60 protein-coding genes and 2 pseudogenes (1 of these 62 only partly in view) are annotated in these 54,183 nt (G+C 69.6%); 29 read left to right on the top strand and 33 right to left on the bottom strand.

Annotation, left to right across the window (positions count from 1 at the left end):
* The 3 genes in view from B7W94_RS07855 to B7W94_RS07845 are tightly spaced (at most 52 nt apart) and all read right to left on the bottom strand, a layout consistent with a single transcriptional unit that may run on beyond the window.
* Window positions 1-380 carry the 5' portion of a MarR family winged helix-turn-helix transcriptional regulator gene (locus B7W94_RS07855; protein ID WP_025102533.1) on the bottom strand. The gene continues 88 nt to the left of window position 1, outside the view, so 380 of the gene's 468 nt are visible here — the first part of the coding sequence; its start codon is at window positions 378-380; the stop codon falls past the left edge of the window.
* 52 nt (window positions 381-432) lie between these two features.
* Window positions 433-888, bottom strand: coding sequence for a MarR family winged helix-turn-helix transcriptional regulator (locus B7W94_RS07850; protein WP_025102534.1), 456 nt, complete (start codon window positions 886-888; stop codon window positions 433-435).
* 1 nt (window position 889) lies between these two features.
* Window positions 890-2,617: an MDR family MFS transporter gene (locus B7W94_RS07845; protein ID WP_060922712.1), complete on the bottom strand. Its 1,728-nt coding sequence runs from the start codon at window positions 2,615-2,617 to the stop codon at window positions 890-892.
* 150 nt (window positions 2,618-2,767) lie between these two features.
* On the opposite strand from B7W94_RS07845, the gene B7W94_RS07840 reads away from it, so the two are divergent.
* Window positions 2,768-3,505 carry a cytochrome c oxidase assembly protein gene (locus B7W94_RS07840; protein ID WP_085605771.1) on the top strand — a complete coding sequence of 246 codons (738 nt, stop codon included), beginning with the start codon at window positions 2,768-2,770 and terminating at the stop codon, window positions 3,503-3,505.
* Here the strand turns inward: B7W94_RS07840 and B7W94_RS07835 are convergent.
* The 4 genes from B7W94_RS07835 to B7W94_RS07825 form a co-directional block, all read right to left on the bottom strand.
* Window positions 3,439-3,807 (bottom strand): hypothetical protein, encoded by a 369-nt coding sequence (locus B7W94_RS07835; protein WP_025102538.1) that lies wholly within the window; start codon window positions 3,805-3,807, stop codon window positions 3,439-3,441. The genes B7W94_RS07840 and B7W94_RS07835 overlap by 67 nt on opposite strands.
* A gap of 56 nt (window positions 3,808-3,863) precedes the next feature.
* The gene (locus B7W94_RS18100; RefSeq protein ID WP_164498166.1) at window positions 3,864-4,028 is read right to left on the bottom strand and encodes a hypothetical protein; all 165 of its coding nucleotides are present in this window, start codon (window positions 4,026-4,028) and stop codon (window positions 3,864-3,866) included.
* A gap of 107 nt (window positions 4,029-4,135) precedes the next feature.
* Complete coding sequence (locus B7W94_RS07830) at window positions 4,136-5,461, bottom strand: flavin monoamine oxidase family protein (protein WP_085605769.1); 1,326 nt, start codon at window positions 5,459-5,461, stop codon at window positions 4,136-4,138.
* 108 nt (window positions 5,462-5,569) lie between these two features.
* Window positions 5,570-5,821 carry a VOC family protein gene (locus B7W94_RS07825; RefSeq protein ID WP_085605767.1) on the bottom strand — a complete coding sequence of 84 codons (252 nt, stop codon included), beginning with the start codon at window positions 5,819-5,821 and terminating at the stop codon, window positions 5,570-5,572.
* Window positions 5,822-5,917: 96 nt separating this feature from the next.
* On the opposite strand from B7W94_RS07825, the gene B7W94_RS07820 reads away from it, so the two are divergent.
* The 3 genes from B7W94_RS07820 to B7W94_RS07810 all read left to right on the top strand — a co-directional run bounded on the left by B7W94_RS07820 (window position 5,918) and on the right by B7W94_RS07810 (window position 7,099).
* Window positions 5,918-6,124, top strand: a complete 207-nt coding sequence (locus B7W94_RS07820; protein WP_025102541.1) for a hypothetical protein — start codon at window positions 5,918-5,920, stop codon at window positions 6,122-6,124.
* A gap of 50 nt (window positions 6,125-6,174) precedes the next feature.
* On the top strand, window positions 6,175-6,609 hold the full coding sequence (gene soxR, locus B7W94_RS07815; protein WP_025102542.1) for a redox-sensitive transcriptional activator SoxR: 435 nt from the start codon (window positions 6,175-6,177) through the stop codon (window positions 6,607-6,609).
* A gap of 151 nt (window positions 6,610-6,760) precedes the next feature.
* A complete protein-coding gene (locus tag B7W94_RS07810; RefSeq protein ID WP_085605765.1) occupies window positions 6,761-7,099 on the top strand; it encodes a DUF7882 family protein in 339 nt (112 codons plus the stop codon).
* A 39-nt stretch (window positions 7,100-7,138) separates the two neighbouring features.
* On the opposite strand, the gene B7W94_RS07805 is transcribed toward B7W94_RS07810, so the two are convergent.
* Entirely contained in the window at window positions 7,139-8,566 is a 1,428-nt protein-coding gene (locus tag B7W94_RS07805; RefSeq protein WP_085605763.1) for a serine/threonine-protein kinase, read from the bottom strand.
* Between the two features lie 135 nt (window positions 8,567-8,701).
* Here B7W94_RS07805 and B7W94_RS07800 point away from each other — a divergent pair, with 135 nt between their 5' ends.
* Window positions 8,702-10,102 carry a threonine/serine ThrE exporter family protein gene (locus tag B7W94_RS07800; RefSeq protein ID WP_085605761.1) on the top strand — a complete coding sequence of 467 codons (1,401 nt, stop codon included), beginning with the start codon at window positions 8,702-8,704 and terminating at the stop codon, window positions 10,100-10,102.
* A 10-nt stretch (window positions 10,103-10,112) separates the two neighbouring features.
* Here the strand turns inward: B7W94_RS07800 and B7W94_RS07795 are convergent, their stop codons facing one another.
* Window positions 10,113-10,628, bottom strand: a complete 516-nt coding sequence (locus B7W94_RS07795) for a GNAT family N-acetyltransferase (RefSeq protein ID WP_085605759.1) — start codon at window positions 10,626-10,628, stop codon at window positions 10,113-10,115.
* A gap of 86 nt (window positions 10,629-10,714) precedes the next feature.
* The gene (locus tag B7W94_RS07790) at window positions 10,715-11,206 is read right to left on the bottom strand and encodes a DUF1269 domain-containing protein (protein WP_025102547.1); all 492 of its coding nucleotides are present in this window, start codon (window positions 11,204-11,206) and stop codon (window positions 10,715-10,717) included.
* Window positions 11,207-11,374: 168 nt separating this feature from the next.
* Here B7W94_RS07790 and B7W94_RS07785 point away from each other — a divergent pair, with 168 nt between their 5' ends.
* On the top strand, window positions 11,375-12,205 hold the full coding sequence (locus B7W94_RS07785) for a zinc-ribbon domain-containing protein (RefSeq protein WP_085605829.1): 831 nt from the start codon (window positions 11,375-11,377) through the stop codon (window positions 12,203-12,205).
* 109 nt (window positions 12,206-12,314) lie between these two features.
* The gene (locus B7W94_RS07780) at window positions 12,315-12,659 is read left to right on the top strand and encodes a hypothetical protein (RefSeq protein WP_025102549.1); all 345 of its coding nucleotides are present in this window, start codon (window positions 12,315-12,317) and stop codon (window positions 12,657-12,659) included.
* 27 nt (window positions 12,660-12,686) lie between these two features.
* Here the strand turns inward: B7W94_RS07780 and B7W94_RS07775 are convergent, their stop codons facing one another.
* Window positions 12,687-13,343, bottom strand: a complete 657-nt coding sequence (locus B7W94_RS07775) for a metal ABC transporter ATP-binding protein (protein WP_085605757.1) — start codon at window positions 13,341-13,343, stop codon at window positions 12,687-12,689.
* Between the two features lie 55 nt (window positions 13,344-13,398).
* On the opposite strand from B7W94_RS07775, the gene aztB reads away from it, so the two are divergent.
* From aztB to aztD, 4 genes are read left to right on the top strand one after another with little or no spacing between them, the layout of a single operon-like run.
* Entirely contained in the window at window positions 13,399-14,265 is an 867-nt protein-coding gene (gene aztB / locus B7W94_RS07770) for a zinc ABC transporter permease AztB (RefSeq protein ID WP_253247406.1), read from the top strand.
* Window positions 14,266-14,285: 20 nt separating this feature from the next.
* Complete coding sequence (locus B7W94_RS07765) at window positions 14,286-15,512, top strand: ABC transporter (protein ID WP_085605753.1); 1,227 nt, start codon at window positions 14,286-14,288, stop codon at window positions 15,510-15,512.
* Window position 15,513: 1 nt separating this feature from the next.
* Window positions 15,514-16,428: a zinc ABC transporter substrate-binding protein AztC gene (gene aztC, locus B7W94_RS07760; protein WP_085605751.1), complete on the top strand. Its 915-nt coding sequence runs from the start codon at window positions 15,514-15,516 to the stop codon at window positions 16,426-16,428.
* 29 nt (window positions 16,429-16,457) lie between these two features.
* On the top strand, window positions 16,458-17,657 hold the full coding sequence (gene aztD, locus B7W94_RS07755; RefSeq protein WP_085605749.1) for a zinc metallochaperone AztD: 1,200 nt from the start codon (window positions 16,458-16,460) through the stop codon (window positions 17,655-17,657).
* 64 nt (window positions 17,658-17,721) lie between these two features.
* Here the strand turns inward: aztD and B7W94_RS07750 are convergent, their stop codons facing one another.
* Entirely contained in the window at window positions 17,722-20,511 is a 2,790-nt protein-coding gene (locus B7W94_RS07750; protein WP_139833288.1) for a hypothetical protein, read from the bottom strand.
* A 114-nt stretch (window positions 20,512-20,625) separates the two neighbouring features.
* Here B7W94_RS07750 and B7W94_RS07745 point away from each other — a divergent pair, with 114 nt between their 5' ends.
* Window positions 20,626-21,159: a DUF488 domain-containing protein gene (locus tag B7W94_RS07745; protein ID WP_025102556.1), complete on the top strand. Its 534-nt coding sequence runs from the start codon at window positions 20,626-20,628 to the stop codon at window positions 21,157-21,159.
* A 120-nt stretch (window positions 21,160-21,279) separates the two neighbouring features.
* On the top strand, window positions 21,280-22,371 hold the full coding sequence (locus B7W94_RS07740; protein WP_085605745.1) for a YihY/virulence factor BrkB family protein: 1,092 nt from the start codon (window positions 21,280-21,282) through the stop codon (window positions 22,369-22,371).
* 40 nt (window positions 22,372-22,411) lie between these two features.
* On the opposite strand, the gene B7W94_RS07735 is transcribed toward B7W94_RS07740, so the two are convergent.
* From B7W94_RS07735 to B7W94_RS07675, 14 genes and pseudogenes are all read right to left on the bottom strand, one after another.
* A complete protein-coding gene (locus B7W94_RS07735) occupies window positions 22,412-22,651 on the bottom strand; it encodes a hypothetical protein (RefSeq protein ID WP_085605743.1) in 240 nt (79 codons plus the stop codon).
* Window positions 22,652-22,894 (bottom strand): annotated as a pseudogene (locus tag B7W94_RS18550) (DUF5979 domain-containing protein); the annotation flags it as partial.
* Between the two features lie 440 nt (window positions 22,895-23,334).
* Window positions 23,335-23,646 (bottom strand): annotated as a pseudogene (locus tag B7W94_RS18545) (thioester domain-containing protein); the annotation flags it as partial.
* 560 nt (window positions 23,647-24,206) lie between these two features.
* On the bottom strand, window positions 24,207-24,722 hold the full coding sequence (locus B7W94_RS07725; RefSeq protein ID WP_085605827.1) for a hypothetical protein: 516 nt from the start codon (window positions 24,720-24,722) through the stop codon (window positions 24,207-24,209).
* Window positions 24,723-24,850: 128 nt separating this feature from the next.
* Window positions 24,851-25,471: a cyclodeaminase/cyclohydrolase family protein gene (locus B7W94_RS07720; RefSeq protein ID WP_085605738.1), complete on the bottom strand. Its 621-nt coding sequence runs from the start codon at window positions 25,469-25,471 to the stop codon at window positions 24,851-24,853.
* 39 nt (window positions 25,472-25,510) lie between these two features.
* A complete protein-coding gene (locus tag B7W94_RS07715) occupies window positions 25,511-26,296 on the bottom strand; it encodes an SDR family NAD(P)-dependent oxidoreductase (RefSeq protein WP_085605736.1) in 786 nt (261 codons plus the stop codon).
* Window positions 26,293-26,967, bottom strand: a complete 675-nt coding sequence (locus B7W94_RS07710; RefSeq protein ID WP_085605825.1) for a GntR family transcriptional regulator — start codon at window positions 26,965-26,967, stop codon at window positions 26,293-26,295. Before B7W94_RS07710 ends, B7W94_RS07715 begins: the two co-directional genes overlap by 4 nt.
* 4 nt (window positions 26,968-26,971) lie before the next feature.
* Window positions 26,972-27,859 carry a hypothetical protein gene (locus B7W94_RS07705; protein WP_085605734.1) on the bottom strand — a complete coding sequence of 296 codons (888 nt, stop codon included), beginning with the start codon at window positions 27,857-27,859 and terminating at the stop codon, window positions 26,972-26,974.
* Entirely contained in the window at window positions 27,856-29,370 is a 1,515-nt protein-coding gene (locus B7W94_RS07700; RefSeq protein ID WP_085605732.1) for a sugar porter family MFS transporter, read from the bottom strand. The genes B7W94_RS07705 and B7W94_RS07700 overlap by 4 nt, the downstream gene beginning before the upstream one ends.
* On the bottom strand, window positions 29,360-30,955 hold the full coding sequence (locus B7W94_RS07695; RefSeq protein WP_085605730.1) for an N-acyl-D-amino-acid deacylase family protein: 1,596 nt from the start codon (window positions 30,953-30,955) through the stop codon (window positions 29,360-29,362). The genes B7W94_RS07700 and B7W94_RS07695 overlap by 11 nt, the downstream gene beginning before the upstream one ends.
* A 4-nt stretch (window positions 30,956-30,959) precedes the next feature.
* Complete coding sequence (locus tag B7W94_RS07690) at window positions 30,960-31,688, bottom strand: amino acid ABC transporter ATP-binding protein (RefSeq protein WP_085605728.1); 729 nt, start codon at window positions 31,686-31,688, stop codon at window positions 30,960-30,962.
* Complete coding sequence (locus tag B7W94_RS07685) at window positions 31,685-32,392, bottom strand: amino acid ABC transporter permease (protein ID WP_085605726.1); 708 nt, start codon at window positions 32,390-32,392, stop codon at window positions 31,685-31,687. Before B7W94_RS07685 ends, B7W94_RS07690 begins: the two co-directional genes overlap by 4 nt.
* On the bottom strand, window positions 32,392-33,054 hold the full coding sequence (locus tag B7W94_RS07680) for an amino acid ABC transporter permease (RefSeq protein ID WP_085605724.1): 663 nt from the start codon (window positions 33,052-33,054) through the stop codon (window positions 32,392-32,394). Before B7W94_RS07680 ends, B7W94_RS07685 begins: the two co-directional genes overlap by 1 nt.
* A 51-nt stretch (window positions 33,055-33,105) precedes the next feature.
* On the bottom strand, window positions 33,106-33,924 hold the full coding sequence (locus B7W94_RS07675; protein ID WP_085605722.1) for a transporter substrate-binding domain-containing protein: 819 nt from the start codon (window positions 33,922-33,924) through the stop codon (window positions 33,106-33,108).
* Window positions 33,925-34,103: 179 nt separating this feature from the next.
* Here B7W94_RS07675 and B7W94_RS07670 point away from each other — a divergent pair, with 179 nt between their 5' ends.
* Genes B7W94_RS07670 through B7W94_RS07645 form a run of 6 tightly spaced genes read left to right on the top strand, consistent with a single transcriptional unit; the run spans window position 34,104 to window position 38,241 of the window.
* Window positions 34,104-35,243, top strand: a complete 1,140-nt coding sequence (locus tag B7W94_RS07670) for a mandelate racemase/muconate lactonizing enzyme family protein (RefSeq protein ID WP_085605720.1) — start codon at window positions 34,104-34,106, stop codon at window positions 35,241-35,243.
* 32 nt (window positions 35,244-35,275) lie between these two features.
* A complete protein-coding gene (locus B7W94_RS07665; RefSeq protein WP_085605718.1) occupies window positions 35,276-35,914 on the top strand; it encodes a bifunctional 4-hydroxy-2-oxoglutarate aldolase/2-dehydro-3-deoxy-phosphogluconate aldolase in 639 nt (212 codons plus the stop codon).
* Window positions 35,911-36,864 carry a sugar kinase gene (locus tag B7W94_RS07660; protein ID WP_085605716.1) on the top strand — a complete coding sequence of 318 codons (954 nt, stop codon included), beginning with the start codon at window positions 35,911-35,913 and terminating at the stop codon, window positions 36,862-36,864. Before B7W94_RS07665 ends, B7W94_RS07660 begins: the two co-directional genes overlap by 4 nt.
* Window positions 36,865-36,911: 47 nt before the next feature.
* Window positions 36,912-37,337, top strand: a complete 426-nt coding sequence (locus tag B7W94_RS07655; protein WP_085605714.1) for a hypothetical protein — start codon at window positions 36,912-36,914, stop codon at window positions 37,335-37,337.
* Window positions 37,334-37,654 carry a transcriptional regulator gene (locus B7W94_RS07650; protein ID WP_085605712.1) on the top strand — a complete coding sequence of 107 codons (321 nt, stop codon included), beginning with the start codon at window positions 37,334-37,336 and terminating at the stop codon, window positions 37,652-37,654. Before B7W94_RS07655 ends, B7W94_RS07650 begins: the two co-directional genes overlap by 4 nt.
* Complete coding sequence (locus B7W94_RS07645; protein ID WP_085605710.1) at window positions 37,651-38,241, top strand: GNAT family N-acetyltransferase; 591 nt, start codon at window positions 37,651-37,653, stop codon at window positions 38,239-38,241. The genes B7W94_RS07650 and B7W94_RS07645 overlap by 4 nt, the downstream gene beginning before the upstream one ends.
* On the opposite strand, the gene B7W94_RS07640 is transcribed toward B7W94_RS07645, so the two are convergent.
* Window positions 38,142-38,702: an MmyB family transcriptional regulator gene (locus B7W94_RS07640; RefSeq protein ID WP_085605708.1), complete on the bottom strand. Its 561-nt coding sequence runs from the start codon at window positions 38,700-38,702 to the stop codon at window positions 38,142-38,144. The two genes, B7W94_RS07645 and B7W94_RS07640, sit on opposite strands and share 100 nt — an antisense overlap.
* A gap of 95 nt (window positions 38,703-38,797) precedes the next feature.
* On the opposite strand from B7W94_RS07640, the gene B7W94_RS07635 reads away from it, so the two are divergent.
* Together B7W94_RS07635 and B7W94_RS07630 are read left to right on the top strand one after the other, a co-directional pair.
* Complete coding sequence (locus B7W94_RS07635) at window positions 38,798-39,142, top strand: hypothetical protein (RefSeq protein ID WP_139833287.1); 345 nt, start codon at window positions 38,798-38,800, stop codon at window positions 39,140-39,142.
* Between the two features lie 34 nt (window positions 39,143-39,176).
* Complete coding sequence (locus tag B7W94_RS07630) at window positions 39,177-39,566, top strand: hypothetical protein (RefSeq protein WP_085605704.1); 390 nt, start codon at window positions 39,177-39,179, stop codon at window positions 39,564-39,566.
* A 16-nt stretch (window positions 39,567-39,582) separates the two neighbouring features.
* Here B7W94_RS07630 and B7W94_RS18095 read toward each other — a convergent pair whose 3' ends face one another.
* The gene (locus B7W94_RS18095; protein ID WP_172400097.1) at window positions 39,583-40,251 is read right to left on the bottom strand and encodes a hypothetical protein; all 669 of its coding nucleotides are present in this window, start codon (window positions 40,249-40,251) and stop codon (window positions 39,583-39,585) included.
* Window positions 40,252-40,341: 90 nt separating this feature from the next.
* Between B7W94_RS18095 and B7W94_RS18090 the strand changes: the two genes are divergently transcribed.
* Window positions 40,342-40,596: a type II toxin-antitoxin system VapB family antitoxin gene (locus B7W94_RS18090; RefSeq protein ID WP_025102563.1), complete on the top strand. Its 255-nt coding sequence runs from the start codon at window positions 40,342-40,344 to the stop codon at window positions 40,594-40,596.
* Window positions 40,593-40,997, top strand: a complete 405-nt coding sequence (locus B7W94_RS07620; RefSeq protein ID WP_085605700.1) for a PIN domain-containing protein — start codon at window positions 40,593-40,595, stop codon at window positions 40,995-40,997. The genes B7W94_RS18090 and B7W94_RS07620 overlap by 4 nt, the downstream gene beginning before the upstream one ends.
* A gap of 8 nt (window positions 40,998-41,005) precedes the next feature.
* Here the strand turns inward: B7W94_RS07620 and B7W94_RS07615 are convergent, their stop codons facing one another.
* A complete protein-coding gene (locus tag B7W94_RS07615; protein WP_085605698.1) occupies window positions 41,006-42,814 on the bottom strand; it encodes an oleate hydratase in 1,809 nt (602 codons plus the stop codon).
* A 131-nt stretch (window positions 42,815-42,945) separates the two neighbouring features.
* Here B7W94_RS07615 and B7W94_RS07610 point away from each other — a divergent pair, with 131 nt between their 5' ends.
* From B7W94_RS07610 to B7W94_RS07600, 3 genes are all read left to right on the top strand, one after another.
* Entirely contained in the window at window positions 42,946-43,260 is a 315-nt protein-coding gene (locus B7W94_RS07610) for a hypothetical protein (RefSeq protein ID WP_085605696.1), read from the top strand.
* 34 nt (window positions 43,261-43,294) lie between these two features.
* A complete protein-coding gene (locus tag B7W94_RS07605; protein ID WP_071329090.1) occupies window positions 43,295-43,912 on the top strand; it encodes a hypothetical protein in 618 nt (205 codons plus the stop codon).
* An 83-nt stretch (window positions 43,913-43,995) separates the two neighbouring features.
* Entirely contained in the window at window positions 43,996-44,271 is a 276-nt protein-coding gene (locus tag B7W94_RS07600; RefSeq protein ID WP_085605694.1) for a hypothetical protein, read from the top strand.
* 364 nt (window positions 44,272-44,635) lie between these two features.
* Here the strand turns inward: B7W94_RS07600 and B7W94_RS07595 are convergent, their stop codons facing one another.
* A complete protein-coding gene (locus B7W94_RS07595; protein ID WP_172400096.1) occupies window positions 44,636-46,150 on the bottom strand; it encodes an exonuclease domain-containing protein in 1,515 nt (504 codons plus the stop codon).
* 329 nt (window positions 46,151-46,479) lie between these two features.
* Here B7W94_RS07595 and B7W94_RS07590 point away from each other — a divergent pair, with 329 nt between their 5' ends.
* From B7W94_RS07590 to B7W94_RS07580, 3 genes are all read left to right on the top strand, one after another.
* Window positions 46,480-46,830: a hypothetical protein gene (locus tag B7W94_RS07590; protein ID WP_085605692.1), complete on the top strand. Its 351-nt coding sequence runs from the start codon at window positions 46,480-46,482 to the stop codon at window positions 46,828-46,830.
* Between the two features lie 68 nt (window positions 46,831-46,898).
* Window positions 46,899-47,708, top strand: a complete 810-nt coding sequence (locus B7W94_RS07585; protein WP_071329093.1) for a hypothetical protein — start codon at window positions 46,899-46,901, stop codon at window positions 47,706-47,708.
* The gene (locus tag B7W94_RS07580; protein WP_085605690.1) at window positions 47,698-48,744 is read left to right on the top strand and encodes an ImmA/IrrE family metallo-endopeptidase; all 1,047 of its coding nucleotides are present in this window, start codon (window positions 47,698-47,700) and stop codon (window positions 48,742-48,744) included. The genes B7W94_RS07585 and B7W94_RS07580 overlap by 11 nt, the downstream gene beginning before the upstream one ends.
* A 503-nt stretch (window positions 48,745-49,247) precedes the next feature.
* Here the strand turns inward: B7W94_RS07580 and B7W94_RS07575 are convergent.
* From B7W94_RS07575 to B7W94_RS07565, 3 genes are read right to left on the bottom strand one after another with little or no spacing between them, the layout of a single operon-like run.
* Window positions 49,248-51,809 (bottom strand): S8 family peptidase, encoded by a 2,562-nt coding sequence (locus B7W94_RS07575; RefSeq protein ID WP_085605688.1) that lies wholly within the window; start codon window positions 51,807-51,809, stop codon window positions 49,248-49,250.
* 5 nt (window positions 51,810-51,814) lie between these two features.
* The gene (locus B7W94_RS07570) at window positions 51,815-52,813 is read right to left on the bottom strand and encodes an AAA family ATPase (RefSeq protein ID WP_085605686.1); all 999 of its coding nucleotides are present in this window, start codon (window positions 52,811-52,813) and stop codon (window positions 51,815-51,817) included.
* A gap of 47 nt (window positions 52,814-52,860) precedes the next feature.
* Entirely contained in the window at window positions 52,861-54,153 is a 1,293-nt protein-coding gene (locus B7W94_RS07565) for a hypothetical protein (RefSeq protein ID WP_216353885.1), read from the bottom strand.
* Between the last annotated feature and the right edge of the window lie 30 nt (window positions 54,154-54,183).

Below are 54,183 nucleotides of genomic sequence, written 5' to 3'. Positions count from 1 at the left end.
TACCGGGAGCGGGCGAGAGCGACGCGCTCTTCGGCCAGCGGGGTCGCCACCAGCACCCGGGCGCGGCGGTCCTCGGGATCGGGGATGCTCTCGACGAGCCCGAGCTGCTCGAGCTGACGCACCTGCCGGCTCACGGCGGATTTGTCCGTCTGCAGGCGCTCGATGAGAGCCCCCGCCGAGGTCGCCCGTCCGGCGAGGATCGAGGTCAGCACCTGGTACCCGAGCGGCTGGAGGTCCGGATGCACGGTGGCGGCAGCCTCGCGCCACCCGACGCGGATGCGGGCGAACAGACGGCCGAGCTCGTGCTCGACGCGGGCGACCGCCTGGTCGAGATCGTCGAGGGGAGCGTCGTCGGCGGGATCGTCGGACGAGGCGCGCATATCGCCAGTGTACGGCGAAGCCCCGCGACCGCAGGCGGTCGCGGGGCCCGGTTCAGACCTCGGCGAGGAGCCGGAACACCTTGGACGCGGCGTCGATCTCGGCGGGCGTGAGCTCGTCGATCACGGCGCGGAGCCGGGTGCCGTACTCTCGCCGGACCTCGGTGAGAGCGGTGCACGCGGCGGGCGTCGCGGTGAGCACCCGGAGCCGGCCGTCACGCTCGTCCGGCACGGAGGCGATCAGCCCGAGGTCCTCCAGCATCCGCACCTGGCGACTGACGACGGACTTGTCCATCTCGAAGCGCTCGGCGAGCTCGTGCGCGCTGGCCGAGCCCGCCCGGTCGATGAACGTGAGCAGCTTGTACCCCGCCACCTGCAGCTCCGGGTGGACCCGGGACGCCGATTCCTTCCACAGCGACCGGGTCCGCGCGAAGATGAGGTTGAGATGCGCCTGGAGGTCGCTGAGGGCGGTGTCGACGTCGGGGGTGCCGACCGCCTCGGACGCGATCATGTCAGCGCTCCTGCTTCCGATCGTCGCGCTCGAGCACGCTCACCGACCCCGTGGTGGTCGCCGGTCCGGCCTGCCCGGTGCGGATCGTCCCCGTCGAGAGGTTGGCGCCGACCTCGGCCTCGGAGACCTCGATGACGGACTCCTCGGCCTGCTCGCGCAGCTGCTCCGCGGCGTTCTTGGTGGACAACGGCTTGTTCTTGATGAACGCGATCGCGATGATCGCGATCACGGCCAGCGGGATGGCGAGGATGAACGCGTCCGCGATGCCGTGCCCGTAGGCGCTCTCGACGATCGTGCGGATCGTGTCGGGCAGCTCGCCCACCTTCGGCACGTCTCCGGAGCCCAGGCGCTCCAGGGCGCTGATCTCGTCGGGCGTGGTCGGGACGAAGCCCTTCAGGCCGTCCTTCATGAAGTCGGCCACGCTGGTCGACAGCAGCGATCCCATGACGGTCACGCCGATGGTGCCGGCGATCGTGCGGAAGAAGTTGACGTTCGACGAGGCGGCACCCAGCTGCTGCGGCGCGGTGTCGTTCTGCACGATCAGGGTGAGGTTCTGCATGACCATGCCGAGGCCGGCGCCGAGGACGAACATGTACACGGCCACCAGGGTGAACGGGGTGTCGTAGCGCAGGGTGGCCATCAGGCTCACACCGATGGTGGCGAGGATGGAGCCGGTAACCATCCAGCCCTTCCACTTGCCGAAGCGGCTGACGAGCTGTCCGATGATGATCGACGCGCCCATCTGACCGATGATCATGGGGATGGTCATCAGTCCCGACTCGGTCGGCGTGGCGCCACGGGCCAGCTGGAAGTACTGCGCGAGGAAGACCGAGGTCGCGAACATCGAGACGCCGATCGCGATCGAGGCGATGACCGACAGCGTGAAGGTGCGGTTGCGGAACAGCGACATCGGGACGATGGGTTCCTTGACGAAGAACTCCACGGCGACGAAGGCGGCGATGGCGACGCCCGCGGTGACGGCGAGGGCGATGCTGGTCCCGGAGTCCCAGTCGAACTGGTTGCCGCCCATGGAGACCCAGATCAGCAGGGTCGAGACGCCCACGGCGAGCAGGACGATGCCGAAGTAGTCGATGGACACCTTGGTGCCGCGCTGCGGCTTGGGCAGGTGCAGGGTGAACTGCAGCAGGACGAGCGCGACGATCGCGAACGGGACGCCGACGAAGAAGTTGGCGCGCCAGCCCCAGGCGTCGGTGATGACGCCGCCGAGCAGCGGGCCGCCGATCGTGCCGAGGGCCATGATGCCGCCGACGACGCCCATGTACTTGCCGCGCTCGCGCGGGGAGATGATGAGGGCCACGGCGATCATGACGAGCGACATGAGGCCGCCGACGCCGATGCCCTGCACGACGCGGACCGCGATGAGCATGTTCGTGTCGGTCGAGAAGCCGGCGATGACCGTGCCGACCGTGAAGAGGATGAGCGAGATCTGGATGAGGACCTTGCGGTCGACGAGGTCGGCGAGCTTGCCCCAGATCGGCGTCGAGACGGCGGTGGCGAGAAGGCTCGCGGTGATGACCCAGGTGTACTGCGACTGGGTGCCGCCGAGGTCGGCGATGATGACGGGCATCGAGGTCGAGACGACCGTGCCGGAGAGCACGGCGACGAACATGCCGACGATGAGGCCGGAGATCGCGGTGAAGACCTCGCGGGCCGAGCGCGCGGTCTCGGAAGAGGATGAGGTGTGTGTCACGGGGGAATGCTCCTGCATAGAAAGTTGATCGAGATCAACCATACGCCGATAGTTGCGGTTTCGCAACTATCGGGGTCGGGTTCTTCCAGCTCTTCGACGGCGTCGTCGACCACAAGCCTCGGCATCCACACGACCGGCACGACGACCCGCCTCGGGTTCCGGGCCTCGATGCGGATGCGACGGGCGGGGGGCATCGACGTCCTCCCCTTCCTCGCCCTCGTCCTCCTCCTCGGCGCCGCCGTGCTGTATCTCGTCGCGCTGCGGCGGACCCGCGACCGCCGTCCGTGGCCGCGGCCACGGACGGCCGCCTGGATGAGCGGTCTGCTGTGCACCGCGGTCGGCACCGTCGGACCGTTCGCCGCCCTGGCCCTCCGCGCCCTTCCGGTCGCCGAGGCTCGTGTGCTCTCCCGGGTGCTGCGCAGCGCCCCGATCCGGGTGCTCACGCATCCCGTGGTCGCAGGCACCCTCAACATCGGCGCGGTGTGGCTCCTCTACGCCACGCCGCTGTTCCCCCTCATGCACGCCTCACCGTGGCTGCATGCTGCCGTGCACCTGCACGTCCTACTGACGGGGTATCTGTTCACCGCGAGCATCCTCGGCCTCGATCCCGATCCGCATCGAGCCTCCGTCACCGTACGGGCGTCCGTCCTCATCGTCTTCATCGCCGCGCACTCGATCCTCGCCAAGTGGCTGTGGGCACACCCTCCGGTGGGTGTCGACCCCGGGGACGCGCGGATCGGAGCGGAGCTGATGTTCTACGCGGCTGACGCCGTCGACGTACTGCTCATCGTGCTGCTGCTCCGGCAGTGGTACGTCGCGACACGACCGCGCGAGCCGGCTCAGCCGCAGAAGGAGGAGAGTCCGTCGTGGAGGCGCTCGATCGCCTCGACCGTCTCCGGGGCCTGAAGATCGGTCATGCCGCCGAGCTGATCGGCGCCGGAGCGGATGAGGTCGCCGAGCTGCCCGTCCATTCCGTCCGCGACGCCGTCGAGGGTGGCGACGAGGTCGTCGCGCGCGGCATCGAGCTGCTCCGCGGACGCGTCGCCCTGGCTCAGCAGCTCCTGATACTGCGCGTACGCGTCATCGATGGTCGCGCACGTCTCCGCGACCGGAACTCCGAACGCGTCTCCCGCGGCCTGGGTGACCTGCGCACACCCGGCGAGGAGACCGACGGCGAGCAGCAGAGGGACGAGAGCGATGCGGCGCATGACCCGAGAGTAGCCGCGCCACCTGGGGCGCGGCTGACCCTCGGGCGGTGCGGCGGTCAGCCGCCGGACGGGTTCTCGAGGGGCTTGCCCTCGTCGTCCGTCGTCTCGCGCTCGAGCACGTCGTCGGTGCTCTCACCGCTGTCGTCGGGAGCGCCGCCGGAGGCCGTGTCGGCTTCCTCGTCGGCGCCGGGGGTGCCCTGCGTGTTCTGGGGGTCGCTCATGCTCTCCTCCTCTGTTCGGTCCGACGACCGTATGCGCGGCGGCGAGGAATGGCGCAGGGGGTTGACCGGACGTATGGCGACGGCCACACTGCCGGCGCCGGGGCGCGTCACCCCTGTGCCCAGAGCCGTTCGATCGGGGCCGCCCGCCCGAGGATGCGCTCCGCCGCACGATGCCCGGAGAACAGGGCCGCGGGCACGGTGGCCGGATCGTCGGTCCAGGTGGCCTCGCCCGCGAGGTGCAGCACGCCGCCGACCGGGGTGGCGAGGTCGTCGTGATCCGCGGTGGTCGACCCGACCGTCATGTACGCGTACGATCCGTGCGCGAACGGGTCGTCCTGCCAGGCCGTGCGGCGCATCCCGATCGGATCGGGGATCTCGTCGCCGTACAGCCGGCGGAGCTGCGCCATGATCGAGGCCTGCACCTCCGCATCGCTCCAGTCCCGCGTGGCTGCCGCGGCGGGCCCCGCGGCGAAGGTGAGCAGGAGCGGCTCGTCGTGCAGCGCGGTGAGGTCGTACCAGGAGTGCCACCATCGCGCCTCGGGGCCCTGCTGCCGGAGGGCGTACACCCCGTCCTCCCAGAACCGCGTCGGGAACCGCAGGAAGACCTTCTCGAAGGCGTTCATGCGCAGCCGCCCCAGCGCCTCGGCGTTCACCGGCGGCAGCGGAGGGACGATCTCCATGGTTCCGGCCTGCAGCACGCCGACGGGAACCGTGATGACGGTCGTGTCCCCGGAGAAGTCGCCATGCGAGGTCCGCACCCAGACGCCGTCGTCGCTCCAGTCGACACGGGTGACGAGGTGCTCCAGCCGGATGTCGAGGCCTTCGGCCAGGCGCTCCGGGAGCACGCCGTACCCGTCGGGGAACACGACCTCGTCGCCCTCGATCGCGTCGTCGTCGAGGCCGTGCGCGGCGAGGTCCTCGATCCACGCCCCGTACTGCTCCTCGGCGCGATGCTCCAGGTACTCCCGCACCCGCTGCGTACGCTCGGCGCTCCATCCCTGGCGCGAGAGGGCCTCGTCCGTGACGTCGCGGTAGGAGGCCGTGGGGCGGGAGGCGGCGATGATGTCCGGGAGCACGGCGTCCACCGCGTGGACATCGGCGGCGAAGGCGCGCGTCTCCTCGGCGGAGAGCGGGCGCCCGTCGGGGCCGTGATAAGCGATCGGCCGGCTGTCCACCTGGAAACCGCCGACGGTGAACTCCACGGTCCGCATGCCGAAGGCCTCGGCAGCCGCCGCTACCGGGCTGCCGTCGACACCGTGGATCCACGAGGCGCCGAGATCGACGATGCCGTCGGTCCGATCCGTGTGCACCCGGCCGCCGATCCGGTCGCGCGCTTCGAGCACCACGACCGTCCGCCCGGCATCCTGCAGCAGCCGCGCCGCCGTCAATCCCGCCACGCCCGCGCCCACGATCACCGTGTCGACCTGCTCCATGCGCCCCTCCTCGCAGCCCCTCCGCGCGGAGCCGTGCCCCGACGATAGCCCAGCCCGGCACCCACCGACAGGGCCGCGGAGCCCGACGACCCGCTCGCGACGCCGGGCTCAGGCGGCGTGCTGGATGAGTCCGAGCAGGGTGCCGTCCGGGTCGAAGAACTTCAGGAAGAGGGCGAAGCCGCCGTCGTCGAAGCTCACCACCTCGACGCCCTCTGCCGCGAACCGCTCGGCGAGCGCGTGGATCTCGGTCGTGCGCAGGAAGAAGAGCGGCCGCTCCTCCCCCGACACCGTGAGCTTCATCGGCGCGTGCCCCGGCGCCTCCCAGAGCATGAGATCCGGACCGCCTTCGGCGCGGAGCATGGCGCTCGACCCGTAGTAGCGCCACCCACCGACCACACGGCGGGCCGGATGACAACCCCCTTGGGTGCCGCACGCGGCACAGCGCACCCTGGGGCCATGAGCCACCACCCCGATGACATCAAGCAGCCCTTGGACCACCTGCCCCCGGCGGACGAGAGGGACAAGGCCGTCGAGATCGACGAGCCGCACTATCCGACGTCGGGCGCGCCGGCGGACAGCCCGGACGTGACGCCGGAGACCGCGGCCGAGCCGGACAAGCCGAACCGCCACGGCGTCGACAAGCTTCCGCCGACCTCGCGCTGACCGTTCCGCCCGTTCCTCAACTATTGTTGAGGTCTACGGAAGGGCGGCGGATGGAACCGGACGATCTCCTCCCGATCGGGGAGGTCACCCGACGCACGGGCGTCGCGCCCTCCGCGCTGCACTTCTACGAGCAGCTCGGCCTCATCGCGTCGACGCGCACGCCGGGTAATCAGCGACGCTATCGCCGCCACATGCTGCGACGGATCTCGATCATCGTGGTGGCCAAGCGCATCGGCATCCCGCTCAGCGAGGTCCAAGAGCTCTTCCAGACCCTGCCCGTCGACGCCCCGCCCTCGCACGGCGATTGGCGCCGCGTGGCCAAGCGCTGGCGCGCCGAGCTCGAGGAGCGGCGGACCCAGCTCGAGCATCTGCAGCGCGAGCTCGCGGGCTGCATCGGCTGCGGCTGCCTGTCCCTCAAGGCCTGCCGCCTGCTCAATCCGGAGGACGCCCTCGGCGAGAGCGGCCCCGGCCCCCGCCGCATCTGAGAACCGGGACGTCCGCCGCGACCGGATGGACGAAGGAGGGGTGGTACAAAGCCCGGATCGGTGAGAGCGTGGAGACATCCCCACCAGCGATCGGCATGGTTGCGCCTCTTGGCAACGGGTTCCTGTGGAGATGGAACGAAGGATCCATCGAATGGGCAAGTTCATCTATGAGGGCGGTCCGAAGATCGAGATCGAGGACCGCGCTCTCACACATATCCAGCTCGTCATGACGACGAAGCTCCGGCGCGGCGAACCGATGCCGTTCTCGTGGAAGGAAGACGCCTCCGTCGGGGGCGGCCGGACGACGGTCTGGGTGCATGCGCACTCGAACATCGTGTTCAAGTTCTTCGGCAGCAGGCCTCCGGCCATCAACCGGCGGTGGGTGGACGCGCTGGCGTTCACCGCGAACACGCCGAACGGCCTGTATCTGGTGCCGGAGCCGACGGAGACGAGCACCGCCTCCCGGCAGCTCGCGGATCTCGCCGCCTGACACCGGCTCCGCCGTAGAGGAACGCACAGGCCCGAGGACTCAGTCCTCGAGGTCGGTGTCCTCCCCCTTCGCCTTCTCGGCCTTCTCCTGGGCCTTCTCCGCTTCCTTCTCGGCGCGCTCCTGAGCCTTCTCGGCCTTCTTCTGCGCGTCCTCCTCGGCCTTCCGCTGCTCGTCGGCGGCCTTCTGAGCTGCCTCCTGAGCCTTCTCTGCCTTCTTGTCGTCCGGCACGTCGGGCGCCGGTTCCGGAGCCGGGGCCTCGACCGGGGTCGCCGGCGTGTCCGCCTCTTCCGGCACGGTGACGGGCACGACGACCGCCGGCGTGGGCGACGAGCGCGGGGTCGGTTCGGTGTCGACAGGGGTCACCACAGGGTTCGGGTTGAGCGCTCCGGCCGCCCAGAGCGTTCCGGCGACGGTGAGGGCGACCGCGACCGCCACGGCTCCGGTCAGGAGTCCGCGGCGTCGCCGAGCCCGCTGCAGGCGAGGAGTCCGGGAGCGGAGCATCCCGACCTCGGGAGACGGAGGAGCGGGCAGCACGAGGGTTCGTGTCGGAGCAGACGGACCGGCCGGCTCCCGCTCCGCGAGCGCTGCGGCGGCGATCGGAGCCGGAACCGGGGGCCGCGGCGGAATCGAGGGGTCGTGCGCGAGGGCGGACACCGCTGCGAAGACGCCGGCGGCGCTCGGCCGGTCCTCCGGATCCGTCGCGGTCATCCGCTGCAGCAGCGCGGACCATGCCGGACCCACGGATTCCGGAATCGCGGGGGGATCGATCAAGCGGGCAAGGGTGGCACCGATCCCCTCGGCCTCCGCGAAAGCGCGCTCTCCCGTGAGCGCTTCGCGCAGGACCAGGCCCAGCGCATAGATGTCGGCGGCAGGCGCCGGCGCCGCGCCGTTCAACTGCTCCGGCGCCAGGTATGCCGCGGTACCGATCACGGTTCCGGGAGACGTCAGCCGGGCCGCGTCCACGAGCACCGAGATCCCGAAGTCGGCGAGCTTGGCGCCCGACCGGCTCCCGGCGAGGGAGCGCCCGGTGAGCAGGACATTGGAGGGCTTGATGTCGCGGTGGACGATCCCCGCGCCGTGCACGACATGGAGGGCCTCCGCCAGATCAGCCGCGAGCGCCGCCACCTCGTCCGAGGGCAGCGGCCCCTGGGCGATCCGCTCGGCGAGGGTCGGGCCGTCGACGAACTCCATCACCAGGTATTCCGCCCGTCCCGGATGCAGTTGCGCGTCATACAGCGTGACCAGCGCGGGGTGGTTGAGCGAGGCGAGCACGGTCATCTCGCCGCGGGCGCGCTCGGAGGCGGCACCCTGTTCGGTCTCCGCGCGGAGCATCTTGATGGCGACCGTGCGCCCGAGCAGCGAATCCTCCGCGCGGTACACGCGGGCCATCCCGCCCTGCCCGACGCACTCCCGGAGATGGTAGCGCCCATCGAGCAGCGCCTCCGTGGGAAGCGAGTCATCCGTCATCGTCGAATCCTCCTGCCACGGCGTCGGGAGCGGCGCGGCGAGACCCCACTGTAGAAGCAGGGCCGGGGGGCCGTCTCGGGCCTTGACAGACGGGCCGTCGATCGGGTGGCCCTCGTCCGCGGGAGAATGGGAGATATGCCCGCGCGTTCCCCCCAGCGACTGCTCCTGTCCGTCCGCCGGCTGCTGCACACGGATCCGTCCTCCGTCGCCCACACCGAGGCGATGCCCGTGATCGACGAGCACACGGTGCCGCGGGTCCTCGATCTGGCGACGCGCATCGGGGAGTCGATGTTCGCGGTCGGCGCCTCCGCTCACGAGGTCACGCTCGCCATCACGCGCGTCTGCGAGGCGTACGGCCTCAAGGGCGTCCAGGTCGATGTGACCTACAACTCGATCACGGTGTCCTTCCACCTCAGCGGGGAGGTGTGGCCCGAGACGCTCGTCCGCGTGGTCCGCGTGGCCGCCCCCGACCACGCCAAGCTGCAGCGCGTGCAGGCGCTCGTGGCCGACATCGACGGCGGCCTGGATCTGGAATCCGCACGCACCGCGTTCCGGGTCATCCGTCGCGTGCCCTTCCGCTACCAGCAGTCCGTGGTGATCGTCGCACGGGCGCTCCTCGCGGTCGGCGTGAGCATCATGCTCGGCGCCTCCCCGCTCATCGTGGGCCTCACCTTCGTCGCCGCGCTGGGGGCGGCGCTCACCCAGGCGGGCCTGGCCCGGCTGCGGGTGCCGCTGTTCTTCAGCCAGATCGCGGGAGGCCTCGTCACCACGGTCGTCGCGGTCGCCGTCTCGGCGCTCGGCAGCGCGAGGATCGAACCGTTCGTCGGCATCCGCCCGTCGATCATCGTCGCCTCGGGCATCGTGCTCATGCTCGCCGGGCTCACGGTGGTGGGCGCCGCGCAGGATGCCATCGACGGCTTCGCCCTCACCGCCGGTGGCCGCATCCTCGACCTGACGATGCAGACGCTCGGGGTGGTGATCGGCATCCTCGTCGGGCTGGAGCTCGGCGGCGTGCTGGGCTTCACGATGGAGCTGCCGGACGACCCCGCGCCCTTCGGGCCCCTGCTCAACCAATTCGCGGGGGCCATCATCATCGCGGTCGCCGTGGCCGTGTTCAACGGCGCCGGCATCCGCATCATCCTCGTCAGCGCGTTGCTCAGCGCCGTCACCCTCGCCGGGTACGCCGGCACCATCGCCCTCCAGCTCCACCCGGCCGCGGCGAGCGCGGTGGGAGCGCTGCTGGCGAGCTTCGTCGGCATGCTCATCGCGCACAATCTGCACGTGCCCTCGGTCGCGGTGACGACCGCCGCGATCGTCCCGCTCGTGCCCGGTGTCGCGGTGTTCCAGGGCCTCCTCGAGGTCGTGCACGCAGCGGGCACCTCCTCCGGGATGCTCACCGTCGGCGGATCGCTGATCGACGCCGCCGTGATCGGGATCGCGCTCGCCTCCGGCGCCTCCCTGGGCCTTTACCTCGGAACGCCGGTGCGAGCGACCCTCGCCGGCGTCGCGAAGACCAGGGCGCGCGTGCGCCGCTGACCCGACGAGGTCATGCCGCCGAGGAGTCGGCGGCGAGGTCGAGCACCCACGCGTTGACCGTGAGCTCGGCCCCGCGGAACTGCTCCGTGAGGGTTCCCTGACGGGTGAATCCGCCCCGCTGACACACCGCGTTCGACGCCGGGTTGTCGACCGCGGGGAACGCGAGCAGCGAACGCCCCTCCCCTGCGCGATCACGGAGGACGTCGACGAGCAGAGCCAGAGCCCGGGCGGCCACTCGCCGGCCCTGTGCAGCGGGCAGCACGAACCAGCCGGTCTCCCACGCCGGCTCGTCCTGCCACGTGATCCGCCACGCGCCGATCGAGCCGAGAGGCTGCCCCTCGTCGTCGATGATCGCGAACATCAGGGCCTCGTCCCCCGCGACGAGACGCAGGTACCGCTCGTGACGCGCCTGCACCTCCGCCGCACTCTCCGGCCCGTTGAGGTGCACCGTCATCTCCGGGGCGTTCGCCGCGTGCAGGAGAGGGAGATCGTCGGCCGACCAGGGCCGAAGGCTCAGCGTGTCCACGTTCGCAGCCTGTCACGCCCCTCCGACACCGGACACGACGATGCGCCCACCGCGGACGGATCCACGACGGGCGCATCGGTCGACGGTCAGTGGCCGCCGAGGTCCTTGACCAGCTCGGCCTCGTCCTCCTTGGACAGCGAGGTCTGCACGACGGTGCCGTTGTACGGGGCCAGCGCCTCGGCGAACTTGTCCTCCGTGAGCTTGAGCGCGTAGATGACGACGGCGGACTTGCCGGCCGTCACGGTGGCCTTCACGCGGTCGCGGAACTCGGCGTCGATTCCCGTCTTGTCGAGACCGGAGAACAGGGCCCCGAGGAGGCCGCCGAACACCAGGCCGGCGACCGGGATGAAGAACAGGATGCCGATCAGCGCACCGAACAGAGCGCCGGAGGCGACGCCGAGGCCGATCCTGCTCCCGGCGCCCGGGTACTCCACCTTCGTCTTGCCCTCGCCGTCCACCTTCACGAGCGCGAGGCCGGCGAGCTCGACGACGAGGTCGTCCTGCAGGGCCTGGACGCGGTTGTAAGCACCCTCCGCGTCGCTCTCGGTGTCATAGGAGATGACGATCAGTTCAGCCATGGTTTCCTGCTTTCGGTTGCGATCGGAGATGCTCTCCACGCGCGCAGAGGCACCGGTCTTCGCCACCGACCCTAGGCGCGCCCCTGCGGACACGACAGAGCAGCCGTCGATGTTCACCCTGGTGACTCCGCAGCGGCGATGTCCGTGGCCTCGCCTACCGTCGCTGTCGTGCCCGAGCCCGTGCAGCAGTGGTGGGCGAGACGCCAGTTCTCGCGCGGACTCGACGTGCCCTACGCGGTCGGCACCTACCGGGCGGCGTGGGCGGCCTACCCCGAGCTCATCCGGCAGTATCACCCGGAGCTCAACCACGGCATCACGCTCTCGCAGATCCCGTTGGCGGCCGATGTGCTGCTCTGCTGGGAATGCGCCGTCGGCCATCTGTTCGCGGCGACGCCGACCGAGCAGCGCGAACGCCCGGGGCGGGTGCGACGGCGCTCGTCCTGGTGCCCCGAATGCGCGGCGCTGGCGCGTCCGCAGCCCGTGATCCTCGGAGAGGCGCGGGCACTCCCCGCTCGCCCGAAGAAGCCCGCGCCGGCGCTGTGCACGAAGACTCCCGCGCTGCCGACGGGCACGGCGTTCCTGAGCGCGTGCGCTCCGAAGCCGGCTTCGGCGGCGGAGGGGAAGCTGCGGGAGGCACTGGCGGCGCGACTGGTGTTCCCCGACGACGTCAACGCGATCAAGGTCGCGCGGCCGTTCTTCCGGCATACGGAGGTGTGGCCCGACATCCTGCTCCCGGAACTGCGGATCGCGATCGAGTACGACACGGTCGGCCGACACGGGCTGGAGCACGTCGGGAAGAGGGAGGAGACCGATCGCCGGAAGGATCGCGCGGTGCGCGGCGCCGGCTGGGAGGTCGTGCGGGTGCGGATGGGGAAGCTCGAGCCCCTCGGGCCCTTCGACCTCCCGCTCACCTCCCTCGGTGCGAGCGGCATCACCCGGCTGGTCGACCGGCTCCGCGACATCCGTGGCGCCCTCCTCGTCGATGCCTACCTGCGCTGACGTGCGGTACCTCACCCAGTTAGATACTCGAAGGCGGAGCGACCTAACCGTTCTCGCCCGCGAGCGCAACCCCCGTGCGCGACGGCGGCGGGCAGGCGATGATGCCCGCATGAAACTCGTCTCCTACGCCGGCCAGCAGCTCATCACCTCTGACGACGTCGCGGAGACGCTGCTCGCCCTGGCCGCCGCCATCGCCAGGGAGGGCGAGTCCGAAGCGGTCGAGATCCCGATCCTCCTGGAGGGCGAGAAGGACTGGGCCGACCTCCTCGTCGGCGTCGGCAACGACGTGCTCGTCAGCCCCCACCACACCGGGGAACCTGATCCCGACTTCTCCGCCGAGGTCGACGAACTGCAGGCCCACCGCCTGTTCCCGAAGCCGCGGAGCGACTCGTCGTCTCCCGGCGACATCGAGGTCCCCGCGCTCTCCGACTTCGACATGGGCCACGGCCTCTGATCGCGCTCCGCTGAGCGGCTGGTCCCCTCAGCGCGACGCAGAGAGCCTCATGCCGTCGCGGAGCGCGACCTCGCGGTCGGCATCGGCGATCAGGGTAGCATCGTGTGTGACGCAGAGGACGACCGCCCCGCGATCCGCCTCCTCCCGCAGCACTGCCCGGATGCGACGGACCGATGCGGCGTCCAGGGCCGTCGTCGGCTCATCCACGAGCAGGACGCCTGCTTCCCCCGCGAGCCCGTGAGCCAGGAGCACACGCTGCTGCTGGCCGCCGGACAGCGTCGCGAACGGCAGGCGCTGCAGAGCCGACACAGCGGTGCGCTCCATCGCCGCCGCCACCGCCGCACGCGCCCGCCGATCCCGCCGGCGGAAGGCCCCGAGCCGACGCCACGTCCCGACCGTCACGACGTCTCGCGCGGTGAGCGGAAGGCCCGGGGGCACTGCGGCGCGCTGCGGCACGAAGGCGATCGGCCCGGTCGCACTCCGCCGCCCCCTGGTCGGTGAGCGCACCCCGGCGGCCACCTCCAGGAGCGTCGACTTCCCCGCGCCGTTCGGACCGGTGACGACGACGAACTCACCCGCCTCCACCTCCAAGGTGACGCCGCGCAGGGCCTCGTGGTCGCCGAGCCGGACGGAGACGCCGTCGAGACGCAGGGCGCCGTCGGCAGCACGGAGGGTTCTCGTCATGTCTCCAGTTTATGAATTTGATAATCATTCTCAACTACGAATAGGCTCGCGTTCCGTGACCCCCTCGCTCGCCGCCCTGCTCACCCCGTTCACGCTCGAGTTCTTCCAGCGCGGACTCATCGGCGGCGCTCTCGTCGCGGTCCTCTGCGGGGTCGTCGGCACCTGGGTCGTCGTCCGCGGGATGGCCTTCCTCGGTGAGGCCCTGGCGCACGGAATGCTGCCCGGCGTCGCGCTGGCCACGGTGCTCGGGGCACCCGTGCTCGTCGGCGGGGCGGTCAGCGCCGTCGCGATGAGCATCGGAATCGGCGCCCTGCAACGACGCGCCCGGCTCTCCTACGACACGAGCATCGGACTGCTCTTCGTCGCGATGCTGGCCCTGGGGGTGATCGTCATCTCCCACTCCGGGAGCTTCGCCACGGATGCCACGGCGATCCTCTTCGGCGACATCCTCGCGATCACCCGCGCCGACCTCCTCCTGCTCGCCGCGGCCGCGGTCGTGGGAGTGACGGTCGCCGCCCTCTGCCATCGGCCGTTCGTCGCGCTCGCCCTCGACGCCCGTATCGCGACGGTGCTCGGGCTCCGCCCCCGGTGGGCTCAGGCGGCCCTGGTCGGACTGGTGACCCTCGCGGTGGTGGCGTCGTACCAGGCGGTGGGCTCGCTGCTCGTCGTCGGTCTGCTCCTCGCCCCCGCGGTCGCCGCCGGACAGTGGACGTCGCGCCTGCCCACGCGGATGGCGCTCGCGTGCGCCTTCGGCGTGGCTGCCGTCCTCGCCGGTCTCCTCGCGTCCTGGTATGCGGCCACCGCCGCGGGAGCGTCCGTCGCCGCAGCCGCGATCAGCCTCGCCGGTCTGTCCTGGGCGGCGCGGGTCGCCGTGCGAACCCGACGGCCGATCGCCCCTCCCGTCCCTGTCGCCGCCTCCTGACTCGTCCCGAAAGGCTCTTCGTGCATTCCCGCCTCCTTCCCCTCATCACCGTCGCCGCCCTGACTCTCCCCCTCGCGTCCTGTGCCGGGCCCGCGGCGCAGAGCCCCGCCACCTCCTCCTCCGCCGGAGACGGCCACGGCGCGATCGCCGGAGCGGAAGAGGTCGCGGAACCGCAGCTCGGACTCACGACCATCGACGCGCAGGGTCGGGTCACCCACCTCGACCTCCTGGACGAGAGCGTCACCGACATCGGCACGGTGGCCGCCCCGGAGGGCATGACGACCGACGGCCGGTACCTCTTCGCAGACACCGGCGACGGCGTCGAGGTCGTCGACAGCGGCGTCTGGACGTGGGACCACGTCGACCACTTCCACTACTACCGCGCCGATCCCGCCCTGCTCGGCACGGTGGAGGGCGACGGCGCGGCGACGGTCGCGACGACGAACAGCTCGACCACCGGCGGCACCGGCATCTCCTTCTCCGGATCCGGAGACGCTGTCCTCCTCGACACGGAGGCCCTGTCGAAGGGGGAGATCCGTGAGCTGTTCCGCATCGAGCGCTCCCCGCACGAGGGGCTGGTGGTGCCGGTCGGGTCGTTCGCACTGGTGACCGAGGCCGACGGGGAGGCGGGCGGAGTCGTCGTCGGCTACACGGCGGACGGCGAGCGCACCGGCCTCCGGGAGGACTGCGCCGCACCGACCGGCACGATCACGACCAGGGTCGGGGCGGTCATCGGCTGCGCCGACGGTGCCCTGCTCGCCCGTGTCGAAGCCGGGGCGCTCACCGTGGACCGCATCCCGTACCCGGACGGAGCGCCGGCCGGAGCCGTGTCCGCGTTCCACAACCGCGAAGGGCGCCCCACGGTCGCCGGCCTCGCCGGACCGACCGACATCCGGGTCCTCGACACCCGCGCGCAGGCCTGGACGGTGCTCACCGCCCCCACTCCCCTCGCGCAGGTCACCGCGGTCGGCGATGAGGACGACACCCTCCTGGCGCTGACCCAGGACGGACGCGTGCTCGTGCTCAGCGCGCTCGACGGGACGGTGCGGGCGGAGACCACCCCGCTGGTGGCGGAATCGCTGGCGGCGGGCGAGGCTCCGGCCCTCATCGCCGATCAGCACCGCGCCTATCTGAGCGGCCCGGCGGAGCACCGGCTGTTCGAGATCGACTACGCCGACGACGCCCGCCTCGCGCGGACCTTCGATACCGCCGACGCTCCGGCGTTCGTCGCCGAGACGGGACGCTGACATGCGCCTCCTGCGACCCCTCGCCGCGGTTCTCACCGCGCTCACCGCCGCCGCTCTGACCGCCTGCGCCCCTCCCGCCGATACGCGGCCGGTGGTCGTCGTCTCGACGAACATCCTGGGCGATGTGGTCGGCGAGCTCATCGGCGATCAGGCTCGCGTCGTCACCCTCATGAAGCCGAACGCCGACCCGCACTCGTTCGAGATCTCGGCGCAGGAGGCCGCCACGCTGCGGGACGCCGACCTGCTCGTCTCCAACGGGCTCGGGCTCGAGGAGGGCCTGCAGCAGCATCTCGACGCGGCCGTCGCGGCCGAGGTGCCGTCCTTCGTCGCGGGCGACGCGATCGAGGTCCTGGACTACCGCGACGGCGATGCCGCGGGTATGCCGGACTCCCACTTCTGGACCGATCCGGCGCGGATGATCGACGTCGTCGACGCCCTGCAGCCCGCCCTGGCCGCGCTCGACGGGGTCGACGCCGACACCCTCGCGGCGGACGTCGCCGGCTACCGCGAGGAGCTGACGGCGCTCGACGACGAGATGACGAGCGCGTTCGCCCGGATCCCCGACGACCGTCGGGCGCTCGTGACCAACCACCACGTCTTCGGCTACCTCGCCGACCGCTTCGACTTCGAGGTCGTCGGTGCCGTCATCCCGGGCGGCACCACGCTCGCGGCCCCCTCGGCCTCCGACCTCGCCGATCTCGTGGGTGCCGTGGAGGAGACGGGCGTGCCCGCCGTCTTCGCGGAGTCCTCCTCCCCCGACCGCCTCGTCCAGGCGCTCGCCGACGAGGCCGACGTCCACATCGAAGTGATCGAGCTCTTCACCGAGTCGCTCACCGCCGAAGACGGCGGCGCACCGGACTACCTGACCATGATGCGCGTCAACACCGAGCGCATCACCTCCGGTCTCACCCGCTGAGACCATCCCTCACAAGAAAGAAGCACCGCATGAAGACACTCCCCCTGCGCCGGGCGCTGGTCGGGGCCGTCGCCCTCGGCGCCGCCGTGACGCTCGCCTCCTGCTCGACCACGGCTGGAGCCGGCTCCGCCGCGAGCGACGCCCCGGAACCGGACGCCGGCCCCCGGGTTGCCATCTCGTATGAGGGCGGCATCCTCGTCCTCGACGGCGAGACCCTCGACACCGTCGCCGACTTCGACTCCGAGCCGTTCACCCGCCTGAACCCGGCCGGCGACGGTCGCCATGTCATGGTGACGATGAGCGAAGGCTTCCAGGTGCTCGACACCGGGGCCGGGTCAGCCGACGAGGCGGTCCTGACCGACACGGTGTTCGCGGCCGACACCCCCGGCCATGTCGTCCGCCACGGTGGCAAGACGATCCTCTACGCCGACGGCACGAGCGACACCACGATCTTCGACACCGCCGACCTCGGCGACGGCGGTCTCCCGGCGGTGGAGACCGTCGACGGCGTCGAGGCGCACCACGGCGTCTCGGTGCTGTTGGAGGACGGCACGTTCCTCACCACGGTGGGCGATGCGGACGGTCGCAGCGGCATCGTCGTGCGCGATGCGGACGGTACGGAGATCGCCTCGTCCGACCAGTGCCCCGGCGTCCACGGCGAAGGGACTGCGGCCGACGAGGTGGTCGTCTTCGGGTGCGAGGACGGCGCGCTCGTGTACAAGGACGGCGAGATCACCAAGCTCGCCGCTCCCGACCAGCCGTACGGCCGCATGGGCAACGCGTACGTGAGCGAGACGAGCCCGATCATCGTCGGGGACTACAAGAACGATCCCGACGCCGAGGGCTACCTGCTGAGCGCCGTCACGCTCATCGACACCGCGGCGATGACGTCCGAGGTCGTGTCCCTGCCCGAGGGGGCCGAGTACACCTTCCGGGACGTCGCGCGCGGCCCGGGCGACCTGGCCTACATCCTCGGCGCCGACGGCGCCATCCACGTGCTCGACCCGGAGACCGGCGAGATCACCGACTCCTACCCGGTCATCGAGGCGTGGGAAGGGCCCGCCGAGTGGCAGGACCCGCACCCCGCCATCGTCGTCGCGGGCGACATCGCGTACGTGACCGAGCCGGCCGCGGACAGCGTGCACGCGGTCGACCTCACCACCGGCGAGGTGCTCGCGAGCGCCGAACTGGAGGTCACGCCGAACGAGATCGCACCGGCCGCCGGCTGAGCCTCGACACGGCGGGCCCGTCCTCTCGAGGGCGGACCCGCCGTGCGTGGGCGGAGGGGTCGGATCAGCGCGATCCGGGATGCCCGTGCCGCGTGCGCCGAAGCCGCCGCGCCGCGAGGAGTCCGGCACCGAGGAGCACGAGCAGACCACCGGCGCCTGCCGCCGCGGTCGGCCCCGGCGCGAGACCCGTCGTGGCCAGGTCGGAGGCCGCCCCGCCGTCCGCCCCGGTCGCCGTCCCGGGGTCGACATCCGTGCCCGGATCCGGATTCTCGGGTTCGGGTTCGGGTTCGGGTTCCGGCTCGGGGTCGGGACCGGAGCCGGGGTCGTAGACGTTCGTCACCGTGCACACGGTGTCGACCCCTGCCGTCACCTGGACGACGTCGCCCTCCAGCACGCCCCCCGTGCACTCCCAGCCGTCGCTGCGGTAGTCCGCGGTGGGCGCGCCCGCGACCGCCCGCTCCGAGAGCCGCAACGCACCGGCCCCGAGCGGAGCCAGGGTCACCGCCGTCTCGCCGGACGCTCCCTCGATGCGCGGGCGCGGGAACTCCCCGCCACCGATTGCACGCAGCGTCCAGTCCGTGGCGTCGGCGGGCCCGGCCGGGGCTCCCGGGCCATCCCCGACGACGGTCTTCCGGAGCGTCAGAGTGCCGCCGACGAAGGTGTTCGTGGCGGTGCAGATCGCGTCCTCTCCGAATCCCAGCGTCGCCGTGGTCCCGTCCCAGGTCGTGCCGGTGCAGGACCACTCACCCTCATAGCCGCTCGGGCCGTCCTCGGAGAAGATGTACTCCCCCGGCGGAAGCTGCATATCGGTGACGAACTCCGAGCCGCTGGGGCCGGAGAGCGCCGCGTTGCCCGGGCCGCGGGCCTTCAGCTCGAAGTCGCCGGGCACCGCGCGTCCGCGCTCGCCGTTCACGACCTGCTTGACGAGAGTCAGGCTCGGCGTGATCGATGCATTGGTGAGGATGCACACGACGTCTGCGGAGGGCGGCACCTGGACCACGTCGCCGGTCACCGTCCCCCCCGAGCAGTTCCAGCCGAGCGGATCGTAGCCGGTGGGGCCGTCCTGCTCGCTCAGCGTCCATGCGCCGGGGGCGACGGCCGCCTGCGTGACGGCGGGGGAATTGGCGGGCCCCGACACCGTGGCGGCACCGTCGGTCGCGGTCAGGGTCCACGCCGAGGGCAGCGCCGGCGTGCCGAAGGCGGAGGCGACCTGCTTGCGCAGCGTCAGGGTCGACTGGGTCCACCGGTTCGTGACGGTGCAGATCACACTCTCCAGCGGCATGACCTCGACGGTGTCGCCGGAGCCGACGGGAGTGCCCTCGTCATCGACGCACGACCAGCCCTCGCTCACATAGGAGCCCGCCTCCGGAGCGGTGCTCGCCTCCGACAGGGTGAAGGTCCCCGGAGCCACCGCCGCGAAGCTCACCTTGCCCGAGCCGGAGACGCCGCTGATGACGGTGTCGGCGGATGTCGCGGTGAGCTCCCAGTCCTGCGCGGTGAGGGGACCGCCGCCGGCGTTCACGACGTTCTTCACGAGAGTGAGCTGGCCGACCTCGAGGGTGTTCGTGACCGTGCAGGTCACGTCCGCTCCGGCGCCGACGGTCACGGTGTCGGTCGCCAGGGCGCCGCCCGTGCACGACCACGGCCCGGCCGCGTACCCGGCGGGTCCGTCCGCCTCGGCGAGCGCGTAGTCGCCGACCGGCACCGGGACGCGGGTGACCGCAGCGGATCCCGAGGCACCGGTCACCGTCTCCGGTCCGGTGGCCGTCAGGGTCCAGTCGGACGGCGGCTGGTCGCTGCCCACCACGTTCTTGACGAGGGTGAGCCAGCCGCCCGCGAAGGTGTTGGTGATGCGGCAGGTGATGTCGGAGCCTTCGCGCACATAGAGGAGCGCCCCGTCGATCCCGCCGTCGCTCGTGGCGTCGACGCAGGTCCACGCGCCACCGCTGTATCCGGCGGGACCGCTCTCGGCGAGCGTGTAGGCACCGGGGTCGATGGAGGCGTGGTCGACGGCGTCCGACCCGGAAGGGCCGGAGATCCGCTCGGGTCCGCTCGCGGTCAGGACGAAGTCGGATGGGGCGGCCAGCGGGTATCCGGTCGCCGCCGGATCGACGACCTCCTTGACGAGCGTCAGGTGGGGCAGATCCCCGGTGTTGGTGATCTGGCAGGTCACCGCGCCGCCGAGGGTCATCTCGAACTGATCACCGGCCACGGGGACGGCGGTGATCGCGCCGGTCGTCAGATCCCGCCGCTCGCACGTCCACGGTCCTGCCACATAGCTCCCCGGTCCACCGGACTCGCTCAGCGTGTACGTGCCGATCCGTGCCGGCTGGTTCTGCACCGCAGCGGAGCCTCCCGCCCCCTCGATGGTCGACGGTCCCTGGGCCCGCAGCGTCCACTCCGACGGGGCCGCGCCCCCGCCCTGCACGTTCTTGACGAGCGTAAGGCTGCTCCGGATCGCGTTGTTCTGCACCGTGCACGTCATCGACTGGTTCGTGGTGATGGTGATCGTGCGCTCCGGCTGCGTCGTCACGTCGCCGTCGCAGTTCCAGGAGAAGAAGGCGTACCCGGCTACGCCGCCGGTCTCGAAGATGCGGTAGGTGCCGGGCGGGATGAGGCGCGACTGCATGCCGTTGAGGCCGTCGCCGGTGAAGGTCTCCCCCGTGGCCACGTTGACCGCGTGCATCGTCCACAGGGTGCGGTCTCCGAGACTGGCCCCCGTGTCGAGGTTCTCGATCGCCTTGAAGAGCGAGAGCCGAGCAGTGGGTTCGGCGGCGACGGCGGGAAGAGCACCACCGATGCCGACGACCGCGGCCAGCAGCACGCCCAGAACTCCGAATCGGACTTTTCTCATCGAACGGCCCCCGCCCCGGGTGCGGATTCCCACCCGTCACCTCACCGTAGGGGCGGGGACCGCGGCAGGGCAAGGGTCGTCCGTGGATGGGGACGAGTGGGCTACGGTCGCCTCATGTCTGAGCCGTTCTTCACCATCGGGCACTCCACCCGCACGATCGACGAGTTCCTCGGGCTCGTGCAGGAGAGCCGCGTGGAGAGTGTCGTCGACGTGCGGCGTCTCCCCGGCTCGAAGCGGTACCCGCAGTTCGACCAGGACGCGCTGGCTTCTTCCTTGCAGGACGCGGGGATCGCCTACCGTCGCGAAGAGGCGCTGACGGGTAGACGCCCGGTGAGCAGGGACGTGCCCTTCGAGACCAACGCGTGGTGGCAGAACCGCAGCTTCCACAACTACGCCGATCACGCCCTGTCCGCGGATTTCGGACGCGCCCTCGATGAGCTCCGCGCCGAGGGTCGCGCGCGGCGCGTCACGGTCATGTGCTCGGAGAGCGTGTGGTGGCGATGCCATCGACGGATCATCGCCGACCACCTCCTCGCGCGGGACGAGGTCGTCCGCCATATCCTCGGTCCGGGGCACGTCGATAGGGCGGAGCTCAGCGGCGGCGCCGTCGTCCGCGCGGACGCGGTGGTCACGTACCCGGCCGCATGACCCTCCGCCGGCAGAGGATCCCCCTCGACTCGGGTTCGCGCAACCCCCGTGCCGGAACACCTCCTCTCCTCATAGGACTGGATCGCGGGAGCAGCGCTCGCGCCGACGCGAGGAGGAACCATGTCGAAGGCAGCCACAGCACGAAGCGGATCCGCGTCCGCTCCACCGCCCGAGCACGACGAGAAGCCGGACAGCCCGACCGATCTGCAGAAGCGGTCGTGGAAGTACGTCCTCGTCAAGAGCGTCCGGGAGTTCTCCGCCGACCAGTGCATGGACGGCGCGGCGGCCCTCACGTACTACGCGGTGCTCTCGATCTTCCCCGCCATGATCGCCGTCTTCTCGCTGCTCGGCGTGTTCGGCCAGGGCGGGGCCGCCGCCGACGCGGTGCTGGGCATCATCGGCGACGTGGCCCCGCCGGAGACCGCGAAAGCCCTCCGTGGGCCCGTCGAGCAGATCTCCCAGGCGCCAGGCGCCGGGATCGCGCTCGTGTTCGGAATACTCCTCGCTCTCTGGTCGGCGTCGGGGTACGTCGGAGCGTTCAGCCGGGTGATGAACCGCATCTACGAGATCGAGGAGGGGCGGCCGTTCTGGAAGCTGCGCCCCATGCAGCTGCTCGTCACGCTCATCACCGTCGTCTCCCTGACGATCGTCGCCATCGTGCTCGTGCTCTCCGGGGATGTGGTGTCGGCGCTGGGCGACGCGATCGGCGCGGGCGCGGGCGTGCAGCTCGCGTGGAACATCGCCAAGTGGCCCCTGCTGCTATTCGTCGTCGTCTTCCTCGTGGCGATGCTGTACTACGCGACCCCGAATGCCAAGCAGCCGAAGTTCCGGTGGATCAGCATGGGCGCCCTCGTGGCGATCGTGGTGCTGGCCATCGCCACTTTCGGCTTCGTGCTCTACGTCACCACCTTCTCCAACTACGAGCGCACCTACGGATCGATGGCGGGCGTCATCGTGTTCCTGCTCTGGCTGTGGATCGCGAACCTCGCCCTCCTGTTCGGCGCCGAGTTCGACGCTGAACTGGAACGCGGTCGCCAGCTCCAGGCCGGCATCGCGGCCGAACGCGACATCCAGCTCCCCGCGCGCGACACCCGCCAGAGCGACAAGCGCGCGGAGAAGGAGCGGAAGGACATCGAGGAGGGACGGCGCATCCGCATCGAGAACGAGGGCGACGGAGGGGAATCGCAGCGAGACGAAGCCCCGCGGTCCTGATCCCGGAGTTGGGGCGCGACCGTGTCGCGCCCCCACCTGCTCAGCGGACGTTCGCCCGACGCCGGATCCGCAGAAGAGCACCGGCGAGCAGGATCCCGACGCCGGCGGCCGTCAGCGGGCCTGTCATCAGTGTGGGGCCGGAGGCGGCGAGTCCCTCCCCCTCGTCACTGCTCCCCCCGGAGCCGCCCTCGCCGCCACCGTTGCTCGGCATCTCGACGGGGTCGTACGTGTTGGTCACCGTCACGACGACGGGCTCCGTCGCGGCCGCGTCGACCGTCACCGTCTCCGGTTCGATGGTCTGCGCGGCGAGCGTGACCGCATCGTTGGCGCCGTCCGCGGATTCGCTGACCGTACACGTCGCCCCGTCCGGCAGGCCGGTGAAGACGACGGGATCCGCGCTCGTGGCCCCCGCGGGAATCGTGGCGGAGACGACGACGCCTTCAGCCGGGGCGGGAGTGCAGGCGAGGTCGATGGTGATGGCGTCCTGCAGTCCCGCGCCGTCTCCGGCGATGATCTTCTGCACGCTGATCTCCCCGGACGCGTAGGGGTGGCGCGCACGCCGGTCCGAAGCGGGAGCGTCGTGGTCTGCGCCAGGACGAGCTTCTGCGCCGCGGGCCTGTCCGACGACTCCGTGTCGTAGAGATACACCGTGCCCTGGGTGAGCGAGGCCTGGGCCGTGATCCGGAATCCGTTCACCGGCGCAGCCGGCCCGGTCCACCGCGCCCAGAGCTGCGTGCCGGCAGCGACCGCGGTGCCGACGGGAACGGGCTGGGTTCCCGCCTGGTCCAGGAAGACCTCCACGCCCACGGCCGCGTCGAGCGTGCCGCTGGTGGTTCCGGAGACCGTGAAGGGTCCCACGATCGATCCGTCCTCCGGCACCGTGGTGGTGTCGGGGTCGATCGCGAGCGTCGGCAGAGCCGGCTCCGGGAGGCCGCCGCTGTCGAGGGCCGCCTGCACGACGGCGGCCGTCGCATTCCGGATGGTCGCGTTGGTCCCCGTCGCCAGCACGAAACCGTCGCTGAAGTACCAGATCGCGCTCTGCACCGCGGCGACCTGCTGCGAGAGCGGGAGACCGGAGAGCGGGTTCGCGGTGTTGAAGGGGAAGTAGTTGTTGAGGATGTAGTTGATGTAGTCGAGGTTGGGCACGTTCGACGCGTCCCACTCCCCGATGTTGTAGCCGGCGCCGATGCCGGTCTCCGTGCTGAAGTCGATGCAGTAGGCCGACGCGGTCGCTCCGGAGACGGGGTCGGCGATGGTGATGAGCTGCGGACTCACGGCCTCCACCGAGGCGCCGGTCGCCGGGTACGCGCCGGGAGTCGGCGCCAGGGTCGTGAGCTCACCCGTCACGTTCGTCGGGTACTGCGAGCCGGTGATGGTGACCTGCGTGAAGAAGCCCGCCCGCGGCAGAACGGGGTCGGGATCCCACAGCGGACGCCGGCGTCGCGCCGAAGAGCACCATCGCCGCCGCGATGGCCGTCGCCAGAAGTGCCCCTGCTGTCCGCGAGCGTGCGCGCGTGGTCTCCGTGTGCATGGTGTCCCTCGATCTCGCCGATGATCCGAGTGACGGGTTCTCCGACTGCGACAGCCCGCCGTTGGTCACCGACGATAAGCCTGAGGGCCGCACGATCACAGGGGCGGGGATGATGATCACCCGGGTGAGTCGAACGGCGTCGGTACGGCGGCAGATCGCTCTCGCAGCGGAGCGCCCGCCGGGGGAGGGAGGTGAGTGGCAGGCGCTCCGTCGGCCGCAGCGTGACCGTCGAGGCCCCCCAAGCCGGCCCGTGCAGCACGTTCAGGATGAACCATGCGCACGGTCCGCGCAACGGGTGTGTCCGTCAGTGTCCGTGCGCGAGCTGCTGCACGAGCACGACGACGCCGCCGAGCCCGACGAGGATGCCCAGTGCGATGAGCTGCTGCCACCAGCTCACCCCGGTCCGGCGGACGGCGACGTACCCGATGAGCCCGAGGATCGCGACGTAGACGATCGACGCGATGGTGAGAGCCGTCCGCAGCTCAATCCACCCCAGCACGGCGGCAAGCAGGACGAGCAGCGGCACCGCCGCCGATCCGAGCGCCGTGCCTGTGAGCTTCAGGACCTCGCGCAGGTCCGCTCCCCGGGGGAAGCTGCCATGCGTCGCGAGGTGTGCGACCAGATCGGCGGCGAAGCCCGCCAGCGCGATCGCGACGATGCCGATGAGCAGGGTCACGGTGGCCTGCAGGGCGCTGGTGTGCTGGACGTTGGAGTTCTGCACGAGCACGATGGCGAGGCCCGTGAAGGTCGCGTACACCCGCTCCTTGATCGCGGCGCGGTCGTGCTCGGGCCGAGTGGCATCGGAGTCCGGCGTCCTCATGGGCGGGATGCTATCAAGAGCCACCCGCCGACCGCCGGCCTCGCGGGACCGGAGCGGACCATCCGGGTGCAGATCCCACGCATCGAGGATCTCCTCGACGCGCATGCAGCGACCGCTCGTGCGCCACGTCAGTCGAGGCGCGCGGACAGCTCCGCCGTGATCCCCTCGACCTGGGTCCGCGCCTCAGCCAGTCGTCCGACCTCCTCGTCGAGCCATGCCCGCATCGCGGCCGATGCCCCGTGCACGCGGGCGAGCCGCAGATTGGCCCGAAGGTTCAGGGACGCCCCCGCCAGCCCCGCTTCCAGAGCCTCCGTGGCGACGGCGAGGTCAACGGCGAGGTGTGGGTTGCCGTCCGCGGCGAGCGCACGGGCCTCGGCGACGAGGCTGATGCCGATGCGCCCGAGCTGTGCCACCGACCGCGCCGCCTCGACAGCCGCCTCCCGCACCCGCTGCTCCCGCGCGGGATCGTCCGACGCCAGCCCGAGCGCCGCGCCGAAGCGGGCCGACACGATCCCGTCCGTTTCGACGGCCTCCAGGAGCTCGGCGCGCACCGCGTCGAGCCGGCCCGTGCCCTCGACCACCGCGGGGTCGTCCGGGGTGTACCCGGCGACCATGCCCATCAGCGCGGCAGCGAGGCCCAGCATCACCCCGGATGCTGCGCCCCCTCCCGGCGAGCCGGTGGGCCGACTGAGGGCGTCGAGCCACGCGTCCATCGGGCGAGACGTCGGCACCTCTGCGGAATCCGTCATGCGCACCAGGCTATCCGCGAAGGCCCGACCGGCTCGCTCCTAGAAGGTGTTCGCGCTCTTCGCGAGGAGGCCGCCATCGCACACGAGGTGACTGCCGGTGACGTACGCGCTCTCCGGGCCGAGAAGCCACAGGACGGCGTCGGCGATCTCCTCCGGACGCGCCATCCGGCCGAGCGGGATCTGCTGACGTGCCGCCTCCCCGAGCTCGGTGCGGCGGGCGGCCAACGCCTCCCCCTCCAGGCCGAAGTAGAGGATGTCGGTGTCGGTGGCGCCCGGGACGACGGCGTTGACCCGCACCCCGTCCGGGGCGGCATCCAACGCGGCGGCCCGCACGAACGCGGAGATGCCGCCCTTCGATGCCCCGTAGGCGGTGTTCGCTCCCCCGGCGAAGCCCACGAAGGCGGACGGCGACGAGACGCACACCAGTGATCCGCCCGTGCCCACGGCTCGCCAGCGCTGCAAGGCCGCCCGTGCCGTGAGGAAGGTCCCACGGAGGTTGACCGCCATCACGCGGTCCCACGACTCGACGCTCGCCGACGTCAGCGTCTCGCTCACCTCGATGCCCGCATTCGCAACGACCCCGGAGATCGCTGGCAGGCGCTCGGCGACGGTCGTGAAGGCCGCGTCGACCTCGCTCTCGACGCTCACGTCACAGCGGAGCGGAAGGGCGGACGACGCCCCCGCGGCGAGCGCCGCCGCCGCAGTGTCCGCAAGCGCGCGCTCATCGATGTCGAGGAGGGCGATGTCCTGGCCCCGCGCGGCGGCGCGGAGCACGATGCCGCGGCCGATCCCGGCGGCGGCACCGGTGACGACGACCGTGCTCACCGGTCGGCCTCCGGAGCGGTGGTCGCGGAGAAGTGGGTGCGGATGTGCTCCGTGATGACGTCGAGGCCGTGATCGCGGTCGCCGCTCTGCAGCGCGCCGATCAGCTCGCGATGCTGGTCCGCGACGGCATGCGAGTCGGCGTAGTAGTTCGCGTCGCGACGGAAGTAGGCGCGGACCCGCGGCTGGATGGTGCGCCAGATCTGCAGGCAGTGCTGCTGCCCCGAGAGGAGCACGATGGCCTCGTGGAAGCGGATGTCGTCGTCCGCGAGCCGGGCGAGGTCGCCTGCGGATGCCGCCTCGTCCATGCTGTCGATGATCGCGGTCAGGGCGGCGACGTCCTCATCGGTGACGACGGCCATCGCCTTCTCGAACGCGAAGCGCTCGAGCGCGATGCGGATGGGCACGAGCACGTTCTCGATCTCCTCCTGGGAGACGCCGAGCACCTCGGTGCCGCGGTAGGGGTAGGAGACGACGAGGCCTTCCTGCTCGAGCTGGCGCAGGGCTTCGCGCACCGGCGCCCTACTGGTCCCCAGCTGGGCGGCCAGTTCGAGCTCGGTCAGCTTCTGCCCCGGCTCCAGGTCGCCGGTGGTGATGGCCTCGCGGAGGATCTCGGCGACGCGCTCGCGGCGCGACGCCGCAGGGACCGCGGGGAGGGAGGAGAGAGCGCTCATCATGTCATCGTACCGATGTGTGGGAGATTGTCGACAAAGTCCATTCACAGCGGACAACCGCATGGAACGCGTCGCCCGCCGCCAGGCGCTGCACCGTCCCCGCGGCGAGCGCATCGCCCAGCCCCAGACCCGCCGCCGTGGACGGCTCCCACGCGATCGTGTCCGCGCGCGGAAGGTCGGCGGCGGCATGGTTGAACCACAGCAGCCAGTGCGGCAGCGTCCCGGCGACGCCTCTCAGCGTGACCGAGCCGGCGGGCCCGAGGAGCGCGGCGGCGGCATGCACCCCGTGACGGGCGATATGACCCGCCCCGCCGTCCGCGTGCGCCGGCACGGCGACGACCGGCTCTCCGGCGAACAGCACGCGCCCCGGAGCGAAGAACGCGCGAGAGAAGCAGGGGTGCTCGCCCCACGTGAACGACCGGACCCCCGAACCCGTGTTCCGCACGACGGTCGAGACCGTGAGGGCGCCGTCCTCGAGAGCGATCGTGCGGGTCAGCTCCGCCACCCCGCCGTCGAGGAAGGGCCCGTCGGCGACGCACACCACGCGGTCGTCGGCGTGCGCGACCATCGTCCACGGCACCCGGGGCGCCCATCCGTGCTGCGCCGTGGACGGGGTCGGCAGTCCCGCGCCGGGGAACATGGGGAACCATCCGCCGACCAGCACCTCCTCGTCGAACTCCTGCGCCGACTCCTCCCCCGTCAGTTCCGAGGGCACGAGCACGCGCGGGCGACGGCCGTCGGACCACAGCACGTCCCCACCGCCCGGATCGAACTCATGGATCAGGCAGCCGTGCGCGGGCACGACCGTCGCCCGCGCGCGCCCCGCCCGCAGAACGTGCACGGTCGCCGCGTCCGACGCGTGCTCCCCGGCACCCGGGCGCGACGTCGTCATCGCGACGGGCCCTCCGGCCCGCCGCGTCCCGCGCTCGCCCCCATCTCCTCGAGCGAGCGGCCGTTGGTCTCACGGACCCCGAAGTACACGAGCATGAACGACAGCGCCGCCATCACCGCGTACAGGGCGTAGCTGCCGGGGAGCGACACGTCCCGCAGGCTGGGGAACGAGAAGTTGAGCGCCACGCCCGCGAGCCAGTTCGCCGCGGCGCACACGGACAGCGCGACGCCGCGGATCCGGTTGGGGAACATCTCCCCCAGCAGCACCCACACGACCGGACCCCACGACACCGCGAACGCGACCACGAACAGGTTCGCGCCGATCAGCGTCACCGGGCCCCACACGCCGTCCAGCTGGGGCGCCCCGTCCACGATGCGCGCCGTGGAGAAGCCGATGCTCACGATCACGAGGCTGACGAACATGCCCACCGAGCCGGTCAGCAGCAGCCTGCGACGCCCCACTCGGTCGATGAGGACGATCGCGACGACGGTGGCCGCCACGTTGATGAAGGAACTCAGCACCGACAGCCCGAATGCGGCGGACTCCTCGAAGCCGACCGACTCCCACAACGAGGTGGAGTAGTAGAAGATGACGTCGATGCCGACGAGCGCCTGCAGCGCGGCGACCCCGATGCCCACCCACACCACGGGGAGGAGCCCCCGACGCCGGTCCAGCAGGTCGCGGAAGCGCCCCGCGTCCTTGTGCTGCAGAGACTCCTCGATGCGGTCCGTGAGCAGTCGCGCCTCCGCCGGCGCGACGCGCTGCAGCCGGATCAGCACCCGACGCGCCGCCTCCACCCGGCCACGCGCCACGAGGAATCGCGGGGACTCCGGGACGACGAGCGCGAGCACCAGGTAGATCAGCGCCGGCACCACCCCCGCGATGAACATCCAGCGCCAGGCCGGCAGCCCGAGGAACAGCTCCGCATCCGCGCCGCCGAGCACCCACGCGATCCCGCTGTCCGAGAGCAGGGCGACGAAGATCCCCAGCACGATAGCCGTTTGCTGCATCGAGGCGAGCCGTCCGCGGACGTGTGCCGGAGCGATCTCCGAGATGTAGAGGGGGCCGAGCACGGTCGCGAACCCGACCGCGATGCCGGTGACGAGCCGCCACACCGCGAGGTCGACCACGCCCTGCGCGAGACCGCACCCGATCGCGGCGACGAAGAAGACGACGCCGGCGGTGAGCATGGTGCGGGGCCGTCCGATGCGGTCCGCGATCCACCCGGCGCCGAGCGCCCCCACCGCCGCCCCGAGGAGCGTGACGGCGACCACGACGCCCAGACCGACGGCGTCCAGTCCGAGGTTGTTCTCGATGGCGGTGACCGCGCCGTTGATGACGGCCGTGTCGAAGCCGAAGAGGAAGCCGCCGACCGCAGCCGCGACCGCGAACCCGGTCACAGCGGGGGTGAGACGTCCGCTCTCCCCTGGCGGGGGCGTCGTGGCGGCGCTCCTGCGACGGCGGCGCTCGGGCGCGGCGCCGGCGACGGCGGATGAGTATTCAGAGGACATCGGCTCTCTCCAGTCGGATTCCGGGTCGGTGCACGGTGCGCGCTCCCGACGAGACCACCGCGGTGCCGTTCACCCAGACGTGACGGGCGGCGGTGGCGTAGGTCTCGGGCAGGACGAAGGTGTCCGTCGCCCGCAGCAGTTCGGGGTCCCACAGGACCAGGTCGGCGAAGGCCCCGTCGGCGACGACGCCCCGATCGCGGAGGCGGAAGTGCCGCGCGACCGCGCCGGTCATCTTGTGGACGGCCGCCTCCAGGGGGAGAGTCCTCGCGCGCAGGGCATGGTGGCTCAGGAAGTGCTGGGAGCCGTGGAAGAACAGGGGATGCGGGGTCCGGGCGCCGAGGACGCCGTCCCGACGGGACGTGAAGCCGTCCACGCCGAGGAGGAAGCGCTCATGGCGCACCGCCTCGGCGACGTGGTCGGGATGGAACAGCGCTCCCATGAACTGCACGGCTCCGAGGTCGCCACCCGACGCCGCCATGATGTCGAAGTAGGCGTCCCATTCGTCCGTCCCGTTCGCCGCCGCGATCTCCGGAAGGATCAGCCCCTCCCAGTCGGGGGTGGCCGGGCTCACCGCCAGCCGGACCCGTTCCCACTGGCCCCTGTGCACGAAGCGCCAGTACCGGTCGGCGTCCGCACGCACCCGCGCACGCACCGCCGGGTCGCGGAGGGCGTCGGCCGCGGCCTCCTCCCCCGCCGAGAGCAGCCAGTCGGGCAGCAGTCCCGCGGCGAGTCCGATGCCGTCGGGATAGGGGGTCATGTCCGCGAGGACGTCGACCCCGGACCGACGCTCGCTCTCCAGCCGTGCCACCGCTTCCTCCCACGCCCCCTCGTGCGCGCCGGTGTCGTGTCGCACGTTCAGATGCGACAGCTGCGCGCGTAGCTCCCCGGCGTGGACGACGCGGAAGAACTCCGCCACGGCCTCCGCGAGCGCCGTGTCCCGGTTGCGGATGTGGCTGGCGTACATGGCGTCATGACGTCCCGCGACACGGGCGAGCGCCTCCAGCTCCGGTGTCGAGGCGTTGCGCCCCGCCCCGTATTCCAGACCGGAGCTGAAACCGAGCGCGCCGGCGTCGAGCGCCTCGTGGAGATGCCGCTCCATGGTGCGCACGAGGTCGCCCTCCGTCCGCTCGGCGGCGCGACGGAGACCCGTGTGCCCGACGAACCAGGCGAGGTTCTGCGCCGTGCCGCCGTCGTGCACGACGGTGAGGAGGTCGGCGAACGACCGCCAGCGCACCTCGCCGTCGTAGCCGAAGGCCGCGAGCGCTCGGCGGGCGGTCTCCTCGTCGCCGTCGGCGATCGGCGCGTACGTGACGCCGCAGTTGCCCACGACCTCGGTCGTCACCCCCTGGTGCACCGTGCTCAGCGCATCGCGGTTGCCCAGGATCGACCAGTCGCTGTGGCTGTGCGGATCGATGAGCCCCGGGGTGAGGAGGAGGCCGCCCGCGTCGAGCTCCGCGGCCGCGGCGATGCCGGCATCGGGCGCGACGACCGCGATGCGATCGCCGACGATCCCGACGTCGGCCGGGAACGGCTCCGCCCCGGTGCCGTCGATGACGGTCGCTCCGCGGATGAGGAGGTCGATCACGACGTCAGAGCACCTTCCCGAGGAACGCCCGCGCCCGTTCGGTCTGCGCGTGGGACAGCAGCTGCTGCGGGGTGCCGCTCTCGACGATGCGCCCGTCGTCCATGTAGATGACGCGGTCGGCGACCTCGCGGGCGAAGCCGATCTCGTGCGTGACGACGACCATCGTCATGCCCTCCTGCGCGAGCCCCTTCATCACGGAGAGGACCTCGCCGACGATCTCGGGGTCCAGCGCCGAGGTGGGCTCGTCGAAGAGCATCACGCGCGGCTGCATCGCGAGGGCGCGGGCGATCGCGACGCGCTGGGCCTGTCCGCCGGACAGGTTGCCGGGGTAGGCGTCGGCCTTGGCGGCCAGGCCGACCTTCGCCAGCAGGGCGTCGGCCCGCGCGGCGGCCTCCGACGCCCCGATGCCGAGCACCTTGCGCGGGGCGAGCGTGACGTTCTCCCGCGCCGTGAGGTGCGGGAAGAGGTTGAACTGCTGGAACACCATGCCGACGTCGCGGCGGACGGCGGCGAGGTCGGCCCGGCGCTCCTTCGCGGTGAGCAGGTGCCCGTTCACTTCGACGCTGCCGTGGCTGGGCGTCTCCAGTCCGTTCATGCAGCGCAGCAGGGTGCTCTTGCCGGAGCCGGACGCCCCGATGATGCAGACGACCTCGCCTTCGGCGACGTCGCACGTGATCCCGTGCAGCACCTCCGTGGCGCCGAAGCTGAGCCGCAGGTCGGTGACAGTGATCATTTCGAGTCTCCTCGGGAGGGGGTGAGCGCGTCCTCCACCCGGGGCGGGCGCGCGTGGATGGTGAGTCGGCGTTCATAGCGGCGGCCGGCGACGGAGAGGGCGAAGCAGATGACGAAGTAGACCGCCCCCACCACGAGGTAGGCGAGGATGGGCTGACCGGTCTGCGAGGCGACGATGTTGCCCGCCCGGGTGAGCTCGATCAGGCCGATGACGGCCACCAGCGAACTGTCCTTGATGAGCACGACGAGGAAGCCGATGCCCGGCGGCACCATGATGCGCGCTGCCTGCGGCATCACCACGAACCGGAGCTGCTGCGGCCAGGAGAGGCCCAGCGCCTGCGCCGCTTCGAACTGACCGCGCGGGAGGGCCTGGATGCTGCCGCGGACGATCTCGCTGATGTACGCCGAGGCGAAGATCGTGAGGGCGATCACGGCCGCCCAGTAGTCCGGCACGTTGCTGCCGGGCGACATCAGGGGCAGGGCGAAGTAGACGAAGAAGATGATGAGCAGCACGGGGACCCCGCGGATCGCCCCCACCCAGATCGCACTGATCCAGCGCAGCGGGGCGAACGGACTCGCCGCGAGGATGCCGGAGACGATGCCGACCACCCCGCCGAGGACCACCGCCAGAAGGCAGATCTGCAGCGTCACGAACGCGCCCTGGAGGATGAGGAGGAGATCGGGCAGATCGAACGACGTGAACATCAGGCCACCTTCCAGCGGATGCCGCGCGTCTCCAGGAGACGCGACGCCCCCGCGATGAGGAACGCGACGAGGAAATAGAGCAGGCCGCCGACGACGAACGTCTCGATCGTGCGGAAGGTGCTCGTCGTGATGCCCATCATCACGTGCATGAGCTCGGGCACCGCGACGATGGAGACGATGGAGGACGCGAGGAACAGCAGGATCACCTGGTTCGTCAGCGACGGCAAGACGTTGCGCAGGGCCGGCACGAGACGCACATGGAGGAACGTCGTCCGTCGCGAGAGACCCAGGGCGTCCGCCGCCTCGATCTGCCCCTGCGGGATCGCCTCGAAACCGGCGCGGTAGATCTCCGCGAGGTACGCGGAGTTGTTGACGCTGAGGGCGAGGATGCCCGCGGTGATCGGATCGAAGTTGACGCCGACCGACGGCAGGGCGAAGTAGATCAGGTACAGCTGCAGCAGCAGCGGGGTGTTCCGGATCACCTCGACGTACGCGGCGCCGATCGCGCGGAGCACGGGGAGACGGGAGGCGCGCAGCAGGTACACGCCGACGCCCAGCGGCGACCCGATGAGCACGGCCGCGAGGGTGATGAGGATGCTGATGCCGAGGCCGGCGAGCAGCTCGGGCGCATGGGGGATGAGGTCCCCGAAGAAGAGTTGCATGAGTTGTCCGTTCCGGCTGCCCCGCCCGGGGCGGGGCAGCCGAGGAGGTCGCTACTTGATGAGCTCGGGGACGTCGGTGCCGAGCCACTCGTTGTACGAGTCGTTCGCCGCGTCGCTGATGTTGTAGTTCCGGATGAAGTTGTCGACGTAGTTCAGCCACAGCTGGTCGCCCTGCTTCAGCCCCATCGAGACCACGGACGGGCTCAGCTGCGGGGCGTCGACGACGACGAACTCGTCGCCGGAGTCGGCCAGGATGCCCTGGACGACGGAGTTGCTCTCCATCAGGGCGTCGACCTTGCCGCTGCGCAGGGCCTGGATGGAGTCGGCCACCGCCTCGAACAGGCTCGCGTCGGCCTCCGGGAAGCGCTTCTCGAGGATGGTGGCGGGTACGCTGCCGCGGGTGGCGGCGACGCTGCGGCCCGCGAGGTCGTCGTACGAGGTGATGTCGCTCCCCGCCGGGACCAGGACGACCTGGCCCTCCGCCGCGTAGGGACGGGACATGGCCACCTTCTGCGCACGCTCGTCGAGGTTGGTGAGGGCGGCGATGACGATGTCGACCTTGCCGGTCTCCAGCAGCGGGATGCGGTTCGCGTTCGTGGTGGACACGTACTCGATCTCCGCCCCCAGGGAGGCGGCGAGCGCCTGCGCGGCGTCGATGTCGAAGCCCTCGTACTCCCCCGAGCTCTTCATGACCCCGTAGGGCGGGGCGTCCGCGAACACACCGACGACGAGCGTCTTCTTCTCGAGGACTTTCGTGAGGGTGCTCTCCTGGCCGCCTGCTCCCGCGCCGCCGCTCGAGGTGCACGCGGTGAGGGCGAGGGCGGTCGTCGCGGCCACGGCGAGGCCGGTGAGGATACGCGTCAACTTCATTGTGATGCCTTTCGGGTTCGGGCCTTCGCGCTGCCGTCGTGCACAACGCTGTGGTCTCTCGTCGCACCGCTGACGGGTGCAGGAACAGACATTACCCACAGATTGCCCAGTTGTCGACAATCGACTATCTTCGGTTTCGGAAGGGGCTCCCTTTCCCTCATCACGGTTAGAAGGTCTTCATGCGCATCACCCGAATCGACACGTGCGGACTGCGAGGTGCGACACCCGAGGGCGGATGGTCGCACGAGCTGCAGCCCGACGACATCGTGCACACTCTCGTGGCGGTCCACACCGACGAGGGCATCGTCGGCCTCGGCAGCGCCTTCACCTCGGAGGCCCTGGTGCGCGGCGCCATCGACCTGCTCTCCCCGCACCTCATCGGCGAGAACCCCCAGGAGGTCGAGCGCCTGACCGAGACGCTGCACCAGACCGCCTTCTGGATGGGACGCGGCGGATCCCTCACCCACGCGACGAGCGCGATCGACATCGCCCTGTGGGACATCGCCGGCCAGGCGGCCTCCCAGCCCGTCGGACGACTCCTCGGCGGGCGCCACCGCGACCGCGTCCGCCCGTACGCGTCGGTCCTCATGGACGAGGCCGGCCCGATGACCGAGAATCTCGAGGCGCTGGTCGCGACCGGCTTCTCCGCCTTCAAGATCGGCTGGTGGAAGTTCGGCCGCGTGGACGCGGCGACCGACGAGGCCACCGTCGCCGCCGCGCGGGCCGCGGTCGGCGATCGACTGCTGGCCGTCGACGCCGGCGGATCCGAGGCCTTCTTCCCGGGCGACAGGGCCTGGGCGAAGCGGACCGCCCGGATGCTCGCCGACTACGACGTCGCCTGGTTCGAAGAGGCGCTCGCCCCGGACGACATCGACGGCTTCGCGGAGCTCCGCGCGACGTCCCCCGTCCGCATCTCGGGCGGAGAGGTGCTCACCCGCCGCCAGAGCTTCCAGCCCTACCTCGACCGGCACGCGTTCGACATCGTGCAGCCTGACACGACGAAGGGCGGCGGACTGAGCGAGTCCCGCCGGATCGGGTGGGCGGCGCAGGACCGCGGCATCCGGCTCATCCCGCACGGCTGGAACACCGGCATCGGGCTCGCGGCCGACCTGCAGCTGGCCTCCGCCCTCTCGGCCACCGACCTCGTCGAGTACAAGACGGGCTCGGCCTACGTCGACGACCTCATCCACGGCGGCTGGACGCTGGACGCCGAGGGCCGCCTCGACATCCCCGCGACGCCCGGACTCGGGGTGACCCTCGACGAGGACACCCTCGGCCGCTACGGCACCCGCCCTGGATTCGCCACCGCGACCCCCTGACCGCCCCGCGCGACCGACCGCAGGAGACCATCATGCGCCCCACCCCGTCCGACACCCTCACCCGCACCGGCGTGCTGGCCGTGCTCCGCGCACCCGATGCGAGCCTGTACGGACCGGTGGTGCGGACCCTCGCCGAGAGCGGCGTCCGCTGCATCGAGCTGACCCTGACGACCCCGGGCACGATCGCCACCCTGCCCCGACTCATCGCAGCGGCGGGTGAGGCGGAGATCGGCGTGGGGACGGTCCGGGAGGAGCACGAGGCGCGTGCCGCGATCGACGCCGGCGCCGGTTTCCTCGTCTCGCCGGGGATCATGCCCGGCGTGGCGGAGGCGGCCGCCGCGGGGGAGGTGCCGGTCTACCCGGGCGCGATGACGCCGACCGAGGTGGACGCCGCGTGGCGACTCGGCGCGGCGGCGGTGAAGATCTTCCCGGCCGCGACCGTGGGCCCCGACTACATCGGGCAACTGCGCGGACCCTTCCCGGACGTGCGAACGCTGCCCTCGGGCGGCATCGCGCTGGACGAGATCCCCGCGTGGATCGCCGCCGGCTGCATCGCAGTGAGCCTGGGCGGCCCGCTCCTGGGCGATGCGTTCGCCGGCGGCAGTCTCGTCGCCCTTCGCGAGCGCGCCGAGCAGGCGCTCGCGGCCGTCGCCCGCGGACGCGCCGCGTGACCCTCCCACCGCTCCACGTCGTCACGGTCGGCGAGGCGATGGGTGTGGTCACGAACGACCGGCCCGGCCCCCTCGACTCCGCGCGGGCGCACACGTTGAGCTTCGGCGGCGCGGAGAGCAACGTCGCGATCGGGCTGGCGCGCCTGGGAGCACGCGCGAGCTGGGTCAGCCTCTTGGGCGACGATCCACTCGGCGATCTCATCGCGCGCGAGCTGCGGGCGGAGGGCGTGACGGTCCATGCTCCTCGCCGCAGCGACCGCCCGACGGGGATCATGCACAAGCACCGACGGACCACGGGGATGGCCACGGTGACCTTCTGGCGCGCGGGGAGCGCCGCCTCCGGGCTCGCACCGGCGGACGTCCCGGACGCGCTCCTGGCCACCGCGGACGTCGTCCACCTCACCGGGATCCTCGCCGGGCTCGGCCCCGACTCCTTCGCCTGCGCGAAGGACACCGCGCGGCGGGCCCGGGCGGCCGGCGCCCGCGTCTCGTTCGATGTCAACCATCGCGCCGCGCTCTGGCGCGGCCGGGACGCGCGCGCCGCCTACCGTGACCTCGCCGCGGCCGCCGATGTGCTTTTCGCGGGCGAGGAGGAAGCCGCCATCCTGGTCGGCGCGGCGACGCCGGGTGAGCTCGCGGAGCGTCTGCGCGCCCTCGGTCCGCGGGAGGTCGTCATCAAGCGCGGCGCGGCCGGGGCCTTCGCGGACGACGGCCGCGATCGCCTCGACCTCCCGGCCGTGACGGTCGACGCCGTGGACACGGTGGGCGCCGGGGACGCCTTCGTGGCGGGGTACCTGAGCCTGCGGCCGGAGGAGGCGAGTCTCGCGGAGCGGGTGCAGCGGGCGGTGGCGGCGGGGGCCTTCGCGTGCCTGTCGTCCGGCGACTGGGAGGGGGCGCCGACGGCGGCCGAGCTCGCGCGGCTCGGCGAGGCGGAGGGTGTGCGGCGATGAGCGGCGGCCGTCGCCTCTTTTCACTTTAGGTCTGATAAAGTGGTTTCATGATCGACAAGCAGTACACCGTAGAAGAGGCGGCCCAGCAGCTCGCCGACACCGAGCGGATCGGCCGCGAGGCCCGGCGCGCGACGCGCTGGTTCCGGATCTTCGTCATCGCGCAGGCGACCTACGCCCTGGCGTTCACCCTCTCGATCGACGTCGCCGACGTGCCGTACTGGAAGGCGTTCGCGCCCTTCGCCCTCGTGACGATCTCGATCTGGATGATCGCGGTCCGCTACCGCCGCTCCGTCCCCCGGAACGGGTTCCGCAACATGGGGATCGCCCTGTGCACGTGGTTCGCGCTGTATACCCTCATGTTCGATCCGGCGCTCCAGCTGGTCGGGGCATCCTCTCCCTGGTGGTGGGTGCTCGCCGGCGTGGTGGCGGTCGCCCCGATCCTCGCCTGCGTGTTCGCGAGCTCCCGTCGATGAGTCACCCCCGCCGGGAGATCGACGCCCTCATCCACTCCCCGGTGAGGTTCTCCCTGCTGGCCGCCCTGCGCAACCTGGAGGACGTCGACTTCCGGTTCCTCGCCGACCTCCTCGAGGTCAGCGACTCCACGCTGTCGCAGGCGCTCACCGCGCTCGCCGACGCCGGCCTCGTCACCGTACGGAAAGAGGCCTCCGGTCGCCGCACACGCACCTGGGTCGGCATCACGGACGCCGGCCGCGCCGCCTTCGCCCGGCACCTCGCCACGCTTCAGGCGATCATCGACGCGGGGGCCACCACCGAGAGGACACCGGAATGAACGACGACACGGAGGTCGATGTGCGCCTCGCCCGTGGCGAGGATCTGGCGACCTGTGCGGAGACGCTCGCCGCCGCTTTCCGCGACTACCCCTGGACCCGGCACGTGATCCCCGAGGACGACTACGACGCGCGGCTCGCGGCCCTGCAGCGCCTGTACCTCGGGTACGCGCACGACCAGGGGATCGTCGCGGTCGCCGGTGAGGGCGCGGGCACCATCGCGCTTCTCCGCCCGGACGCCGCGGAACCGGAGGCCGCCTTCATCGCGCAGGTGGTCGCGCTGCACGGCGACCGCCTCGACCGCGTCGACCAGACCCCCTCCCCCGCAGGCGCGTGGCGGCTCGAGACCCTGGGCGTGCACCCTGGCCGACAGGGACGCGGGATCGCCTCGCACCTCCTCCGCTTCGCACTCGACGAGGTCGCTCGCCGTGGCGGCGGACCCGTGGTGCTGGACACCTCGGATGCGCGCAACGTGCGCCTCTACGAGCGTCACGGATTCCGGACGACTGCCCTCACCGATACCGACGGTGCGCCGCCGGTCTGGCGCATGGCGGCGGTCGTCCCCACGGACGATGCGCGGGGAGAGTAGATGACCAGCGCGAGCCCGTCCGTCCCGTTCGGGTGGAGTTGCTCGCGCGTGAAGATCTGCTCGCCCCGTTCCGCGTGGGTGAGGCGCACGACGGCGCCGCGCTGCGCACGGACGTCGTGTCGCGCCCAGATCCGTCGGAACGTCGCGCTGGCCCCGGAGAGCTCCGCGGCCAGCGCGTGGAGCCGCGCGTCGTCCCCTGCGCCCATCGCGTACCGGAGGCCGGCAGTCATGCACGCGGCGACTCCCTCCCAATCCGGGTGCATGGCGCGCTCCTGAGGATCGAGGTACAGGTCGCGGAGCTGATTGCGGCCCGGCCGCAGGCGCGGGTTGAGGTCGCGGGCCGCGGCATTCGCGGCGAGGACGGTGAGACCGGCGTCTTCGAGGAAGGCGGGCTGGTCCAGAGCCTCGATGAGGTCGAGCGCCGTCTGCGGCAGCACGTCGTCCGACGACGAGGCCCCCACGGCGGGCGGCTCTGCGGCGAGCGCTCTCAGGTGAGCGACGTGGTCGGCGTCCAGGCGCAGCGCCCGCGCCAGGGCGTGCTCCCGCGGGGTTGGGTGTGCCCCGAGCCCGGGAGTTCAGCCACATCCAGTTCCACGGCCGTGTTCCCGCGCGGACGCCGGAGGACTCCGTGCCGGCCCTGGTGAGGCTCGCGCGGCCGAGGGGAGCCGCTGATCGGACGGCTCTGGTCGTCTCGAGCGATCACGCCGACGCCGTCGAATTCGTCACGAAGCTCTACGACGAGCTCGGCTTCGACACCGTCGACGACAGCCCGCTCGCCGCGTCCTGGCGCAGCACCCCCGGCACCCCGATGTGGGCGATGTCCGTCGACGGACAGAGCCGCGACCGGCTTCGGAGGAACCTGGAGCAGGCCCACCGCCCGCGATCCCGTCCGATGGCGTGACTCTCCCACTGGTTCCTCTCTCTACGATGGAGTCGTGCAGCTCGTGGACACCCTCTCCGTCGTCGGTGAGGTGCTGTCCTGGATCGGCCTCGGCGTCGGAATCCCGTTCCTCATCGTGGCCCTGCTGATCCGGCTCGTCGAGGGGCAGTGGGTCCCCGTCGAGATCGCCGTGATCGATCGGGACGGCCGCCCCACCGCTCGCTGGTTTGCCGGCGGCGACTTCCACGAGCGACCGCTGCGCCGCGGCGAGCCCACGGCCACCACCGATGGATGGGTCGACGGGTTCCACAGCTCGAACGACCCGGCGCGCATCCGGATCGGTGAGGCGCCGCATCTGCGCCGGGTCCTGCGGACTGTCGGGGTCGTCTTCGCCGCGGTCGGTGCCCTCGGCCTGATCGTGTCGTTCCTCCCGCTCGTCCTCTGACTCGACCCGCGGGGCGTCACGCCCTCGACGGGCGCTCCGAGGGACCTCGACCGAACGAGTCCAGCGCCGCGCGGTACGCGGCGGCGTCGCTCCGCACCTCATCGGTGACCAGGAGCGCGTGCGGTCCGATCTGCCGGACGTACGTCCCCCGGCAGGGCAGCGTCACCACCCTCGCGAGGCCGCGACGCCACGCGTCGGCCAGGGTGGCGACGTCGCGGCGTTCAGGGCTGTCCGCGAGCGTCGTGAGGTGCGTCGCGAGATGTGCCTCGGAACCGCGCCGCTCCCACGCGCGGTACGCCGGATCATCGGACACCTCCACCCCGAACGCGTCCCGCGCTGTGGGCCCGACGATCCGAGCGAGCACCGCCTCCCGCTCATCCGGACTCAGCGTCGTGGCGAAGGCGCGGTCGAGCAGCGCCGGGTCGGGGTCGGTCGCGGCGTGCGCGACCGCGTCGCCCCAGATGCGGGGCCAGACCTCCGTCCAGCGCGCCCGGGTCTCCTCGTCCACGCGCCGCGCGGCCGCCGCCGGTCGATCGACCAGCGGCGGCGGCGCGTCATCGGCGGGATCCAGCCCGTGCGCCTCGCGGATCCAGAGGAGCTCCAGCAGCGTGTGCGGTCGGTCCTCGACGGTGAGGGTCATGTCGTGCGGCCACGGGTTCCCGGGCATCGGTCGCGTCGAACGCATGTGTCCTCCCCTCCCGCCGTCGGCCGACCGCCGCCGGCCGACAGTCTTATATACTGCCTTATACAAGATCGCGGGGAGGAAGGAACGACCATGACCGTCACATCCATCGACATCGACCCCGACGAGTTGAAGCAGGCCAAGAAGCTCGCCGGCACGACCTCCAACCGCGAGACCGTGGATCTCGCCCTGCGCACCCTCATCGCGGTACGTCGCCAGCCCGCCGCCGTCGAGCGCATCATCGGCCGCCGTTTCGAGGCCGAACAGATCGACGCACCGACCGTGGCTCCCGAGCCGATGCCGGAGCGGCGCGAGGGCGCTGGACGGAGCGCGAGCACTTCCCGGTGACCATCTACCTCGTCGACAACAGCATCTGGCAGAAGGCAGGGAGAAGCGCCGCGATCGCCGACCGCCTCCGTTCCCTCTCGCCGAACCACCTCCTCATCACCTGCCCGCCGCAGGTACTCGAGTACTGCCACTCGGCCCGTGACGCGGAGGAGTACGCCGCTCTGCGGGAAGACATGGAGGAGCTGCTCCCGGCCTGGGAGCATCCCGACGAGCAGGTCGCCCTGGACATCCAGCAGGCGCTCTGGACCAACGGATTCCTGCGAGCCGCGGCCGCTTTCGACTGCCTGATCGCGGCGTACGCCGTCGTCAACGACGCCGTGATCCTCAACTCCGACCACGACTTCGGATACATCGAGCTGGCGACGGCGGGCCGAGTCCGCCAGGAGTACGTCGCCGCCTGAGCGCACGCTCACGCGATCGCGTCGTCGTCCCGCGGGCGCGGCACCGTCGCGCCGTGCGCGGGGATGAGCCCGAAGTCCGTCAGCAGCTCTCCCATCTGCGTGTTGTCGAGCTTGTCCAGGAGGCGACCCTGGAGGAAGTTCGGGCCGGGGATGTGGACGGCCTCGCCGTCGCGCAGCCGCGCAGTCGCCTTGAGGAGGTAGCGGATGTCGTAGGTCGAGTTGAAGACCTCCGGCACGCCGCGTTCCACGTCGAGCAGCTGATACGTGGCCTCCATCGCCGTGCGCACGGAATACTCGGTGGTGAAGATCGCGTCGCGCGTCGTCTCGGCGAACTGACCGAGGAAGGCGAAGTTGACGCTTCCCTCCGGGACCACCTGCGGACGGTCGCCGGCCCGGCGCGGCATGAAGAAGGAGGTCACGTACGGCATCATCACCGGGACCGTCTTGGCCGCCGACGCGGCGAGCTCGGCGATGTCCTCCACCGGCACACCGAGGTGGTAGAGCCACTCCTGCGCGATCTCCTCGCCCGTGCACTCCTGCATCGGCTTCTTGACGTAGTCGCCGGGCGTCTCGACGAAGAGCCCGTACACCCAGACCACGATCTCGTTCGGCTTCTGCGCCTTGAAGTGCGGTTGCCGGTTCACCGTCCAGCTCATCAGCCAGGCCGAGTCCTTGGCGGTGACGATCCCGCCCGTGACGACCTTGCCGCTGAAGGGGTCGCGCTTGCAGATCTTCTCGATGTACTTCGGGATGCGCTCGTCGACGGTGGTGACCGTGGCGGATTCCCACTTCGTCTTGTCGATGTCGCTGCAGAACACCTCCGGTCGCCCGAACACCGGCGACTTCGCGGCGATCCGCTTCCAGAGGTCCCAGGCCGGGGCCGGGCCGGTCTTGAGCTCCGGAGCGGTGTGCTGGTCGCCGTTGCCGGAGTTCTCCGTCAGCGACCCGATCGTCGCCAGACACAGGTCGTCCGGACCGAGGTCGACGCCGCCGGGCTCGCCGTCGGCGATCCAGTCGATGCGCGTCGCCTGGATGCGATCGTCCTCGATGTCGAACTGGATGTCGGTCACGGTGTGATGGAACCGGAACTGCACGCCGTGGTCGTCGAGGAACTTCCGCATCGGCAGCACGAGCGACTCGTACTGGTTGTACTTCGTGAACTTCAACGCGGACAGGTCGGGCAGCCCGCCGATGTGGTGCATGAAGCGGTGCAGATACAGCTTCATCTCCAGCGCCGAGTGCCACTCCTCGAACGCGAACATGGTCCGCCAGTACAGCCAGAAGTTGCTGCCGAGGAAGTCGTCGCCGAACACCTCGTCGATCCGCTTGCCCTCCATCTCCTCGCGGGTGGCGAGGATGACGGCGACGATCTCCTTCTGCGCCTTCTCCGAGAGGGTGAAGAGCTTGTCCGTATGCGCGTCCTGCCCCTGCTTCTCGGTCACCCGGCACAGGGAGACGTTGGGGTCGTCCTTGTTGAGCCAGTAGAACTCGTCGAGCACGCTGGCACCCTCGATCTCCAACGACGGGATGGAGCGGAACATGTCCCACAGGCACTCCATGTGATCTTCCAGCTCCCGGCCGCCGCGGATGACGAACCCCTTCTCGGGGTACTTGATCCCGTCCAGCGCGCCGCCGGGCAGCCCCAGCTCCTCGAGGATCGTGATCCGCTCCCCCGCGACCTGCCCGTCGCGGATCATGAAGATCGCGGCCGCCATCGCGGCGAGACCGCCGCCGACCAGCCAGACCGTCTTGTCGTCGGCCCCCTCCGGCTTCCGGGGCCGTGCGAATGCTTCGTAGTTCCCATTGCTGCGGTACATCTGTCCCACCCTCCGATTGGTCGACACCGATGCGCACAGTCCAGCCGAAACCGATGCGGAAAGGAAGGGCTTCCTCCGCGAGCGGCCGGGGCTCGCCCTCGCCGGGGTCGCGTGATCGCTAGGATCGCGGGGTGACTCAGATCCCTCCGTTGCCCCGTCGCCGCGCTTTCGGATGCGGAGTCGCCTCCGCCGCCACGGCGGTCGTCGGGATCCTGCCGACCGCGATCGTCTTCGTCCTGGCGGGGACGGCGGACCCGAACTACGGATGGCTGGTGTTCCTCACGCTGCCGCTCGCGGTCCTCTTCGGTGGCATCGCCCTCCTCCTCGGCGTGATCGGGCTCGTCTTCGCCCGCGCCGACGACGGAGGGTATGCGTGGCCCGTCGTCGGAGCCGTGCTCGGCGTCGTGGCGCTCCTTCCCGCCGCCGCGTTCCTGTGGGGCGGCTGATCTCGTGCGCCAGAACCCACCCGCCAACAGACTGATGCTCGCGATAGCTGCCGCACTGGCGGCGTTCTTCGTCTGGGGGGCGCTCGTGCGCCCCCTGTTGGACGGCGAGCCACCCGTCGCGACCTCGCTCGTGTTCGGCGCAGGGGTGGCACTCGCCGGTCTGATCATCTGGATCGTGCTCGGACGCATCCGACGACTGCAGCGCGCCCAGCGGCGAGCGCTGCGGGAGCGTGAGCCGCAGGCACGGATCTTCGGCTCCTACGCCCTCAACGGCGTGGCCGCGTACCTCTCGCGCACGATCCCCCTTCTCGGACTCGGCGCCGCACCGCGCGGCCTGCTCACGGCGAGCCCCACCGGGGTCATCGAGCCCTCGGGCTTTCGGCTGGTCCGCGGCGGAGCGCGTCTCCTCACGGCCTACAGCGTTCCCCGGGACCGGATCCAGGGCGTGACGAGGGGCGGCATCCAGGAGGGCGCCTTCCTCTATCCGACCCTGGTGATCGTGGTCTCGCAGGATGCGGGACAGGTCGCGATCCCGGTCCCGGTGACCAGGGACGACGCGCCGCTTCGCCGAGAGTCACCGGCCGGCATGGATCGCCTCATCTCCGATGCGGCACGGATCTGGGGCGTCCCTGTGCTCGGGGACGGCGACTGACGCGAGCGACTCCGCGACCGGAATCGACGCGCGAGCGCGGGTGACTGATGCGTAAATCGACAGCGTGGTGGTTGATTGCAGCGATGACCGCCGTCTCGCTCATCACTCTCGGCCTCGTCATGACCTACCGTTTTTCGACTCCGCTCGTCGATCCTGCTCCGCCGACGCCGCACTACGGGGTCCAGGCGCTCGTCGCCGGCGTGACGATGGCGGCAGCGACGGCGGGTGGCCTCGGCGCGGGCGTGTACGCGACGAAACGCGAGGTCGCCCGAGGCCGCATCGTCGGCTGGACCGCCGCCGCGATGCTCGCGGGCACCGTTTTGGGAGCGGTTCTGGCCTTCGTCCTGAGCGCACGCTGAGGTCTACCCGATAGCCGCCGGAAGGAAGAGACCCGCGACCCGGGTCATTGCGATGATCTTCGACCTTCCATGAAGGAGGGGAAGTCGGAAGCACCGAGGCCGTCCGGCGCAAAGAACGACTGAACAAAACTCCGGGCCGCTCGTTCCAGCTGCTCGGCTGTGAGATTGCTACCTCCGAGCGAGAAACCGTACGTACCGTCTTCGGGCCCGTTGGTCCACGTGAAATGGTAGGCGTGCACCCCATCTGAAGGTTCTGATTCGCGTACGTCGAACATCTCCCCACTGACGTCCAGAACCGTGTTCACATCCGCCACGCTACTGCGCAGCACAGCGCCACAGAATGGTCCGCGCCATTCGAGCGATCTCACACCCCGGTCAGCGATGTCGCTTCCTCGTACGCGGCCTTCAGCTCCGCGGACAGTCTGCCTCGTACACCGACCGCATAGCCGTTAGCGATCCCCCACGCGCGGATCTCCGCCGGCGACCCGGCGGCCACCCCCGGATCATTGCGTTGCGCGGCCGGTGCTTTCGGTGCGACCTTCGGGGCGGCAGTGAGCGCGGGCTGCAGGTGCTTCAACAGGGCAGCATACGTCTCAGGGGCGACGATGCGGGTTCCCAGCTCGTGTGCGCGCTCGAGTTTTCCGCCGGAGAACGACCCGTCGGTGACCAGCATCGCCGTCAATCCCGATACCGAGCCAAGAACTCGCACACCCAGCTCCCGAGAGCGATCCTCGAGTCGTGCACGCTGTCGGTCCTGCCCCACGAAGCCCGTGAACACGACCTTGTCCCCCACGCGCAGAGGGTCTCCGTACACCCACGTTGCCGGCAGCGGCCGCAGGCCTGCGCTCAGACGCGCAGCGCGGGCAGCATCAGCTTCGGCGATGAGGCCCGGCACCATTTTCGAGGGCAGCTGCAATGCCGAAGCGATGGCCTCGAGCTGCGCTCGCTCATCACCAGAGACATGCCCGTCGTCGAGCGCGTTGTGGGCTAGCGCCAGGAGTAGCGCGGTGTGCGCCGCTGTGATGTCAGTCGCGTTGAGGTCGTACGCCTCGACGAGGTCTTGGAGCGCGGCCGCCTCAGCGTCGGTGATGACGCCGTCCTCAAGAGCGTCGAGGACGGTCTCGACGTAGGTGAGGGACCCGACTGGAGCGCCCTCGTCCAGTACTTCCGCGAGGCTCAGTTTCGTCAGCTGTGCGATGAGCGCGGGTCGCTCCGGTGCCGTGGCGGTCCGCCGAGTGCGGCGACGAGTCGCCGACTCGTCCGGCAAGAACGTGAGCGGCGGGCGGCTGGGCCCTGTCGGCCAGACGACGCCGCGCGCCTCGTTCGGAACCGACATGAGCGCGGGGTGCGGCGACACTCGCCCCTGAGCCTGGAGGTAGTGGCGCAAGAGGCCGGCTGTCGCACGAGCGTCCCCGAGAGCCGAGTGCGCGTCGTTCAGAGGTACTCGGGCGCTCCAACAGCAGTCGATCAGACGACGTCGATCGAGGTTCGGGAGATAGTGGTGGCTGCCGTCGAGCGTGCAGTATGCAGGAAGCCACGGGACGTCCCACCCCGCCCGTCGGAACTCCGCACGGAGGAACCCGAGGTCGAAGCGCGCGTTGTGTGCAGCGATAGGAAGACCGGAGATGTAAGGGACGATGGAGGACGCAACATCGCGGAACAGTGGCGCATGGGCGACGTCTGCCTCCGTGATGCCGTGGATGTGAGTCGCTCCGACGGGGCCCTCCGGGTTGAACCGCGTCGACCACTCGTCGACGATCTGGCCGCGCTGATCTATACGCACCACCGCGAGTTCGAGCACACGGTCCCTCTTGGGCGACAGGCCCGTGGTCTCCACATCGATGATGGCGAAGTACGGCGACTGGGCCCGAGTTCGCACGGCCGGTGCCTCGTCCGTCTTTGTCCTTCCGCCATCGAACAGCCTCTTGAACCAGCTCATCCCCGCCCCTTCGTCTACGCCGATCCCACGGCGCACGACACCATCATGCCGGAGCCTGGCGACAGCCGAGACGTCTGACACCGCACGACCGTCACCGCTCGGGCGTCGCTGTCCCCCATCCCGCTTGGGATCTTGCCGGTTTGCACTTCAGTCGGGTGCGGGACCGCACCGCGTGTGACCCGGGTCGGCGACTACAGAAACCGAGACGAACGCCGCGGCGGGAGTCGATGGCGCGATGACGATGTCCGCTACGTAGATACGATGCCTCTATGCCTAACCAGAACCCGGAGTTCGCCGACATCTACGGCGTGGCGCCTCACGTCGTCCCCGACGCCCACGACGCACCACGCCGAAACGTTGTCGTGCACCCGCGTTCTGATGTTGTCACCGTTCTCGGACGCACGTCGCAGCGCGGAGGGTTCAACGAGCAGCACTGCATGCTTAGCGAAGTGGACCTGTCCTGCCGTCTGGACCTGCCGGGCATGTTCGACGTGCGCCACAAGCACAGCATCTTCCGCGCACACTTCTCCCGGCCCAGCGACTGCGAGTTCTACGGTTCTCTTGGAACGGACGAAGCCGGACAGCTGCGGGAGTTCTACGACCGCGTCAGCGGTTTCTGACGAGACCGCGCATTGATCAACCGTCAGATAAGCTGGCAGACTTTGCTTCTCCATGAAAGGGCACAATTGTGCACGCGACCGGAACACCCGACTGGATCACCGAGCTGACCGCAGAACACGCGGCGCTGGCGCCCGGTGACGCCTGGGCGCTGTCCTGGGACGGTGCCCATGAAGGCGTTGTGGTCATCGCTCAGGTGCACGACGAGTTCGTGCTCGGCATCCCTCTGACGCACGGTGAGGCCAGCTCGACAGAGATTCCCGCAGTTCTCGGTGAGGTGGCGGTAACCCTCTGGCCGCAGGCGGAGACCGGCCTCGGGACCTTCCTCCTCCATCGCCGGCTGGGATGCGTACTTAACGACACGCAGCTGCGGGAGATGCGTCGGTGGGCTGCAGGGCGTGGGGAGTTGCAGACGCTTGTCCCCGGCTCAGGCGCCGCCAATGTGGATGAACTCATGCAGGTCCTGCAGGACTACCAGCGCCGCTGCTTCATCGAATGGCCGTCAGAGACCGAGGTGACCATCGACGTCAACGCCACCGGCATGACGCCCCGCCAGTTTCGCGACGCGACCGGCCTCGACACCGAACGGGTGGTGGATCTGTGGGACGGCCATCTCCTCACCGCTGAGGAACGCGAACTGGTGGAGGCGTCCTGGACGACTCACGCCTCCACTATCTCGACCCGGGAACTGTCATCGCCTGACGTGAAGCTGCTCGTCGTTGAGCTCTGCGAAGCTGCGGGCACCTCCGAGCGTGAGGCACGTAACGCCGCACGGAGTGCGTACGCTCTCGCTGCCCGCACGGACAGCGTCTCGGAACGCGCATCGACACGCGCAGCAGACACACTCCGCCTCCTCATCCAAGACGCCCATGCTTCCTGAGGTTCGCACTGCCGCTGAATGGTTGCAGCCAGACAACATCGCCGCCGCAGCCGAGCACCTCCTCGAACACATGCCGTTCGACCAGCCGCGGGAAGCTCTTGAGTCGGACGTGATCCGAGCGCTCCAAGACTCCGACCACATCGACTTCGAATGGAGCTCCCGGGTCGACACCACCTGCGAGCTTCACGGCACGTACTCCAGCCCGCCCGCACGTATCAGAGTGTCACGAAAGCAACCCACCGCTCGGGCGCACTTCACTGCAGCGCACGAGTTCGGACATCACCTACAACGCCAGGATGACCAGTGGGCGATGGATGTCATGGCCGTTCTTCGCCGCAGCGACCCCGTCATGATGCGTCATGTCGAAGAGGCCGTCAGCAACTGTGTCGCGGTGGACCTGCTCATGCCGGAGCGCATCGTCGAAGACGCGTGGACCGGCCAGCTGACCCCTGCGTTCATTCGCGCGCTGACACGCAACGGGCAGGTGTCGCGACAGGCAGCTATCATCCGCGCCTCGGCATGGTCTCAGGAGAGCGAACCGCACGCCGTCATCATCGTCGCTGACCCGCTCACTGGACTCGTGCTGTCATCTGTATCGCACGAGACCTCGAGCCTGACGCGCCCGCCGAAGAACAGCGTGCAGCCAGACTTCCGCGCGCTTCCCGCAGGCCCCGAAGGTATACGCGGGGCCACCGAAGGCTTCATCTACTCCACGAACTCCGCCCGCTCCGACATCACCTACGACTGGGGGTGGGATGCGAGTGGTACGCATCTGCTGATTGTCGCGCGACCCACCTACCGGTTCGGCACGGCGCAGTGGGATCGCGACGACGTCGAGTGCCAGTCCGCGAGCTGTGACAGTTCGTTCTCCCGCAACGATGCGGTGCTCTGCCCGACGTGTATGCACCACGTCTGCCCTGACTGCGGGGCGTGCGGATGTGAGCGCCGGCGCGGGACGACATGCGCGGACTGCGGGATGGAGATGTCAATCCGCGAGTCCCAGATCGGCACCACCCACGAAGAGTGCCCGTTCTGATACCCGCGGCTCGCCGTTAGAGTGGCGGGAGGTTGTCCAGGTTGTTCTTCGTCGTAGCGTCAGCCGTCGTCTCAGAAACTTCTTCCCTGTCGGAGTCTGCTCGAGTAGACCTCCGCGCGCTGCGGGCAGCTAAGGTAGGCGTGTTCGTCTGGCCAAGACCTGGTGAGATCCTTGGGAGTGACGTGCCGCTTGTTCGGCATCTGTCTCGCGCTCCGCTCTTAATGGCGTCTTACGCCAACTAGCGAACCGGTGCCACGTCCTAAGGCGTGTGCCAACTTCACCGTGGTGCGGCGTCACAATGCGTGACGCCGCACACACGCACTCAGAAGTCCCAGTTCTCGTCGCGGGCCGCGTGATCATGCGGAATCTCAGGGGTTGCAGTGGGGCCGTGCCCTCTGCGTGCCACTCGTGAAGTATGGGCGCTTCGCGTACTGATGCGAGACCGTGGCACGTCTCAAGTCTACGCTCCACACCGGTGGCCGCACCATCGGAGACACCTCCGACTACACCTCGATTACGGTTCTGACTTGCTGCTCGACAGCGGCCCACAGGTCGACTTCGACCTCGGGCGCTTCGATGCTGACCACGAGTGAATAATTGACCCCTTGATCACTCTGGTCCATCTTCGGCCGGTTCTTCCACCAGCCAGCAACGGGATAAACGACAATCGCTTCTTTGCTCGCGAGATCCGCCGCCGTCCCTCTCCAGATATCAGTGTGAAGCGAACCAGACGAGGTCTGCTGGTCCCGTCCGAATAACCAGCCCGTCTCAGTTCTCAGCTCCAGCGGCTTCTCGCCCTCCTCACGCGCCTGCTTGTTGATGCGCTGACGGAATGCATCAATATTGTCCTCCGGACGCTTCATAGCGAAGCGAAGCCCGTGCGACGGATAGGCATAGCGGCCATTCCAACCGCGATTTGAGGGGTTTGGCTCGATGAAGTACGAGAGGGTGACGCGTAGTCGAACCATCGTCTCCCCCAGGTCCGATAGTTCGGCGATCGGCCACGGAAGCTTGTGTAGGTTCATCTCCCGCGCCTTGCCGCTGCTGGAGTTGCCCTTACGTTCGTAGGGATGGATCACGGCCTCGTCAACGAGAGTCAGTGCGTTCGACGCACTCCGAGTAGCTCTTTCGAGGCTCGGCACACCCATACCGTAACGGCGCAGAAGGTTCACGGCGTCCTTCTTCGTCGCCGCGGCGCCGAAGCGTGTCTCCATCGCGCTCGTCCACTCAGCTGAATGAACGACCAACGCGCGCACCGTCTCGGGTCTCAAGTGCGGATAAGCAGCGCGTATATCAGCGGCAATCGCGGCGACCTGGGCGGTGGCAGCAGAGGTATCGCGCGTCGTCGTGAAATACCCTTCGCCAGGATGCTGGAGTCGGGTCGTAAGTATCGCCAGGTTCTCCGGTGTATCCACACCAGTCCTGTCCGGTGTGCGCGCCAGATTTCCTCCTGATGCAACAACGTCTGGCTTGAACGGCCATCGCTTTTGATCGAACGAAACTGACGTGCGGCTGGTGGGCGAAAGCTCGCCACGGGGCGCGATTGGCACGTACCCTTTGAAGAGATCTAAAGCATGATCCATGGTGTCGTGCTCAGCGTATGCACCAACGGTGATCGCATTCCATGATTGCGCGGGATCTTCCACGCTCTCTGCATCACTTCGGTCGAGGTGATCGTCCTCGGCGCGAACATCGCGAACGTTGCCTGCTGAGATGACGAAGAGTCGAGGCACCGCTTCTTCATCTCGATTGAGGTACGTGAACTTCGGGGATGCATCATCGATCCCCCTACCGAAGGCGAGCGCATCGACCGTTGCCGACCACGCCGTCGGGCGGCCAGACTCTTGCTTTGGCCGATCACGAACTTCAGCGTCGACGCCCGGAAGTGCCGACGGTGCGGTAACCGCCAACATATAGACGCGGTGTCGATCTCGATCGGTAATCTCAGGCTGGTCCACGGCACGCGCCGTGATTGCACCGTACACGTCGGGATCGTTGTCTCCCGTATCGGGAAGGATTTTGACCGACTCAAGACGGTGATCCAGCTGGAGGCCGTGAGGAGAAGAGATCGCTGCCTGAAGGTCACCGTAGAGAGCAAGCCCAGCTACCTCTGTGCCGTGCGAGTATACGGCGACGTCTTTGCGCCAGCTCTGCTCCACAGCGTGGAGATCTTCGGGTGCGATCGACTCTTCCAGTAGCGGGTGACTGGCCTGAATGCCCCGATCAAGAATGCATACGACGGGGGCACCGCTCCCCGCATGACGTACACGTGACTGAAGTTCGCGTACCCACTCACGTTGCTCGGTAGCTGAGAGCCCCGGAAGGAATGACGAGACTTCGCGCGGTCGGCGCAACTCAGCAATGTCATCGATACTTTGAAAGGTCATGGCGAGCTGTTCAGCAGTGGCCTGCATGAGGACAATCGTTCGATCGTCGAACCCGAGGTAGTGAGCACTCGTCTTGAGCCCATGCCGTCTGGCGTACTCCATCAGACGGGCATGTTCCTTGCCGTCGCCCCGCCGGAGCCAAACCTCCCACCAGCGCAGTTCAGTGGGGTCCGTCGGAAACTCGTCGAATGGGTCAGTCCAAAGTTCGCGGATCGTCGCGCGTCTGATCGAGGCAATGCCTTCAATCAGTGGAGCATTATCTGGCATCCCCTCCGTTACATTGGCCGTCGCGACGTACTGCTCAAGCTTCTTGAGGAAGAATTCCTTCTTCCCGTCGGGGATGAAAACCGTTGCATTGAATATCGGACCACCTGGAGTCTGCTCTTCTTGAACCGCTACCAGCTCTGGCTGCGACCCAGAGCGATGTGATTCGAGACTCTCGATCGCCAGCTCAAGCCCAGGGAAAGAAACGAAGGTAATGTAAGTCCCTCTGTCTTCAGCATCCTCGACCGGAGGCGTCCAAGCTGCCTCGAACTCTTCGGTTAGGCGCTTGCCGTGGGCAGGACGGTTCCCACCGAACGCGACTCGGTCAGGACCTCCACCAGGACCGACAAGCGTGAAGGACTCACTCAACGGCGGGGTTGGCACGACAATGTGCGGGCGATCTCTTTCAGCCATCGCGCTTAGACAGCTCCGCCAGGTTGACGGAGGACCCGTGGGCGTTCGCCCAAGGCTGCGATGAGATCATCTGTAAGGATTCGCGATCTGCCGCTGAGGATCGTCCGCTTTGCAGCGTTCTCGGCGGCCGTCGCAATCTCAGCGTGGCTGAGGCCGCGGGCCGCGGGAACGATGCGCGACCAACTGAGGTTGCTGATCTGGAAAGAAGACAAACGATTCTTGATGACGGATTCGACCGACTCATCGTCGGGCAGGGTGAAGTCCATGACTGTGTCGAAACGTCGAAACAGCGCGTTGTCGAGCAACTGCGGGTGATTCGTGGCCGCGATGATGACGCTGTCCGACGCATCCTCTTCGAGGAACTGAAGGAAGGAATTGAGAACTCGGCGGATCTCACCAACGTCGTTCTGAGCAGCTCGGTTGCCGCCGAGGGCATCAACTTCATCGAAGAGATAAACCCCGCGAGTCTCGGCAAGCGCATCAAAGACGAGACGTAGCTTCGCTGCGGTTTCACCCATGAACTTCGTAAGAACTGTGTCTAAGCGGATCGAGAACAGTGGCAGGCCTAGTTCACCTGCGATCACCCGTGCGGTTGAAGTCTTTCCTGTTCCAGGCGGACCAGTAAGCAGAAGGCGTCGAGCCGGTGTCAACCCGTGCTTTGCAAGCGCGTCCCGCTGCCGTTGCTCCAGAAGAACATGACGGAGCCGGTCTTCGAGCTTGTCCGTGAGGACGAGGTCGCTCAGCCGCGCTTCGGGGTAGGAGACGTTGAGTAGCGCCCCAAGCTCGCCCTTCGGCTGAGCGAAAGGCACGACTGACGCGATGCGAGCCTTCTGCCCGGATCGTTCACGCAAATCGTTGACAAGGTCGCGTAGCTCTTGTGCGAACTTTGACTGCCCTGCGCGTGCCGCTTTCGCAGCAACTTGCATTGCAACGGCGTAGAACTGCGGGTCGTCGCCGTCTGCGTGACTCTTCACAAGCGCTTTGACCTGATCGTTGGTCGCCATGTGGGACCTCCTCTCAGATCACTCTCGTGGTGCCTCCCGAGGCGTGCCTACAGCGTCAGTCTATCTGGGTGCCTCGGGAAACGGATGGACGGCTCGGGCGTTGACTGAACTCGACTGAGCTGCTCGACTCTCCGTAGCGCTGCTTCGGCGCGGGCCCGGTCCAGCCTCTGGTTTGTGCTGTCAGGCGCAGCGCCGAGCAAGAGGCGATCAGTGATCCTGTATCGATCGCGGTAGGCGGCGATCACGCGCGCCGCCCGATGCCAGTCGGTAGAGCGCTTCGAGTCCGAAGGCGCAGGGCCGAGAGCCGCGGCCCACGGTCTAGATTCGGCAATCGCGGCAGAGAGAACGGATTCTGCGCGTGCTTCGATCAGCCCCACACGCTCATCGAGTGCACGTTGCATCTCCTCACTCATCGCGCCCGTCGCTTCCGGAATGAGACCTGCAATAAGTCGCGAGTGCTTCACACCACGACCGGACCCTGCCGGTCGTGCGGTCGCCGTAGCAACTCGGTGCCGGAGTACCGCAGCGACGTCATCCGCGTCACCGAAGCCGCGGGCGCGTACGAGACGCGGCAGCAATTGCTCGACGTCGTGGTGGTTGGCCTCAGCCCGGCGCAGCTCAGCGGAAAGTGGCCCGAACGCATCAGAATCGACCACACTCTCCGCTTGCTTAGGGCTCAGCCCAGAGGCCCTGATCAGCGACGCCCACCTGTCTCGCTGGGCGGCAGCGGCGATCGTCTCGTACTCCGCCGCAAGCTGCGCGATAGTCCCCCAGCTCTCTTGCTCTGCCGCAAGGGTCTCGTGCGCAGACAGCTCAGCACCCACGTGCTGGAGCACACCACTCAGCACGCTCTGAGCTGTGACTTCATCGTTGTCGCCGGGATGCGGGCCCGAGTGGGAGTCATCGGGCTTGTCGACAGCGACATAGGCGATGTTCGCCGCGCGACCGCGAGTCATCGCAACGTAGAGGCTCTCGCGCGTCAGCGATGCATCGACAAGCACGTGCGCGGTGTCGGTGGTGATTCCCTGTGCCCGGAATGAAGTAACGGCGTATCCGAGGTCAACGTGCTCGGAAACATAGCCACCGGGTAGCAGCAAGCTGGCGCCCCGATTGCGCCCTTCGCGTCGCACAAGCATCGAGCCGTCGGGGCGAACATCGAGAACACGCCACCGGTCACCGTTGCGTACCCAGCTCCCACCCGCCCGCAACCGACGATCATTCCTGCGCGTGATGACGATGTCACCGCTTGCCGCTTGTGTTCCGTCATGCAGGTCGGTCTCGCGCGGTCCACGCACCATGCCATCGAGGATCAGGTCTGTCCGCGCGCGAGTGTTGAGCATAGTGACCGAKTCGTTTTAAGAAGCGATGAG

Origin of the sequence: Microbacterium sp. LEMMJ01, from assembly GCF_002114135.1 — a bacterium.
In the GTDB taxonomy this organism is placed as follows: domain Bacteria; phylum Actinomycetota; class Actinomycetes; order Actinomycetales; family Microbacteriaceae; genus Microbacterium.
The sequence above is the reverse complement of the archived record's forward strand: the minus strand, read 5'-3'. Positions and strand labels throughout refer to the sequence as shown.

Excerpts from the sequence above, each read along its gene's own strand:
- B7W94_RS07850 (WP_025102534.1), bottom strand. The coding sequence starts at position 888 with ATGATCGCGTCCGAGGCGGTCGGCACCCCCGACGTCGACACCGCCCTC.
- B7W94_RS07845 (WP_060922712.1), bottom strand. The coding sequence starts at position 2,617 with ATGCAGGAGCATTCCCCCGTGACACACACCTCATCCTCTTCCGAGACC.
- B7W94_RS07840 (WP_085605771.1), top strand. The coding sequence starts at position 2,768 with ATGCGGATGCGACGGGCGGGGGGCATCGACGTCCTCCCCTTCCTCGCC.
- B7W94_RS07835 (WP_025102538.1), bottom strand. The coding sequence starts at position 3,807 with ATGCGCCGCATCGCTCTCGTCCCTCTGCTGCTCGCCGTCGGTCTCCTC.
- B7W94_RS18100 (WP_164498166.1), bottom strand. The coding sequence starts at position 4,028 with ATGAGCGACCCCCAGAACACGCAGGGCACCCCCGGCGCCGACGAGGAA.
- B7W94_RS07830 (WP_085605769.1), bottom strand. The coding sequence starts at position 5,461 with ATGGAGCAGGTCGACACGGTGATCGTGGGCGCGGGCGTGGCGGGATTG.
- B7W94_RS07825 (WP_085605767.1), bottom strand. The coding sequence starts at position 5,821 with ATGCTCCGCGCCGAAGGCGGTCCGGATCTCATGCTCTGGGAGGCGCCG.
- B7W94_RS07820 (WP_025102541.1), top strand. The coding sequence starts at position 5,918 with ATGAGCCACCACCCCGATGACATCAAGCAGCCCTTGGACCACCTGCCC.
- soxR (WP_025102542.1), top strand. The coding sequence starts at position 6,175 with ATGGAACCGGACGATCTCCTCCCGATCGGGGAGGTCACCCGACGCACG.
- B7W94_RS07810 (WP_085605765.1), top strand. The coding sequence starts at position 6,761 with ATGGGCAAGTTCATCTATGAGGGCGGTCCGAAGATCGAGATCGAGGAC.
- B7W94_RS07805 (WP_085605763.1), bottom strand. The coding sequence starts at position 8,566 with ATGACGGATGACTCGCTTCCCACGGAGGCGCTGCTCGATGGGCGCTAC.
- B7W94_RS07800 (WP_085605761.1), top strand. The coding sequence starts at position 8,702 with ATGCCCGCGCGTTCCCCCCAGCGACTGCTCCTGTCCGTCCGCCGGCTG.
- B7W94_RS07790 (WP_025102547.1), bottom strand. The coding sequence starts at position 11,206 with ATGGCTGAACTGATCGTCATCTCCTATGACACCGAGAGCGACGCGGAG.
- B7W94_RS07780 (WP_025102549.1), top strand. The coding sequence starts at position 12,315 with ATGAAACTCGTCTCCTACGCCGGCCAGCAGCTCATCACCTCTGACGAC.
- B7W94_RS07775 (WP_085605757.1), bottom strand. The coding sequence starts at position 13,343 with ATGACGAGAACCCTCCGTGCTGCCGACGGCGCCCTGCGTCTCGACGGC.
- aztC (WP_085605751.1), top strand. The coding sequence starts at position 15,514 with ATGCGCCTCCTGCGACCCCTCGCCGCGGTTCTCACCGCGCTCACCGCC.
- aztD (WP_085605749.1), top strand. The coding sequence starts at position 16,458 with ATGAAGACACTCCCCCTGCGCCGGGCGCTGGTCGGGGCCGTCGCCCTC.
- B7W94_RS07750 (WP_139833288.1), bottom strand. The coding sequence starts at position 20,511 with ATGAGAAAAGTCCGATTCGGAGTTCTGGGCGTGCTGCTGGCCGCGGTC.
- B7W94_RS07745 (WP_025102556.1), top strand. The coding sequence starts at position 20,626 with ATGTCTGAGCCGTTCTTCACCATCGGGCACTCCACCCGCACGATCGAC.
- B7W94_RS07740 (WP_085605745.1), top strand. The coding sequence starts at position 21,280 with ATGTCGAAGGCAGCCACAGCACGAAGCGGATCCGCGTCCGCTCCACCG.
- B7W94_RS07725 (WP_085605827.1), bottom strand. The coding sequence starts at position 24,722 with ATGAGGACGCCGGACTCCGATGCCACTCGGCCCGAGCACGACCGCGCC.
- B7W94_RS07720 (WP_085605738.1), bottom strand. The coding sequence starts at position 25,471 with ATGACGGATTCCGCAGAGGTGCCGACGTCTCGCCCGATGGACGCGTGG.
- B7W94_RS07710 (WP_085605825.1), bottom strand. The coding sequence starts at position 26,967 with ATGAGCGCTCTCTCCTCCCTCCCCGCGGTCCCTGCGGCGTCGCGCCGC.
- B7W94_RS07705 (WP_085605734.1), bottom strand. The coding sequence starts at position 27,859 with ATGACGACGTCGCGCCCGGGTGCCGGGGAGCACGCGTCGGACGCGGCG.
- B7W94_RS07700 (WP_085605732.1), bottom strand. The coding sequence starts at position 29,370 with ATGTCCTCTGAATACTCATCCGCCGTCGCCGGCGCCGCGCCCGAGCGC.
- B7W94_RS07690 (WP_085605728.1), bottom strand. The coding sequence starts at position 31,688 with ATGATCACTGTCACCGACCTGCGGCTCAGCTTCGGCGCCACGGAGGTG.
- B7W94_RS07685 (WP_085605726.1), bottom strand. The coding sequence starts at position 32,392 with ATGTTCACGTCGTTCGATCTGCCCGATCTCCTCCTCATCCTCCAGGGC.
- B7W94_RS07680 (WP_085605724.1), bottom strand. The coding sequence starts at position 33,054 with ATGCAACTCTTCTTCGGGGACCTCATCCCCCATGCGCCCGAGCTGCTC.
- B7W94_RS07675 (WP_085605722.1), bottom strand. The coding sequence starts at position 33,924 with ATGAAGTTGACGCGTATCCTCACCGGCCTCGCCGTGGCCGCGACGACC.
- B7W94_RS07670 (WP_085605720.1), top strand. The coding sequence starts at position 34,104 with ATGCGCATCACCCGAATCGACACGTGCGGACTGCGAGGTGCGACACCC.
- B7W94_RS07665 (WP_085605718.1), top strand. The coding sequence starts at position 35,276 with ATGCGCCCCACCCCGTCCGACACCCTCACCCGCACCGGCGTGCTGGCC.
- B7W94_RS07655 (WP_085605714.1), top strand. The coding sequence starts at position 36,912 with ATGATCGACAAGCAGTACACCGTAGAAGAGGCGGCCCAGCAGCTCGCC.
- B7W94_RS07650 (WP_085605712.1), top strand. The coding sequence starts at position 37,334 with ATGAGTCACCCCCGCCGGGAGATCGACGCCCTCATCCACTCCCCGGTG.
- B7W94_RS07645 (WP_085605710.1), top strand. The coding sequence starts at position 37,651 with ATGAACGACGACACGGAGGTCGATGTGCGCCTCGCCCGTGGCGAGGAT.
- B7W94_RS18095 (WP_172400097.1), bottom strand. The coding sequence starts at position 40,251 with ATGCGTTCGACGCGACCGATGCCCGGGAACCCGTGGCCGCACGACATG.
- B7W94_RS18090 (WP_025102563.1), top strand. The coding sequence starts at position 40,342 with ATGACCGTCACATCCATCGACATCGACCCCGACGAGTTGAAGCAGGCC.
- B7W94_RS07615 (WP_085605698.1), bottom strand. The coding sequence starts at position 42,814 with ATGTACCGCAGCAATGGGAACTACGAAGCATTCGCACGGCCCCGGAAG.
- B7W94_RS07605 (WP_071329090.1), top strand. The coding sequence starts at position 43,295 with ATGCTCGCGATAGCTGCCGCACTGGCGGCGTTCTTCGTCTGGGGGGCG.
- B7W94_RS07600 (WP_085605694.1), top strand. The coding sequence starts at position 43,996 with ATGACCGCCGTCTCGCTCATCACTCTCGGCCTCGTCATGACCTACCGT.
- B7W94_RS07590 (WP_085605692.1), top strand. The coding sequence starts at position 46,480 with ATGCCTAACCAGAACCCGGAGTTCGCCGACATCTACGGCGTGGCGCCT.
- B7W94_RS07580 (WP_085605690.1), top strand. The coding sequence starts at position 47,698 with ATGCTTCCTGAGGTTCGCACTGCCGCTGAATGGTTGCAGCCAGACAAC.
- B7W94_RS07575 (WP_085605688.1), bottom strand. The coding sequence starts at position 51,809 with ATGGCTGAAAGAGATCGCCCGCACATTGTCGTGCCAACCCCGCCGTTG.
- B7W94_RS07570 (WP_085605686.1), bottom strand. The coding sequence starts at position 52,813 with ATGGCGACCAACGATCAGGTCAAAGCGCTTGTGAAGAGTCACGCAGAC.
- B7W94_RS07565 (WP_216353885.1), bottom strand. The coding sequence starts at position 54,153 with ATGCTCAACACTCGCGCGCGGACAGACCTGATCCTCGATGGCATGGTG.